The organism is Capnocytophaga sp. oral taxon 332 str. F0381, from assembly GCF_000318275.2.
Classification (GTDB): Bacteria; Bacteroidota; Bacteroidia; order Flavobacteriales; family Flavobacteriaceae; genus Capnocytophaga; species Capnocytophaga bilenii.
Map to the genome: position 1 here is coordinate 28,834 of NZ_KB291270.1, position 51,365 is coordinate 80,198.

Consider the following 51,365-nt stretch of genomic DNA (forward strand, 5'->3'; position numbering starts at 1 on the left):
AGAGGGTCACTGGTTCGAATCCAGTAGGACCCACTTAGGTTTAAAATTTAAGGTTTTATTATTATTTTTGGGGTTCTTAGCTCAGCTGGTTCAGAGCATCTGCCTTACAAGCAGAGGGTCACTGGTTCGAATCCAGTAGAGTCCACAAAAAAGACCATTTACTTTTGTAATGGTCTTTTTTTATTTTGTGTGGTGTGATTGTGAGGGAAAAGTTTGCCAAAGTGTGGGGTGTGATTGTGAGGAAAAACTTTGGCAAAGTCTAAAACTTTGCCAAAGTGTGTATAGGGATACGACTAAATTAGTGCTGGAAGTAGTATTCTAATACTTTTAATTTGAAAATATATTGGTATTTTGCTTTTACGACGTCGTTTTGGGCATTTTCGTATTGGTATTTTGCTTGGTTGAAATCGAAGGTATTCATCAAGCCTACGTTATGTCGTTCTTGGGCGTACTGAAAGGCTTGCTGCTTGGCTTGAGTAGTTTTTTGGGTAGCCTCAAACAGTTTTTTAGCATTGTCGGCATCGGTATAGGCTTGGTATATTTTCTTTTCGGTATTTTGTTCGGCTTGTTCTTTGGCTAACTTTGCTTTTATGAGATTTAGTTGTTGTCGTTTTACGTTTCCTAAGGTATTAAGTCCGTTGAATACGGGAATCGTTAATGAAAGTCCGCCAAACATACCTTTGTTGGCATCTAGTTGTTGCCAAAAGTTTTGCAGTTCGTTTTTTGTCCATCGCGAGTTATATCCCCATTGGGCTGATAGGCGTGGAGAGTAAGCCGAATGGGCTATACTTAGGGAGTTTTGAGCTAAAGTAACGTTGTTTTCGGCTATTTTTACATCATTCATTACTTCACGTGCGTGCTGATAAATTTCTTGTGGTGTTTTGCTGAGTATGTCGTTATTTAGGTTTTCGGAACCGTTATCAACAATGTCAAAATCTTGGTAGTTTTTGAGTAATAACAATTGTGCTAACCCCATTTTGCCAATAAAAAGGGCATTTTCGGTTGCAATAATTTGTTGTTCTTGGGTGAGTATTTGCGCTTCGGCTTCGTAAATATCGCCTTGTGGTAGAGAGCCTGCTTCTATAAGGTTGCGGGTACGCTCTAAACTTTCTTTAGATATTTCTAATTGTGCTTTTTGGTTTTTTAACTGCTCTTTATAGCTCAATACTTCGCCGTATGCATTGATAATCATCAGTACGATATCGTCTTTCATTTTTTCGGATTGGTATACTGAGGCAAGGTGGTTGAGCTTAGCCCGTTGTAGCTTGCGCCAGTTTTGTAGTCCGGCGAACAGGGTGAGCTCTACACTTACCCCTCCTGAAGCAGATTGAAAGAAGGCGTTTTCGTACTGGTTGGTAACGGGATTGATGTTTTTACCTTGATTTAGGTTATAAGAAAGGTTACCATTTACTGAAGGGAAAAAAGCGGCTTTGGCTTGCAAGTCATCTATATTAGTAGCTTCGATATCTACTTCTGATTGTTTGATAGATAGGTTGTTATTTTTGGCATATTCTATACAAGCATCTAACGTCCAAAGGTTTTGAGCAGTACCTATTACGGGCACTAACAGCAAAAAAAGTATTTTTTTCATTTGATATTCTATGGGTTTGTTTTTTTCAAAATAATGATGGCTATGTGTTTATTACCGTCTTCGTCTTTACCTGAGAAGGTGAGGGTAAGGATGTTATCACGTATATAAAAAGTATTGTTCAGTTCGGGTTCGTCACGACGTATGATACGATTGCCTTGTAGGGTATATTTATCTTTGTTGGTATTGAGCACAACACAATTGCCTTTGTAGTTTTTGTAATAATTCTCAATAATTTCATCGGTAGTAAAAATATAGGTGCTTTGTTTTTCGCAGTCATTTAGGTGTGTACTGCCGCCGTCTAAGCGTTGTTCTTGTATCGTCCAAGTGCCTATGAGAGGGTGTGTAGCAAGGCTATCGGGCTGCTGGGCAAAGACTACTGATAGCGTAGAAAAAAAGTATATAAAAGTTAGTAATTTACGCATAAAAATAAACTTTTAAATGATTATGAGTACAAAAGTATGAAAAAAAATTGAATTACAGCTAATTGATAGGAAAATTATGCATTGCCAATTGTGAATTTGCTAATTATTACTATCTTTGCACTTTATAATCTGCCTTTACCACTATGATTTCGGAAAACGTATTACATACACCTATAGAATACTTGCGCGGTGTGGGCAAACAGCGTGCTGAGCTACTGAAGAGCGAATTGGGCATAGAAGAGTTTCAAGATTTGATGAACCTTTTTCCTAATCGTTATATAGACCGTACAAAGTTTTATAAAATCAATGAGTTGCAGCCTAATAATGCTGAAGTGCAGATTATAGGAAAGGTGGTGCATTGGCGTACTGTAGAATCGGCACAGCAAAAGGGAATGCGCTTAGTAGCTACTTTTGTGGATGAAACGGGACAGATGGAATTGGTGTGGTTTAAAGGTATTAAATGGATTAGCGATACGCTGAAACTCAACGAGCCTTATGTAATATTTGGTAGGCTCAATCATTTTGGCAATACTTTTTCAATGCCTCACCCCGAAATGGATTTGCTTGTAGATTTCAATAAAGCAGGCTATAGCAGCATTCAACCTGTGTATCCTTCTACCGAAAAACTCGCCAAACGCAACATTAGCAATAGGGTGATGCGACAGCTTATTCATACACTATTTGAGGAGGTGGGGACTACTTTTGCTGAAAATCTTCCTGAAAATCTTTTAAACGCGCTGAACCTGATAGGTAAGCAGGAGGCGATGCTCAATATTCACTTTCCTACTACACAAGCGATGCTTACCAAAGCGACTGTAAGGCTTAAATTTGAAGAGCTTTTTTACATTCAAATACAATTAGTTAGAAAGAATTTATTGCAAAAGCAGAAATTTCAAGGAATGCCTTTTAAGAAAGTGGGCGAGGTGTTTATGAACTTCTACAACCATCATTTGCCTTTTCCGCTTACTAATGCTCAAAAACGGGTATTGAAAGAAATTCGCGCTGATTTGGGGTCTAATACACAAATGAACCGATTGCTGCAAGGTGATGTGGGTTCTGGAAAAACTATTGTTGCCCTAATGACGATGCTGTTGGCAGTAGATAATGGCTTTCAAGCGTGCTTGATGGCACCTACCGAAATATTGGCTACCCAGCACTACCAAAGTATTGCTAGTTTACTAAAAGATACGGGGGTGGAGGTGGCTTTGCTCACGGGTTCTTCAAAAACTAAAGAACGCCGCTTATTAGATGAACAATTGCAAGCGGGCAACCTTTCAATTTTGATTGGTACGCACGCTTTGCTAGAAGACAAGGTACAGTTTCACAATTTAGGATTGGCAATCATAGATGAGCAACATCGTTTTGGCGTGGAGCAACGTGCTAAACTATGGCGTAAAAATCACATTCCGCCGCATATACTTGTGATGACGGCTACCCCTATACCGCGCACTCTGGCGATGAGTGTTTACGGCGATTTGGACGTATCGGTAATTGATGAATTGCCACCAGGGAGGAAGCCTATAAAAACGCTACATCACTTTGAAAACCGAAGAGTGGAAACCTACGAATTTATTAGAAAAGAGATAGACAAAGGACGACAAGCCTATGTGGTATACCCACTGATAGAAGAGTCGGAAGCACTTGATTTTAAGAATCTTACTGAAGGATATGCCTATATAACATCTTTATTTTCAGCCCCTAAATACAAAGTATCAATAGTACACGGCAAGCTAAAACCTGCTGAAAAAGATGCTGAAATGGAGCGTTTTGTGCGCAACGAAACCCAAATAATGGTAGCTACTACTGTAATAGAAGTAGGGGTGAATGTGCCTAATGCTTCGGTAATGGTAATTGAGAGTGCTGAACGCTTTGGGCTTTCGCAACTGCACCAATTGAGGGGTAGGGTAGGGCGAGGAAGTGAACAGAGCTATTGTATATTGCTTACAGGCAATAAGATGAGTAACGATACCCGTGTGCGTATGGAAACAATGGTGCGCACTAACGATGGTTTTGAGATTGCCGAAGTAGACCTTAAACTGCGGGGTCCTGGTGACCTGATGGGCACCCAGCAGAGTGGGGTACTTGCCCTGAGAATAGCCGATATTGTAAAAGATCAAGATATACTAAAAGCGGCACGCGCTGAGGCAATTGCAATCATTAAAAAAGACCCTAATCTCACTTTGCCAGAACATCAGTGTATCGCTTATACTCTTGAGCAGTTGCAACGTTATAAAAACTTATGGAAATACATTTCGTAATTTGATAATTTATAAATTATTTGTACCTTTGCGCCCTCACTCACTATACAATGACAAATACAGGAAAGATAGAATTAATGGCACCAGCGGGTAATTTTGAATCGCTGCAAGCGGCAATAGACAATGGTGCTGACTCGGTATATTTTGGGGTAGATCAGCTGAATATGCGTGCAAGGGCAAGTATCAATTTCACAATTGATGACTTAGAAGAAATAGCACGCCGTTGTGCGCCTAAGGGTATTCGCACTTACCTCACCCTCAATACAATTATTTACGATCACGACCTTACAATCATCAAAACATTACTGGATGCTGCTAAAAAGGCAAAACTTACAGCAGTGATAGCGATGGATCAGGCAGTAATAGCCTATGCTCGACAAATAGGTATGGAGGTACATATTTCTACACAAATAAATATTACCAATATAGAGACGGTACGCTTTTATGCAATGTTTGCCGATACGATGGTAATGAGTAGAGAATTAAGCCTCCGACAAATAAAAAAAATATGCGAGCAAATAGAGAAGGAACAGATAAAGGGGCCTTCGGGAAATTTGGTAGAGATTGAAATATTTGGACACGGGGCTCTATGTATGGCGGTATCGGGTAAATGCTACCTCAGTTTGCACTCACATAACTCCTCGGCTAACAGGGGTGCTTGTAAGCAAAATTGTCGCAAAAAATACACTGTAATAGACCAAGAGAGTGGTTTTGAAATAGAGCTGGACAATGAGTATATGATGTCGCCTAAAGACCTTTGCACTATAGACTTCCTTGACCAAGTGATTGATACGGGGGCTAAAGTGCTGAAAATAGAGGGGCGTGGGCGTGCTCCTGAATATGTAGCAACAGTAATTCGTACTTACCGCGAGGCTATAGATGCTTATTACGAGGGTACTTATAGCAAAGAAAAGTTTGAAGGCTGGATAGAAGCCTTGAGAACGGTGTATAATCGCGGTTTTTGGGGGGGATATTACTTAGGGCAAAAATTAGGAGAATGGAGTGATAGTCCTGGTTCTAACGCTACCCAAAAGAAGGTATACATAGGACAAGGAAAACATTATTTTCCTAAAACGGGCATCGCTGAATTTGCTATTGAGGCTTTTGATATAAAAATAGGTGATAAATTGCTTATTACGGGGCCTTCTACGGGGGTACAAGAGCTGGTACTTACGAGTATGATGGTGAATGATGAGCCTGCCGAGCGCGCTAAAAAAGGTGATTCTTGTACTATCAAGACAGATTTCAGAGTGCGATTATCTGATAAATTGTATAAAATAGTTAAGAATTAGGCGTTAGGTGCGAGCCGTACGGGCAGTTTTTGCTAACAGCTGAGAACTAATGTACTAGAGACTAAGGACTAAGAACTAGAGACTAAGGACTAAAGAGTAATAAATGGTAATAGTAACTTTACAACGGGATAAATGTATAGGCTGCAACTATTGTGTAGAGGCAGCCCCCGAGCAGTTTCAAATGTCAAAAAAAGATGGTAAAAGTGTATTGCTAAAATCTACTGAAAAGAAGGGATTTTTTACTATAAAATCGCACGATGATAGTATCTTTGAGAACTGTGAAAAGGCACAGAAAGCTTGTCCTGTAAAAATTATAACAACTAAAAAAATATAACCAATGAAGAAAATAATATTATTAATGATGCTTACATTGAGCTTTTATAGCTTGAAAGCCCAGTACATAGGAATTACAGCGGGCTATAACTACGCTACCCTCAAAGGTGAAATGGCGGCTGATGCCACCATAAGTGCTTATCACGGCTATTACGCAGGGGTAACTCTTGAGTTTCCGCTTTCTAACTTATTTTCGGCACAAGCTGAATGTATATACAATAGGCGTGGTGCTAAAATTACTACAGCTCAATATGGTAAAGGTATATTGGACTTGGATTATCTTTCGGTGCCTATATTAGCACGTTTCAACATAGGAAAAGGTATTAACTTGCACGTGGGACCTCAATTGGAATATCGCATTGCAAACCCAAACTTCTATTTTGATGCTACAGATCCCGTAACTCGCGTGAAACAAGAGGCTATAGATGTAGTAGATGGTGCTATGACACTGGGCGTAGGCTATACTACTGATACAGGCTGGGTGTTCCAAATACGATGGGTGCAAGGGGTTACTAATATTTTTGAAAATAATGCAAGTCTTACAACAATAGGATTTAGTAATAACTACGATTTTAAAAACAGAACTTTGAGCTTGGGTGTAGGCTATGTTTTTGGAAAATAGATGAAACGATATTTATTTTTTTTGATAACACTACTTTGTTTATCGGCTTGCCAAAAAGAACGTTTGCTGCGGAATCCTAATTTGGGTGAAGCTCGTTTTAGCTATTCACTTAATACAAATTTACCGCTTTATAATGTTTTGAAAAGCGATTTTAGTACGGTATTTGTGCCCTATGGAGGGATAAAGGGTTTTTTTGTTACGCATACAACCGGCAATACGTATTACGCTTGGGAGGCTGCTTGCCCTAATCATTCAGTAAATACTTGTGAGCGGCTTACTTGTGCTACAAAAGTATCTGAAAGTGATCGTTTTGAGCCTTGTAATGACCCTAATAAACACTCCTTTATATTTGTGCAATGCTCTTGCGACCACACTGTATATAGTTTGGCAAACGGAGGAGTTATCAGTACAGACAAGCGGGAAGGTGTTTATCCACTGCTTAATTATGCGGTATCGGTAGCAGGTAATATTATAACTATCAGTAATTGATGCTTTCAAAATACCTTGAAAATATAAAGCCTAGCACTTTTGCTATTGTACTTGTGGCATTGCTTATAGGTGATGCTCTTTATGAGTATGTAGTATTTGCGCCGACTACTCACGATATGTACAGAGTAGGGAGACTTTTACTTTCGTTTGTACTTTTGTTTTTTACTTTGCTTTTACTACACCAGATAGACCGTTGGAATGAACTTACCGAAACAAAAAATAGCTATTCTATAGCATTTTTTAGTATTTTTGTAGTGCTTTTTCCTTCTGTATTTGCAGAACCTAACCTAATAGGAGCTAATTTACTGATAGTTATTGCACTTTGGCGTGTTCTTACTCTAAAAACGGGAGAAGGTATCGCCCAAAAATTGTTCGATACCTCCTTATTGATAGTGTGTGCCAGTTTGTTGCATTATTGGGCTTTATTATTTTTGCTAAACGTATGGATTTCGCTACTATTTTATGGAGCCCAAAAACGGCGTTATTGGTTTATACCATTATTAGCAATTGTAGTGGTAGCTATACTTGCTGGCAGTGTGATGCTTGTGGTAAATTCGTACTATCCCATTATTCCTTTTTTATATACTTCTGTTACAGAATATAAATGGACGTATTTAGAAATCTTTCACAATTATTCTATACCCTACTTAGTAGCCTTAGTTTGCTTGGTGGTATTATTGCTAATATCACTTATTATTTATTATTTTAAACGAAGTTACCACACTATAAGCTCACTAATAGTAATACAGTTTTTGTGGGTTTCTATAGGCGTAGCCGTATTATCGGGCGAAGTGTTGTACAGTTTTGCCCCTATAGCCGTACTTTTTGCCTTATATATAGAAAAAATAAGAGTATGGTGGCTAAAAGAAACACTCCTTTGGCTGATGTTATTACTACCAGCTGTGTTTTTATTCCTCCATTTTATCACCAAAAGCTAAGTCGCCAGCATCACCCAAGCCTGGTACTATATAGCCGTGCTCATTTAAGGCAGGGTCTATAGTAGCAATCCATAGGTGAGTGGTTTCGGGAAATTTATCTTCTAAGTAATCAATACCTTGTACCGAACCAATAACAGCAAAAAGATGCACTTCTTTAGGTTTTCCCAAAGGTGCTAAAGCAGTATATACATTGGCAAACGATCGCCCTGTAGCGAGCATAGGGTCGGCGAGGAAGAGTATTTTTCCTTCTAATGAAGGTGAAGCAAGATACTCTATTTTGATGTCAAAATCAGTTTCAGAAGTATGCTTTCGGTAGGCAGAGATAAAAGCGCTATCGGCATTGTCAAAATAGTTCATTAGCCCTTGATGGAGTGCTAATCCGGCACGCAGTATAGAGCAAATAACAATTTCGTCTTTGGGTAGTTGCACTTTCTTTTCGCCTAAAGGTGTAGTAATGAGTTCGCTTTTGTAGTGAAGGAACTTGCTCATCTCATAGCAGAGAATTTCGCCTATACGCTCTAAGTTTTTGCGGAATCGCATACGGTCGTTTTGAATATTTACATCGCGGAGTTGTGCGATAAAACGATTTAATACAGAGGGTTCTTCTCCTAAATGATGAATAATCATTGGTTGTTGATTTTAATGTTCTTTTACGCCTCAAAGGTAGTGAAAAAAAACGAGATAGCAAAAATCATTTAATCATTTGTCATTTATCATTATTTTCGTACCTTTGTACCCTCAAAAAATAACTTGATGTTATATGCAAAAACCATTAATTTTAGTAACTAATGATGATGGCATTACCGCTCCTGGTATTCGTTATCTTATTGATATTATGCAAGAATTAGGTGAGGTAGTAGTTGTAGCACCTGATTCTCCCCAAAGCGGCAAAGGACACGCCGTAACCTTAGATGCTACTATGTATTGTGACCCTGTGCCTTCACAAAATGGTGCTACACGTGAGTATGCTTGTAGTGGTACTCCTGCCGATTGTGTGAAGATTGCTAAACATGAGGTGCTAAATGGGCGCTTGCCCGACCTCTGTGTGAGTGGTATCAACCACGGGAGTAACGCTTCTATCAACGTAATTTATTCGGGGACAATGAGTGCCGCTATAGAGGCTGGCACTGAAGATATACCTGCTATAGGTTTTTCACTTTTAGATCATACTTGGAATGCCGATTTTTCACAAGCTCGTGCTTATATCAAACGTATTGCCGAAAAAGTACTTGCCAATGGGCTTCCTAAAGGTACCGTGCTGAATGTAAATATTCCTAACCTTCGCCAAGAAGAAATAAAAGGGGTGAAAATATGCAGGCAAGCACGCTCACGCTGGATTGAAAGATTTGATAAACGCGTAAATCCTCAAGGGCGCGTTTACTATTGGATGACAGGTACTTTTGTAAACCAAGATGAAGGTACTGATACCGACCAATGGGCACTTGAAAATGGCTATATATCAGTAGTGCCCATACAGTTTGACCTCACAGCGTATAATTCATTAGAACACTTCAAACAATGGGATTTATAGAAATTAGAGACCATATTATTGGTTTTATAGTGGGCTTACTTGCCGATGCTATAGGAATATTGGCTTATATCCTAATTTTCTCGCAACATTCTATATACGACACCTTATTAGATGCCTTCGATAAAGGCTATTTAGGAAAACTCATTCTCTTAGGAGCGTTGTTAAATCTCGCTGTTTTTTTCTTCTTTATTCATCGCTATGAAAATGAACGCGCACGCGGAGTGCTTATTGCGACTGCGCTGCTGGCGGTGGTAATACTTGTATTGCAAATCATCTAAAAAAAACTATAATTATTTATGAGAATTAGAGAGTACTTAGTATTTTTGTATCGTTTATTGTTGATATACTTATTTTATGCCATAGCAAGAGCTTTTTTCTTTATACTGAATGCTGAATTTATGGGAGAACCTGCTACTTTTTCTCTTTTCTTAAAATTGTGGTATTATGGTTTGCAGTTTGATACTACGGCTATATTGTACGTAAATTTACTATTTATATTGCTTAGTTTGTTGCCTTTGCGTATCAATACCAAGCCTTTTTATCAAAAATTGTTGCTATACGTTTACTTTATTACGAATGGGGTGGCTTATTTGCTTAATTTTGTAGATGTTTTGTACTATCCTTACAGCAAATCGCGCCTTACAACAGCTTCCTTTGCTGTGATTGAAAATGAAGAAAAAGGAAAGTTATTACTGAATTTTGTAGGCTTGTACTGGTATATGATATTACTATTTGCTGGTTTGTTGTTTTTATGGGTAATACTTTACAAGCGGGTGAAAGTGAATGAAAAACAACCTGCAATAGTTCCTTATTTTATCACTTCAGTACTCTTTTTAGCTTTGGCAGTTTTAGGAACACTTACAGGGATTAGAGGTGGTACTTTGTCTCATTCTTCAAGACCAATAAATATTGTAGATGCCAGCAGGCACGTGAATATTACCGCTCAAGCTGATGTGATACTCAATACTCCTTTTACCCTGATACGCACATTGGGCAAAAGTAAAGGCTTTAAGGAATATCACTTAGTAGATGAAACATATATATCCAAAAATTTAAAGCCTATTAAGCAATATAACCGCCAAATACCCCAAAAACCTAATGTAGTGTTATTTATTTTGGAGAGTTTTGGCAAAGAGTATTGGGGCTGTATGAATAAAAAGACAAATATTCCCAATTTTGAAAGCTATACTCCTTTTTTAGACTCGCTTTCGCAGCATTCTTATGTACTTGATAATGCCTATTGTACAGGGCGCCAGTCCATACACGGAATGTCATCAGTATTAGCAGGTATTCCTACAATACAAGTGGCTTATACATCATCACCTTATTCGCAACAACCCGTGCAGTCTGTCGTTTCGGTAGCTAAGGAAATGGGGTATAATACTTCTTTTTTTCACTCAGCACCTAATGGCTCAATGGGTTTCTTAGGTTTTTCTAATATCTTGGGCTTTGACCACTATTATGGTAAAACCGAATACAATAACGATGCTGATGACGATGGTATGTGGGGCATTTGGGACGAGCCTTTTTTCCATTATATGTGCAATACCTACTCCCAAAAACAACAACCTTTCTTTGGTACTATCTTTACACTTTCGTCTCATCACCCTTTCAAAATACCTCAAAAATACGAAGGTAAGTTTCCTAAAGGACATTTAGAAATACATCAATGTATAGGTTATACCGATTATGCTCTGAAACAATTCTTTGAATGTGCTAAAAAACAAGCTTGGTACCAAAATACTATTTTCGTCTTTGTGAATGACCACCCCAATCAAACCTATTACGAGCAATATTTTCAGCCAATTACAGGTATGGGGGCTGCTATAATGTTCTATAGTCCTAATCCTAACTTAGTGCCCACAGGGGTAAATTCTGAAATAACGCAACAAATAGATATTTATCCCTCATTAGCCGACTTAATGGGCTATAACAAACCCTTCCGCTCGTGGGGGCGCAGTGTATTTACTAAATTACCCGATGAAACACCACGAGCTTTTATATCTAATGCTATGAACTACCAAATGATGCAAGGAAATTACATCTATATAATAGACGAAACAGGAAAGGAAAATGGCATCTATAAAAAAGAAGATGGAGGACTTAAAGATAATCTATTAGGGAAAGAAGACAATGCCGAAATACAAAAGGGCATCAAAGACCTGAAAGCCTTTATGCAGGATTATATGGATAGAATTATTCATCGCAAATTAGCAAATTAGCTGCCAGCGGCACAAACAGATAAAATAAAAGAGGCTATTCACGATAAGAACAGCCTCTTTTTTATTAAATATTTATCTAAACCCTAAATCTACTCAAGTGTCATTAAGTACTTTTCAGCATCTAATGCTGCCATACAGCCCGAACCAGCCGCAGTAATAGCTTGTCGGTAGCGAGTGTCAGCAGCATCACCAGCTACAAACACACCCTTTACGTTGGTAAGTGAAGTACCAGGCACGTTCTTAATATACCCCACCTCATCAGTATCTATATAAGCTTTAAATACATCAGTATTAGGTTTGTGCCCAATAGCTACAAAGAAACCTGTAATAGGAATTTCGGTACTTTCGTTAGTCTTGTTATTGCGTACTTTGATAGCCGTAACTACCTGTCCGTCCCCTATAATTTCTTCAGTTTCAGTATTGAAAAGTATTTTAATCTTCTCGTTTTTCAATACGCGTTCTTTCATAATTTGCGAAGCACGGAACTCATCGCGGCGCACAAGCATTGTAACATTAGCACAAATATTAGCCAAGTAAAGAGCCTCTTCACAAGCCGAGTCGCCAGCTCCTACGATAGCTACTTCTTGATTGCGGTAGAAGAATCCATCGCATACAGCGCAAGCAGATACGCCACCCCCTGTTTTGAGGTAATGTTGTTCAGAAGGTAATCCTAAATATTTGGCAGAAGCTCCTGTAGCTATAATTACAGCATCGGCGTGGATTTCTTTATCATCGACCCATACTTTGTGAGGATGAGCTGAAAAATCGACTTTGCTAACCCATCCGTTTCGGATGTCGGCGCCAAAACGTTTTGCTTGTTGTTCTAATTGCATCATCATTTCAGTACCCATAACGCCATTGGGGTAACCTGGGAAGTTTTCGACTTCGTTGGTAGTAGTGAGCTGCCCACCAGGTTGCTCTCCTTGATATAGGACAGGAGAAAGATTAGCACGAGAAGCGTAAATAGCAGCTGTATAACCAGCAGGACCAGAGCCTATAATAAGGCATTTTATTTTTTCAATGTTTGCCATAATAAAGATTAATTTTTTTTGATGTGCAAAAATACAAAAGAAATACTGATAAACAATAAAAAATTGATAATAAAAGCTAATAACACTATAAAGTACATCACCCAATCCAGCATTTGAAATTTCAGCGAATTATAAAAGTCTATGCGGCTCGCACCGAAGGAAAGTAGGTGAGCAGGTGTAGCCGAATATGTGACGAAGGATTGGCAAGCATTTATTATTCGTTCTTAAAAAGTATGGTAGTACTATGCACTTTAAACATTAAACTTAACAAAATGGCACAATAATTGTATATTATTATAAGTCAGCAAGATATATATTATAAAAATGTTAAATACAAAAAAATCAAAAAAAAAAAGTAAAAAAAAGATGTTGTTTCATATAAAACCCCTATATTTGCACCTTGCATAGAATAGCGTATATATGTATAGATGTTTATATATTATCGGAATACTATTAACGGTGCAATTCGCATCGGCACAAAGGTATGAAGTAGGAGCTTTCTTAGGAGGAAGCAATCCTATATCGGATGTGGGTAGCACTTATTATGTCTATCCTAATGAGCCCGCTTTTGGAGGCTTAGTAAAATGGAATATGCACGAGCGCCTAACCCTCCGCTTTCAAATCACAGCTGCATCTTTGCGAGGCGATGACAGCACCTCCGATATACGGGGAAAAATAAATAGACAATTTAGTTACAAAAACCACTTGCTTGAATTTACAACAGGGCTTGAATTTAACTTTTATAGTTTTCGTATAAAACACCTGCTGGATAAACCAATGACACCTTATGTATATATGGGCATCGCGGGTTTTTGGCAAGATGACTTGTACTTTAATGCGCATACACAACCCCCTGTAGATGCTACCGATACTACAAAACGCTCCACAGGATACGCTGTACCCGTTATTTTCGGAATTAAAAAGAAAATAACAAGCCGACTTATCTTGGCGGGAGAAGTAGGATTCAGATATACTCTTACCAATAACTTAGACGGTAGCAACCCACAAGGGCGCACCTTTACCTTTGGTAATAAAGCTACCAATGATTGGTATACATTTACAGGATTTACACTCACTTATACATTCGGAGAAGAACCGTGTTATTGTAGGAAATAGTAATTTATATGGAAATAACGAAATATCCTAAACATTTGGCTATCATTATGGACGGTAATGGTAGATGGGCAAAAAAGCAGGGGTTACTACGTATTTTTGGTCACGAGAATGGGGCACGTTCTGTACGACAAACTTTAGAGTATTGTGTGGAACATAAGATTCCCTATCTTACACTTTATGCTTTTTCGACTGAAAATTGGAATCGTCCTGCTGATGAGGTGAAAGCTTTGATGGATTTATTAGTCAAGTTTTTGAAGAAAGAATTTGATGACCTCAATAAGAATAATGTGAGGCTGAATGTGATTGGTAATTTGGATAGATTTCCTGATAAAACAAAAGAAGTATTATTAAATACCATAGAGAAACTAAAAAACAATACAGGCACTACACTTACTTTGGCTCTTAGCTACGGTGCTCGCGAAGAATTGCTGACAGCTGCAAAACACATAGCCAATAAAGTAAGTAAAGGAGATTTAGCTGTAGAGAATATTGATGAAACACTATTTAAACAACATCTGTATACCAGCAATTTACCTGATGTAGATTTGTTGATACGTACCAGCGGTGAATGCCGCATCAGTAACTTTCTATTGTGGCAAATAGCTTATGCCGAACTCTATTTTACTGATGTACTTTGGCCAGACTTTACTAAAAAAGATTTAGAAACAGCCTTGTTAAGCTATCAGGGTAGAGAAAGACGATTTGGAAAAATTAGCGAACAACTTACATAACACTATGTTGAAAAAAATATTATTCGTAGCATTTATAACGCTCATAAGCTTAGCTAATGCTCAAGAAGAAGAGAGAATTTCATTAGGACAAGGAAAAAAATATACTATAGGAGGCATAGAAGTAACGGGAGCAAAACGTTATAACTCTCAAACAATACTCACAACTTCAGGACTAAAAGTAGGTGACGAAATAGAAATACCAAGTGAAAAATTTAGTGCTATTATACATAAATTGTGGGGCTATAAGTTGTTCAGCGATGTAAATATATACATACAACGTACCGAAGGCGATAAGGTGTTCTTAGAATTGGCTATACAGGAAACACCCTCACTTGTTGATGCCCAAATATCAGGAGTTAGCAAAAAAAAGAAAGAAAGTTTGCTAAAGGATGTCGGTCTTGACAAAAAAGGAGTAAAGGTAAATGAAAGCCTAATAGCTAATACCCGAAATTATCTCATTAATAAGTATAGAAAAGAAGGTTTTTTAAATACCAAAGTAACAATAAATACCAAACCTGTAGATACAATTACCGATGCTAATGGGCTTTCAATGCTTATCCATATAGATAAAGGTAGTAAAGTAAAAATAGATAATATTACTTTTGAGGGAAATAAGGAATTTAAACAAGAAAAGCTGCGTAAAAAACTCAGAAAAACAAAACAACGCTTTGTGGGACGCTTTTGGAAACGCTCAAAATACGTAAAAAAAGACTTTGAGGGAGATTTAACAAAATTAGTAGACTTCTATAAAGAGCGAGGTTACCGCGATGCTCGTGTAGTGAATGATACCCTTATACGCAATAAAGATGGTAATATTGATTTGAAAATTGCTATTGAAGAAGGAAAACGTTACTACTTTGGCGATATTCGCTTCTTAGGTAACTCTGTATATAACGACCGTGTACTAAATGAAGTATTGGGTATAAAAAAAGGAGATGTCTATAACGGAGTATTGTTGAAAAAACGTATTCAAGACAACTCAAAACCCGATTCTGAAGATATAGCAAATTTATACCAAAATAGTGGTTACTTGTTCTCTCAGGTACACCCTGTGGAAACATCAGTAGTTAATGACACTATTAATTTTGAAATACGCATAGTAGAAGGGAAACCTGCTTATTTCAATAAAATATCAGTAGTAGGAAACGAGCGTACCAATGATTATGTAATATATAGAGAGTTGCGCACCCGTCCTGGCTATTTGTACAGCAAAGATGCAGTAGTGCGTACCGTGCGTGAGTTGGGGCAATTACAATTGTTTGATGCACAAAACATCAACCCCGATTTTAAAAATGCCGACCCTAATGCAGGAACGGTAGATATAGAATACAATCTTACCGAAACAGGTTCTAGCCAAGTACAATTACAAGGTGGTTATGGTGGTGGTACTTTTATAGGTACAGTGGGATTGTCTTTCAACAATTTTTCTATTAAGAACCTCTTTAACTTTAAGGAATATCGCCCTGTGCCTATGGGCGATGGACAGTCGCTCTCACTTAGTGTACAAGTGAGTAGGTATTACCGCACTTATGGCTTTACATTTGCAGAACCTTGGATGGGAGGCAAACAGCCTGTGCAGTTTTCGGTGTCGTTTAATCGTACCGAGCAATTTGGTTACAATTACCGCAATTATGATGTAGATAAAAGCAGACGTGTTTATATCACAGGGGCAAGTGTAGGTTTAGCAAAACGCTTGCGCATTCCCGATGACTATTTTCAGATTTCACATAGCTTGGGCTACACCCACTACGATTTGAAAAATTATGCCAACTTAGGGCTTTTTACCTTCAAAGATGGCGTGTCAAACTCATTGGCTTATACACTTTCATTATCACGAAACTCAAGTGGGCCTAACCCTATTTATCCAATGTCGGGCAGTAACTTTAATATTAGCTTAAAGCTTACCCCTCCATATTCACTTTTTAATGGTGTAAATTATGAGCAACTTGCCAATGAACGTACAGCAGCTGTAACTGCAAAAAACGCCGATAGAATATCTGAAATAGACCAACAGCGCTTCCGCTGGTTAGAGTTTTACAAAGTGAAATTTACTTCGGCTTGGTATACCAATTTGTATAGCAAATTTGTGCTGAAATTTGGTGCTGAAATGGGTTACTTAGGGGCTTATAATAAACAACGAGGTATTGTTCCCTTTGAACGTTTCTTTATGGGAGGTGATGGTTTGAGCTATTACAATATGGATAGCCGCGAAACAATACAATTACGTGGTTATGAAAACTATGGACTATCTACCGATGATGGAGAGAATGTATTTAATAAATTCTCATTAGAACTGCGTTATCCTATTACGCTAAAACCTATGGCTTCAATTTACGGATTGGCATTTGCCGAAGGAGGGAATGTGTATAATGGTTTGAGCAATTTTAATCCATTTCAGGTAAAACGTTCTGCTGGTTTAGGATTACGACTTTTTATGCCACAATTTGGTATGCTTGGTATAGATTTTGGATATGGTTTTGATAATCCTGCTAATTCTAATAATCGCAGTGGTTGGCAAACACATTTTATTTTCGGTCAGCAATTTTAATTTTTGGCACGATATTTTCTATGAAAAAAATACAGATATTATTTTTGATATTCTTATGCGCTGTAAAGGTATCCTATTCACAAAAACCATCTAAGATAGGTTATGTAGATATGGAATACATTTTGGGGCAATTAGAAGACTATAAAGTGGCAAGTGAGCAATTTGCTTTGCAAGTAGCCCAATGGCAACAAGAAATAGACAAAAGAACAGAAAAAATAGCAGCCGAAAAAGCAAAATTGGAAGCAGAGCGTGCTCTTCTTACTCCTGAACTTATCAAAGATAAAGAAGAAGAAATAGCCCTATTGGAACGAAACTTGAATGCTTATAAAGAACAAAAATTTGACCCTGAGAAAGGAGAGTATATAAGCCAGAAGTTTATGTTGGCAAAGCCTATACAAGATCAAGTATTCAATATAGTGCAAGAGATAGGCAAAATGCGCAAATATGACTTTATATTTGAAAAAAGCGAAGCTACAATGCTATATTCTACTGAACAGCATAACTTGAGCAAAGTAGTACTTCGTGCATTAAAGAAGAAAGATAATGCCGAAGATAGGAATAAAGATATGGCTGAACTGCTAAAAGAGAGTTATGATTTTGAGTTTGTAGAGGAACGAGTAAAGAAGCGAAAAGAGGCTGAAAAAGCACGTGAAGAGCGCCGAGTGCAATATGAGCAAGAACGCTTGCGAAAAACGGAAGAAATGAAGCAACAGCGCGAAGCCTTGCGATTACAAAAAGCAAAAGAGCAAGAAGAACGCCAGCAAAAACTGAAAGAAGAGCGGGAAGCCCAAAAAGCGCAACGCCAAAAAGCACAAGCTGAACAAGCACAAAAATTGCAACAAGAAAGAGAAGCAAAAAAACAACAAGGAAAATAGTAAACTTTTAAAAACAATTAATTATAAAGCCAATGATGAAAAAAATTAGAACGCTGATGATAGCATTAGCTCTATTTATAGGAGCTACTACGGCAGTAACTGCACAAGTGAAAGTAGCACATATTGATGTGCAAAAACTTTTGGAAGAAATGCCCGAAAGAAAATCGGTAGAAGCCCAATTGAAGAAATTGGAACAAAGCTATACCAACGATATTCAGGCAGCTATAAAAGAACTACAAGCTCGTGCAGAAAAGTATCAAAAGGAAATAGCAGCACTTACAGAAGCTCAATTAAAAGCTCGTGAAACGGAGTTCTTAAAAAAACAAGAAGAGTTACAAAAGATGGAAGAAAACATCCGTCAATCACAACAAACAGCTGCACAAAGCCTACAAAAGAAACAACAAGAGCTAGTAGAACCTTTGCTTAAGAAAGTGAAAACAGCAATTGAAAATGTAGCCAAAGAAAAAGGACTTCAGTATGTATTAGATTCAAGTACAGGCTCAAGCGTAATTGTAGCTACAGGTGAAGACTTGTATAGTGTAGTAAAAAAGAAATTAGGATTTTAATCATAGTAAGTTAATTTTTTGGAAAAGTGTTCTTAATTAGAACACTTTTTTTAATTTTGTACTGTAAAAGATGATTAAGAATGGACACTTTGAATGATAAAAATACAGCACCTATAGGTCTTTTTGATTCGGGAGTAGGGGGGAGTACTATTTGGAAAGAAATTGTTAGCCTAATGCCATATGAAAATACTTTGTTTTTGGCAGATAATAAAAATGCTCCCTATGGTGAAAAAAGTCGAGAAGCGATTATAGCTTTATGTGACGCTAACACACAATTTTTATTGGATAACGGAGCTAAAATAATAGTAGTAGCTTGTAATACAGGTACTACCAATGCTATTACTTACTTGAGAGATAAATATAAACAAATACCTTTTATAGGTATAGAACCAGCTATTAAACCTGCTGGTTTGCAAAGTATTACTAAAAAAATAGGTGTGCTGGCAACACGGCGTACGCTCACAAGTAGCCTATTTGCCCAAACAAGTGAGCATTTGAAACAAGAAGAACAAGTACAAATTATAGAGCAAGTAGGGGAGGGGCTTGTAGATTTGATAGAAGCTGGTGCTATAGAAAGTCCTGAAATGGAAGTTTTGTTACGCAAATATCTCTTACCAATGGTTGCACAAGGAATAGATTATTTAGTGTTGGGGTGTACGCACTATCCTTATTTATTACCTCAAATACAACAAATTATACCTTCTCATATAAAAGTAATAGATTCGGGTTACGCAGTTGCTAAACAGACCCGTAATATACTTGCTAAATATCACCTATTGAATGAGAAAACAACTACACCTTCGCATTTATGGATTACTAATGGAAATTTACCTATATTAGAAATGTTTGCCCCAAAAAATATTCCTAATCTACAAATAAAAAAGATGTAAGCTGTTGTGCTTACATCTTTTTATAGGTTTACTTTTTTGGTATTTTTATATAATAGGTTTTACCATCTTTATTTTCTAATTTTCTATCACGCAGCCAAGGATTGTATATTTTTAAATCTTTATAAGTGATATTGTACTGTTTAGCAAAGCTGATTAAGTTGGTTATTGAAGAATCTATCATTACACTATAAGTGGGCAGCTCGTTATACAAATGTCTTTTATCAAATATGAAACCATACTTCTTAGGGTTTTTCATTATTTCTTTCACTGCTAAAATACGAAAAACATAGCGAGAGGTTTCATTGTTTAGCCAAAGGTCATAATAATTATTAGTTTCTTGCAGATTGGCTTGCCTATTCATTCCGGCTACGCCAGCATTGTAAGCTGCTGCAGCCATTGTCCAGCTGCCAGTACTGCGTTTGGCTGCATTTAGATAATCACAAGCAGCCTGAGTGGCTTTTTCTAAATGGTAACGCTCATCTACTTGATCACCTACTTCTAAACCATATTCCTTAGCTGCCGACTTCATAAACTGCCAAAAACCACTTGCTCCTGCAGGTGATACCGCATTGGTAAGTCCGCTTTCTATAAGTGCTAAATACTTAAAATCATCGGGGATATTGTTGCGTTTTAAAATAGGCTCTATAATAGGGAAGTATTTATTAGCTCGCTTGATATACAACATTCCATTTGATTGCCAATAGGTATTTACCAAAAATTCACGGTCAAGACGCTCATATACATCGGGATCTTCAATAGGAACTCTTTCGCCTGCAAAGTCTAATTTTTCAGGCAAATCTATTGCATATACTTTATAATTATTAAAAAAGCTCTCTTTTAAGGGGGAATCCTCAGTATCTTCTAAGGTAGTTGTTTCGCCTGAACGCAATTCTTCTGCCTGCTCATAGATGTTTTTTTTATCTTTTTTTACTGACATTGCATTCACTAAAAAACCTGACATCAATATAATACTACCTGTTATTAAAATATGTCGTATTGTTCTTTTCATTATTGAAACTATTTTTCGGGGCAAAGATATGAAATAATGTTTAATTATCAATGATTAGTGCTTAATTTTGTTTTTTGTAAGTTCTAGTAGTAAATGCAATTTACTGAACAAAAATAAATATTTTTCTTTGTTGTCAAACAACTACAAATGACTATTGAAGATATAAAGAAATATCAATATAAAATTAATAACAGACCGAACCTAAAGATTTATTCTACTAAAAGACAAACTAAAAAAATTACTTGGGGGTGGCATTGGCAGCGCAAAAAAAATATTCATTAAAAATTGAACATTAAACATTATTTTGTATCTTTGCGCCCGATTCCACTTCCTTATTATATCAGAATAACCACGTAACTTTCTGAAAAACAAGAATGAAAAACCAAAAATTTTCAACTACTAATATATAATCATTCACCTTAATAACAACTATTTTTTACCTAAAATGTCTGATTTTACAGAATTAAAAGCAAAAAAGCTAACTGAATTACAGGAAATGGCTAAGCAGCTAAATGTACCTAAATATAGGTCGCTAAATAAGCCTGAACTAATTGAACAGATTATTAATTATCAAGCAAAAACAGTTCCTGCTGAAGATAATAAGGCTGACGACCAACCACAAGAAGCTGCTGCTAAAAAAGAAACAACTACTCTACCCAAAGCACAAGCTAATGAGCCTACTGCTAAAAAAGAGCCTACGAGCAAGAAAACAAAGAAGAAAAAAATAGATACTCCACAAAAAGTAGGTAGCTCACACCAAGATAATCAGAAAAAAAATAATCTGCAAAACAAAAATCAAAACCCTAATAATACTGCTGTTAGCACTACTAATAATAGTAATAATAACAACGGCAATAATAATGGTAATGGTAACGGCAATAATAGCAGCAACAATAACAATAATAACAGCAATAACAATAGCTATGATAGTTATATAGATTCTTATAACTTTGATAAGGAGAAAAAGAATCGTTATCGCGCTCCTGATTTTGAATTTGATAGTATTGTTGATTGTGAGGGGGTGTTGGATATTGCTCCTGAGGGGTATGGTTTTTTGCGTTCTTCGGACTATAATTATTTAGCTTCGCCTGATGATATCTATGTTTCTCCTTCACAAATTCGTTTATTTGGGTTGCAAACGGGTGATACAGTACACGGAGAGGTGCGTCCGCCTAAAGAGGGGGAAAAGTACTATCCGTTATTAAAAGTTATAAAAATCAATGGGTTAGACCCTCAAGTGGTGAGAGACCGCGTGCTTTTTGAACACTTAGTACCTGTATTTGCTAATGAGAAATTTGAGTTGGCTGGCAAGGGAAGTACTACTTCAACACGCTTAATAGACCTTTTTGCACCCATAGGTAAGGGACAACGAGGAATGATTGTGGCACAGCCTAAAACGGGGAAAACGACCTTACTGAAAGAAATTGCTAATGCTATTAGCAAAAATCACCCTGAGGTGTATTTGATGGTATTGCTGATAGATGAGCGTCCTGAAGAGGTTACTGATATGCAACGCAGTGTGCGTGGTGAGATTATTGCTTCTACTTTTGACAAAGAGGCTGCTGAACACGTAAAAATAGCTAATATTGTACTAGAAAAAGCGAAACGAATGGTGGAATGTGGGCACGATGTGGTGATACTTCTGGATTCGATAACTCGCTTGGCGCGTGCTTATAATACGGTGCAACCTGCTTCGGGCAAAATACTTACTGGAGGGGTGGATGCTAATGCTTTGCATCGTCCGAAGCGCTTTTTTGGAGCTGCTCGTAATATAGAAAATGGTGGTTCTTTATCTATTATAGCTACAGCGCTGACAGATACAGGTTCTAAAATGGATGAGGTTATTTTTGAGGAATTTAAAGGTACGGGTAATATGGAACTGCAATTAGACCGCCGTATTGCTAATAGACGTATTTTCCCTGCTATTGACCTAATGGCTTCTTCTACACGCCGTGATGACCTTTTACTTGACGAAAAGACACTGAACCGAATTTGGGTGCTACGAAAATATTTGGCAGATATGAACCCTATTGAGGCAATGGAATTTATGGAAAATAGGATAAAACAGAGTAGGAACAATGAAGAGTTCTTATTGACAATGAATGATTAAATGTGCTGATTAATAATGTATTATATTTTTGCGACAAAAAAAGTTGATATTTTTTTGATAAAAAATTTGCAAGTTTAAAAAATAGTCGTACCTTTGCACCCGCATAAATGAAACAACGGAATGTTGGTGCAATTGGAGAGATGGCAGAGCGGTTTAATGCGGCGGTCTTGAAAACCGTTGAGGGTAACACCTCCGGGGGTTCGAATCCCTCTCTCTCCGCAAAATTTATGAAAAGCTAAAACAATATCGCATTGTTTTAGCTTTTATGTTTTTTATGGATCAGATTTTATTTTTTACTATAGAGCTTGTGGCAGCGGCAGGTGTATTTTACGTACTTAAATGGTATTTAAAAACGCACAGAAATGATTTTGAAAAGCGAGTAGAAGCCTATTGCCCGTCTTCTCCTCTACCTGAGGCGAGACAGCTATACATCACTAAGCGAAAAAAAATTATAAAATATATTTTTATAATCGCAGCAATTGTCTTTTCGTTAATCCCTTTTCTGTTTATTGGGCTGTGTGTCGATTTTGAGGTGATACGCCAAATGGATAGCGTACCCTACTTGCTTTTTGGTTATATATTGTTAACGTCTATTACCACATTTGTCCCATATTTGCTAATAATTTTCTATTATTTATACTACATTATCAATAGGACTACACAAGCGCAACAACTGCTCTTGGCAGAGATGAGCGAAGAAGATTTTGGCTATTTGGAAAAGGTAAAGCAAGTATCGAGACTATTGTATCACTTACCTCCCTTTATGCTATGTCAAGATAAATTATACATTTTTAAGCTATTGCATATCATTGAAGTACCGGTAACCAGCATTACGAACGTCAGTGCTATTTCAAAAGACAAATACAACAATATAACGGTGCTCATAGAACACTCGCAGCGCACTACCCTAACAATACCTAGTGAATTGTATCCGTTTCTCACGGCATTTATGTTTAAATACCGCTTGGCTACAGGCTATGTAGCAGAGGGGCAAAAGGCTATTCTAAATTCAATTCAGTATTTTTCACGATGATTTTTTCCAAAAAAAATCTCTATTTTATCATTAGATAAGTAGCTTTTTTACACTATCTTTGCTAAGTTGTTAAAAAACACCTTCCAAATATATCATTTTTTCAAAAAATTAAGAGTTCTAAAATATACCTTTATAATTGTTTATTTTATAAAGAATTTACTGTTAAATTTGAGTTAAACTGTACTTTTCTTTTGGTTACTTTAAAAAACTTTTCTTTATCTTTGTACCGTAAAAAGGAAGTAACCGATGCCTTACCCAAAGAAGGTTTGATTTTCCAGTATTAAAATATAAATAGTTATGGAAACAAAATTCAACAAAGAGCAAGTTTGCGAACTTGACGAAAGAGCTTTAGTAAATGCGTTTGAAGTAGAAGAACTTGAAAAACGCTATGAAATGGGATGGTTTGGCATCACTTGGAAAGGAGGGGTTCAAGGAGCTAATAGAGGATGGAATCTTCAAACAGGAGAAAATGTTCCTTTAGAGAACTTAACTTATCCACAACATCAGGTAACACCTGAAGGAGTGGATATAACCGCCGATTTAGAGATTCATTAAATTTCTAAATAAAGGACTACTCTTTTATGAGTAGTCTTTTCTAGCAAAATAAGGCTTATGAAAAAAAATATATTCACTTTTTTTATATGTGTTTTTATTATAACATTATCTTTTTCACAAAACAATATCTCTAAATATCTTGTAGATAAAGATACCAAAGTTCCTTTACGGTCTGCTACTATCCATAATGCGAGCAACTATACTATCACTAATGACGACGGGCTTTTTGTATTCTATTCTGCTAATGATAGTATTACTATCAAAATGTTAGGCTATGAAACCCTCAGAACTACTTTCAAAGCGCTGAGTCATATAAAAGACACCTTGTACCTTACCCCAAAACCTTTTCAGTTAGATGAAGTAACCCTTTCTAACAAAAACATTATACAAGAAGCCTATAATCACGCCACTACCAATTATCCTATGGAACCTTTTGTTGAGGATTTCTTTTTACGTTGTATCCTCAAACGCAATGGTGAACTCGTGAAAATAGAAGATTTCAGTGGGCGTATCAAACGCGATCAACTATTAGGAGTCAAAAAAAAATTCACCTTTCAATTGCTGAATATGCGTAAGTTTGGTATAGAAAAGAAAGGAGTGCGTGCAGATAATTTTGAACTACCTTCTCTAAATGACTTATTTCAATGGTGGAGTAATATTTTATTTTTAGATTCAAAGGAGTACCGTTTTTCAGGACTTAAAGTTATAGATGAAACACATCAACAGGTAAGTCATACTCCTAAAAATGAAGAAGATGATAAAAGTGGTATAGGTTATTTCATTATCAATACCGATGATTATGCCGTCAAAGAACGCATTCATAAAATCAATCCTAAAATAATTCATAAAATACCATATACTAAAAAACCATTCATCAAATACAGAACTATTGATTATTTTTATAAGGAAAAATGTGAGAAAGACAACAAAAACAACAAATATTTTATAGCCAATGCTATAGTTGGCGCAAAAGTAGAAGGATATGTAGGCGAAGAAAGAATCGTATACGATGTAAGTTTCGAGCTCATTGTTACTCGCCCTTTTTCAGATCTCAGTACTTTTAAAGCTAATGTAAATGGCGAAAAAGAGCTCTTTAAATTAGAAGTGCCCTATAACAAAGAATTTTGGGAGACTCAAAACCAGCTCCCCCTTACCAATGAAATGCGCGATTTTATCAATAAACCCCACAACACAAAAGAATACCGCGTGATATCTAATTTTTAGCCTTATGCCTACCACCGAGAAATCCCCTGAATTTTACAAGCATTACCCCGCTTTGTTTCACACTTATTTTCCTACTATAAGTGCTGAAACCTTACATTTACTCTGCAAAGCAGGTTATACCTATTACAATGCAGTACTTTGTTTAGACGCCTTAGTAGATGAGGGCGATACCAAAGCATTGGTGGAAATGCTTGCCTTGCAAGAGGAAACAATTAAAATCCTCACGAGTATTTACGGTTATAAATCGCCTTTTTGGGAACTATGGCAACAGCGCAAAGCGGAGTACTTTAAGGCTATACAAACCGAAAAACGCCTGCTTACTACCCCTGAGGTATCGTTTGAACAATACAGTAGCTTAGCAGATGACAAGTCGGCTTTTGGCAAAATAGCTATAGATAGCCTTTGGGTACAAAGCAACTCTCAAAACAAGGCTGTGTACGAAAAATTATTATTGTCACATCGCTATTTTTCAGTAGGGTTTCAGCTCTATGACGATGTAAAAGATTTTGCACGTGATGTACGCCGTGGGCAATTCAATTGGGCGGTCTATCAGTTGCAACAAAAAGTAGATTTTGCAGGAGAACAACACGAGCCTAACACCCTTCACAAATATTTGTTTGTAAAAGGCGTGGGGCAAGACTTGCTGAAAGAAGCTATTGTACAGTTTGAAAAGGCAAAAGCTGTAGTAGCTGAGCTGAATATTCCCAGCGGGTGGTTGCAAACTATTGAGCAGATGATTACTACTATCCAAAGCTATTTGGAAACTACCGAAGGTTATTTGGCTGTGCTAAAAACCACTCTTGCTCTTAAAAAAGAACGAAACACTGCCCCTTTTTTCAATTTTTCAGCAGTAAAAGAAGAGAGCATACACAAAGGCTTGGATTTTATAGAGCAAGATTTCCGTCAGCATTACGCTGAACTGAAACATACTATGTACTTAGGTAATGCCGAAGGCTTTGAGAACACTTGTCAGGTACATACCTCCGATACTTTCCAACGTGTACTATTAGACGATTGCTTTTACACTATTGCTCAAAGATACCAGTTGCCCATTACATCTTTCTTTGAGGAGGAATTCCACTACTTTATGGAGCGTATCAATCCCGAAGTAGGCGCTTGGCAATACTTCCCCACCGTACAAGAAATAGCTCCTGATATTGACGATTTGGCGCAAATAATGCAGTTCTTTATTCATATTGGCAAAAAAGATGAGATTGCTAAACACTGTCAAAAAGCTATTGATACGGCTATCAATAGTAGAAGTTGTACTAATGGGGGCATTGAAACGTGGATACTTCCCAAGCACAACCTAACACCTCTACAGCAAAAGCAACAGTATTTCAACGAAAGCAAATGGGGTACAGGTCCCGATGTGGAGGTAGTAGCTAACTTCTTGTATGCGCTCCATCTTTATGACCCAAAAGCCTATTTGTCTGTTATCCAAAAAGGAATTAGTTATTTATTCTCTCAACAAAAAGAAGAAGGTTATTGGGAGAGTCGTTGGTATTACGGCAATTATTACGGTACCTACGTTTGTGTGCGCTTGTTGCAACGCTTTGGTGAGCAATATACAAACCAGATACAGCGTGCTGTCAATTATATCAAAACTCATCTCCCTACTGAACCCCTTTCTATGGCATTGGCTTTACTCACTTTAAAAATAGTGGGGCTCAACACTGATGAAACTGTTATAATCCTACAAGAACAATTGCTTGCTACTCAAAATACCTCAGGAGGGTGGGAAGCTATGAACTTTATCAAACCTAAAGCGTACGAACCTTATAAAAGCGAGACACTCACTACTGCTTACGCCCTTAAAGCCCTTTGTTTCTAATGCAAAACAAAATTCCACATATTAATCCCTCTATTACTTTCAATAAACTCAATGATAAAGAGTTTATTCTCTGTAACACTCTGCATAAGCATTATTTGAAAATTAATAAAGATACTTATGACCTCCTTTCACTCATAGACAATGAGCGCTCTCTTCAAGAGATATGTGAACTACACAACCAGCAATCTGAAAAGAAAATTACAGTAAACGCTCTGCACTTTCTTCTTTACAACAAACTCTCAAAGTATGGATTGTTAGAAGGCGAAGAAGAACAAATAAAACCTTATCAAAAGCCTTCCTATCTCAAGCTGAGTTTTATCATTTTTAACAAGCGTTTTATTGCTAAAATCACCCCTTCACTACATTTTCTTTTTCGCAAGAAAATCGCTTGGCTTATCTTATTCGTCTGTACAATGGTGATAGGTACAGAGCTTTATTTACTTTTAGATGGTTATAAGAGTTTTAAGGTGCAAGAAAGTGTTATTTTCTTTTTGGTGGTAATGGCTATAAGTGTTACTTTTCACGAATTGGGGCACGCTACCGCAGCAAGCCATTTTGGGGCAGAACACGGAGGAATCGGCGGTGGTTTCTATTTGTTTACTCCTGTTTATTTTGCCGATGTTACTGATGTATGGCGACTCAAGAAATGGCAACGGGTGGTAGTAAATTGTGCAGGAATGTATTTTGAAATCATTTTCTGTACCTTGCTCTCATTAGTAGGGTTATTGTTAGGACAAATAAGTCTAACTCTCATTGCTATTATTGTTTGTTTACATACTTTTTTTAATCTCAATCCATTTCTCAGAAGCGATGGTTATTGGATACTCTCAGATATTACAAATAAACCTAACCTTTTGCAACACTCTTTCCGCAAAATAGGTGATATTTTTAGAATGATCAAAGGTAAAAAGGTACAGTGGACAAAAATAGATTTTCTCTTATTAGTCTACGGTTTAATAAGCTATAGTTTTATTGTACTGTTTGTGCATTATGTACTATTTAAGAATCCTAACTCTATATTACATTTCCCTCAAAACTTATATCATTTTTTTAAAAATTTATGTAATAAGGACGCTACCATTAGTTTGGTATCATTTGGTGAGTTGATTGTACCAATGCTATTCTTTTATCTCTTGTTCAGCTTTTTAAAGGGAATTTTTGCAAAAAATAAATATTCTTGTTTCTGGAATTGGTAGAAATCTGGAATTATATATAGATTTTTGTTTGTTCAGATTTTATTATTACCTTTGTAACCACAAAAACTAAAATACTATGCAGACATTAATTACAAAAACAGCTAAACCCGCTAAAAAAGAAGCTAAAAAAAACTAACCAATGCTGAAAAAGATAAGCTTATAAAAGAACTTTCAGAACAAGCCAACAGAAATATAGCTTATAAATTTATGTTTAACTATTTAGGGAACAACACTATTTAAAAAATAATTCTTCTTTTTTTCTTGCTAATTCAAAAAATAGTAGTACCTTTGCCGCCGAATTACGAACAAATCATTGTTTAACCTTATAAATACACACGAAGAAATGACCTACATCAAGTTACATATCGCATCTGTATTACCTTTGCACAAGGTAACGCTTCGTGGCGTATCTGCTTGATTAGAATAATAGTATAAAATATAGAAGAGCCCGAAGCACCCGCTTCGGGCTTTTTGTTTTTCCTCACAAATAGAATTTTTAGGACACCTTCCTATCACATTTTCCCGAAGCAATTAAATTGTTAATTATTAATTGTCAATTGAAAAATGGGAAATCTATATATTACCCCCGAAGGCGTCTCTCGCCTCCGCAATTTGCGCACTCGTAAGCGTATTGTCCGAACCGATTACGAGAAATATCTGCGCGAATGCTGTGTTCGCCATCCTGAATTAGAAAAGCAGAAACGAAATCTGCCGCTTGTACCTCTTGAAAAACCTTACCAAAAGGGTTATGTGCGTTTTTTTGTACTGAGAGAAGATGTAAGACAAGGTAAGCAAGCCGACTTTTTCGCTACGCTCTTAGAGAAAATCAACACCTATCAATACGCTGATAACCGCAAATTCCAAAAGAAGAAAAAGCGCCGTGGCAAACGTGTCTATATAGCTCGTAAACAGGAATTGTACACTTTCAGTCAGTGGGAATGGGAAAGAGTTATCGAGACGGGAAAGTTCTCTGAAAAGGAACGCACCTATTTTGCGAGAATAGAGTGTTTCAATCACCAAAAAGACCGTTTTGAAACGTATTACGAGTTTACCGAAGCGTGGCGTTTTGAACTGCGCGTAAAACCTAATATGATCACTCATTACCGCCCAATAGATGTAGCCATAGAGCGAGAACTCGCCGAGCTTGATAAAATCATAAATAACCATAAGAACTGGGGGATTATCCATAGCAAAATCTATGGAGATAATTATTCGTGGAGGCAATACGAAAAACGCTATACGCCTAAGGAAAAGTACAAACGCACTCCACTGAAAGAGATTGCCTCCCTTAAGTATCACACCCCAGCAATAGAAATTGGGGAGATGCTTTTGGAGTGCAAGCCGTATGTGCAATTATAAACAAAAAGAAAAAATGGAAGAAAAAATCATACAAATCACCGCAGGGCGTGGTCCCTTAGAATGCCAATGGGTAGTGGCGAAAGTACTGAAAACATTTTTGCAAGAGGCTACCCAAGCTGGCATTGACTATACTATTCTCAGCCGAGAGGAAGGCGATGCTAATCTGACTATAAAATCGGTTATGCTACAACTTAAAAGCAAGGAGCTATCGGCTTTCCTGAAAAGTTGGCTCGGTACGGTTTGTTGGGTTGGCAAGAGCACCTTTCGCAAATTCCACCAGCGCAGCAATTGGTATATAGGTGTTTTTGAACTCAACCAATTGCAACGCCAGCCTTTCTCGGAGCGCGATGTACAATTCCAAACTACTCGCTCTCAAGGCAATGGCGGACAGAATGTGAACAAAGTGAATTCAGCAGTGCGTGCTACCCACCTGCCCTCAGGGGTAAGCGTTTTTGCACAAGATTCGCGTTCGCAACTCGACAATAAGAAGCTCGCTCTCAACCGTCTGAGGGAAAAGCTCGCCGAAATAGAGCTTCAGCAACTTGCCGAGCAAGCGCAAAACCATTGGAACAATCACACCCAAGTGCAGCGGGGCAATCCTACACGCTCCTTTAATGGTTCTGATTTCAAAAGCACTTATGTAGAGAAGAGCTATAAGAAGGAACGCGCTGCGGCTAAGAGGGAAATTAGGGAATTTGTTAATTAGCAAATGAGGAAATTAGCAAATTAGCAAATTGACAAATCAACAAATTATTATGGCAAATTTAAAACTCAAAGGGAAAGACCTACTGAAGTTAGGTTTTCCGAATAATCAATCTATTAATGTAGCGTTGGAAGTGATGAAACGCAATTACGCTACTAAAAACTTAGCGTATGTAAAGTCGGTGCTGGAAGATATTTTAAAAAATCCTGCACAGTACGAAGGTCACCTTACTTTTGGTCAGATAGCCGAAGCGCTGCTTTCGTCTACTAAAACTGAAAAAAGACAGCTCAACAGCTTGCGTGCCCCTTATCATATCTTTGGCGAGGACATCACCGAAGAGGCAAAAATGCAACTCTATACGGCTCTGAAACTCCCTATTTCGGTTGGGGGCGCCCTGATGCCTGATGCCCATAGTGGCTATGGCTTGCCCATAGGGGGCGTGCTGGCGGTAGAGAATGCAGTGATTCCTTACGGGGTAGGGTTGGACATCGGTTGCCGTATGTGCCTCAGTATCTTGGATATACCAGTGTCGTACCTCTCGGGGGCTCGTGATAAGTACGAGAAAGCCCTTGCCGAGCATACGAAGTTTGGTATGTACGAAACCCACAAATCGCACGTAGAGCACGAGATTTTTGACCGCGATACTTTTTCGCTTATCCCTATCCTCAAACGATTGAAAGATAAGGCAATTAAGCAGATGGGTACTTCGGGTAGTGGTAATCACTTTGTGGAGTTTGGCGAGGTAGAACTTTTAGCAGACGACCCACAAATAGGGCTCCCTAAAGGAAAGTACTTGGGTATCCTTTCGCATAGCGGTTCGCGTGGGTTCGGGGCGGAGATAGCGCAGTATTACGTACGTGTGGCAGCCGAGCAATGTCCGCTACCCAAAGAAGCACAGCAGTTTGCGTGGCTTGATCTTAATACTCACTTGGGATTGGAGTATTGGACGGCTATGAACCTCGCAGGTGATTATGCTTCGGCTTGTCACGATGACATTCATCGCCGACTTATTCGTGCGGTAGGTGGGCGACTCAGAGCGCGTATTGAGAACCACCACAATTTTGCTTGGAAAGAAATTCATAATGGCAAGGAAGTGGTAGTACACCGCAAAGGGGCTACCCCTGCTGGTGAGGGAGTATTGGGTATTATCCCTGCCTCGATGACCGATGCTGGCTACATTGTGCGTGGCAAGGGCAATGCCGAGAGTTTCAATTCAGCCTCACACGGGGCTGGGCGTGCCTTCTCGCGCAATGAGAGCAAAAACCGCTTTACGAGTTCGGATATTAAAAAAGCTCTGAAAACCAAAGATATTACCCTCATTGGGGGTAATGCTGAAGAAGCACCTATGGCGTATAAAAACATTGAAGCTGTAATGCAGTCACAAACAGATTTGGTAGCTGTTATTGGCACTTTTCAGCCTAAAATAGTAAGAATGGACAAGTAAATCGACAAAAAAATACCTGCTTATGGATAAAGCAGGTATTTTTTTCTTGTTTTTTTAAATTTATTGAGTTCTTGTTGCCAACTTAGGCGTATTTCGGCTTCTGTTTTCCCTTCAGTAATTTGTTTTTTTAGCAAATCATTGCCTGCAATTTTATTAAATGATGAGGTAAAGAAAGGTGTTTTTACACTTTTGCCTTGTTCAAAGGCTTTTTTGAGCCAAGTAAGATTTATTTGTGATAGATAAGGTGTATGGCTTAGGTCTTCGCCATAGCACTGTTTGCCATTAAATTTGGGACTTTTATCGCCTTCATTGGGCTTGGGAGTAAAGTGAAAAGTTGTTTTATCAAAATAAGGAGAGCCATATATTTGAAACTGCTGATTAGTACCCCGCCCCATACTCACATTAGTTCCTTCAAAGAAACACAAGCTTGGATAGAGATTGACCGCTACCTCATTGGGCAAATTGGGTGAAGGTTTTACAGGCAGTTTATAAGGCATTTGGTGATTGTAATAAGCCAATTTTACAACTTTAAGATTGGCAGTAACTCCCTTTTCAAGCCATTTTTCACCATTAATCATTTGAGCATATTCGCCTATGGTCATTCCGTATACAATAGGTACAGGGTGCATTCCTATAAAACTTTTAAAAGCAGGTTGTAATACAGGTCCGTCAATATAATGAGCATTAGGGTTAGGACGATCTAACACTATAAGAGGAATATGCTGTTCGGCACAGGCTTCCATCACATAGTGCAGTGTAGAGATATAGGTATAAAAGCGAGCCCCAACATCTTGGAGGTCAAAAAGCATAACATCTATATCTTTAAGTTGTTGCGGTGATGGTTTTTTATTTTTGCCATATAAAGAAATTATAGGAAGACCTGTTTGAGTATCCTTACCATCTTTAATGACTTCTCCCGCATCGGCTTGCCCTCTAAAACCGTGCTCGGGAGCAAATACTTTAGTCACCTTAATTTTCTTCTTCAGGAGCGTATCTACTAAATGAACATAGGTATTTTTTTTAGTGCGAACAATACCTGTTTGATTCGTAACTATTCCTACATTCTTATTTTCTAAATCATTGGTATATAGATACATTCGATTAGCACCTTCTACTATTTCTTTAGGGTGTTTTTCCTTTGTTTGCTGAGTAGTGTCGGTACGTGGTTGTCCATTATTTTTGCAAGATATGAGCGTACATATTAAAAAAATTGTAACTTTGGCACCATAAAAAGGGCATATTGTTTTGAATACAGAATATTTCATAGCTAAAAAGGTTATATTTTCAAAGGGCGACAAAGGTACAATATCTTCACCAATTATCAAAATGGCAATTGCAGCTATTGCAATAGGAATGGTGATGATGCTTATTGCTATTGCTACAGGTACAGGATTACGCCAAAAAATTCGTGAAAAATTAGTAGTCTTTCACGGGCATATACAGATTTTTGCGTATGACAATAACGCCTCAGAAGTAAGTACCCATCCTATTTCCATAAACCAAGAATTTTATCCTTACTTTAAGCAAGTGCCAGAAGTTACTCATATACAAGCAGTTGCTACTAAAGGAGGAATTATACGCACCGAAAACACTTATGAGTCTATCTTAGCTAAAGGAGTAGGCAAGGATTATAATTGGCAACTTTTGCAAGATTTTATCACCGAAGGGCGTACCCCTAATGTATCGGGCGAAGAAATTTCAAACGAAATTCTTCTTTCTACCTATTTAGCTAACCGGTTGCATCTAAAAATTGGAGATCATTGCCACGCTATTTTTCTAAAAGATGAAGATTCGCAAACGCCCAACCAGCGTAGTTTTAAAATTGTAGGTCTGTATAATAGTGGCTTTCAGGAGTTTGATGCCTCCTACGTTTTTACAGATATACGGCAAATACAGAAAATGAACAAATGGCAGCAAGATGAAGTAGGTAATTTTGAACTCTTTATCAATGATTTTGACCGTATTGAAGATGTAGGTTACAAAGTATATGGTGCCGTAGGGTCGTTTTTAGATGCACAAACAATTATTCAGAAATTTCCCTTTATCTTTGAATGGGTAGGTATGTTCGATTTCAATATATACCTAATTATCGGTATAATGATTATTGTAGGAGGTTTTAATATGATTACTGCTATTTTAGTACTTATATTAGAAAAAACACCTATGATTGGTGTACTGAAAAGCTTAGGAATGACCGATCGCAGTATCAGAAAAATATTTTTGTACAATGCCACTTACATCATTGGCTTAGGGCTTTTATGGGGAAATGCCTTAGGCTTTTTGTTATTATGGCTACAACAGCGATATAGCCTCATCAAGCTAGATGCTGCAACTTATTACGTAAGCGAAGTACCCATTGCAATAAGCAGTATTGCAGTAATATTGCTAAACATAGGTGTATTGCTCTTATGCCTGCTGATGTTATTAGTACCTACCTATGTAATTACTAAAATATCCCCTACAGAAACAATGAAAATAAAATAATAAGAAACTTTTAAATAAATTATCGTATGAAAATGAGACTTTTTTTTAGTTTTATTACTTTTTTATTAGCAAGTAGCTACGTTATGGGGCAAAGTCCCAATATTTTATCACCTTCCTACCAACAAAATAAGAAAAATATATGGACTTATGGCGGAAACGTAGGTATAAACTTCACGAGTTACGGCTTAGGAATAGACTTATCACCCCAAGTAGGGCTAAAAGTCACAGATGATTTAGAAGTAGGGATTGTAGTGAATGGTAGTTTGCAAAATTCAGAGTACTTTCGCAGTCTTCTTTTGGGGGTAGGCCCTGTGGCATCGTACTACATAGGTAGGGTTGCTTACCTTAGTACCTCCTATCAGCATTATTTTGTATCACAAAAACATAAAACACTCGATACTACTTATAACATCAACGAAGATGCGCTATATATTGGAGCGGGCTATATGCAACAACTCGGAGCTAATGTATATATGCGCTTTGGCGGAAGCTATAATATACTTTACAAAGAAGGAAAAAGTATTTTTGGTAGCCGATTTATACCCAATATAGGGGTAGTAATAGGACTATAACACCCCGTGCAGCTCGCATAAAAATAATTATTTTAAACTTGACAATTAAACATTATTTTGTATCTTTGCCGCAGAAATAATAACAGGAGGACAAATTTGTACTGATTGCAACCTCTTGGGGTACTCCCCTAAAAATGCTAAAACAGTAATTTTCATTACTCTTCAACATCATAGTACCCCAAATAAAAGCAGGGCAACAATTGTCTTCTACCTAAAAATACAATAACAAATGGGATATTTATTTACCTCTGAGTCCGTTTCTGAAGGACACCCTGACAAAGTGGCAGACCAAATTAGCGATGCCCTTATTGATAACTTTCTCGCCTTTGACCCACATTCCAAAGTGGCTTGCGAAACTTTAGTAACCACAGGGCAAGTGGTATTGGCAGGGGAAGTGAAATCTAACACTTATATTGATGTGCAACAAATTGCACGCAATGTAATCAAAAAAATCGGTTACATCAAAAGCGAGTATATGTTTGAAGCAAACTCGTGCGGAGTATTATCAGCCATACACGAACAGTCTCCCGATATCAATCAAGGAGTAGAACGCGGAAAACCTGAAGAACAAGGTGCTGGTGACCAAGGAATGATGTTTGGCTATGCCGTAAATGAAACCGAAAACTATATGCCATTGGCTTTAGACCTTTCGCACGCATTACTAAGAGAATTAGCTGATTTGCGCCGCGAAAATAAAGAAATTACCTATTTACGCCCCGATGCTAAAAGCCAAGTAACTTTAGAATATGACGATAACAACAAGCCTGTGCGCATCAATACCATTGTTATCTCAACGCAACACGATGATTTCGATACCGAAAAAGCAATGCTAAAGAAAATCAAAGAAGACATTGTGCACATCCTCATTCCTCGCGTGATTAAGAAGTACCCCCAGTACGCACCCTTCTTTGATGACAATATTATTTACCACATCAACCCTACAGGTATCTTTGTAATTGGGGGTCCTCATGGCGATACAGGCTTAACAGGACGCAAAATTATTGTTGATACCTACGGAGGAAAAGGGGCTCACGGTGGAGGTGCTTTTTCAGGCAAAGACCCTAGCAAGGTAGACCGCAGTGCGGCTTATGCGATGCGTCATATTGCTAAAAACTTAGTCGCTGCAGGGGTTGCTAGCGAAGTGCTTGTACAAGTAAGCTACGCTATTGGGGTAGCTGAACCTACAGGAGTATATGTAAATACTTATGGAACAAGCAAAGTAAACCTAACTGATGGTGAAATAGCAAAAAAAATACAAGAAATTTTCTCGTTGCGTCCCTATGATATAGAACAACGTTTGAAATTGCGAAATCCTATTTATAGCGAAACCGCCTCATATGGGCATATGGGACGTACCCCCCAAGTAGTTACTAAGGTATTTTCATCACCGTATCACAAAACCAAAGAACTCACTGTTGAGCTTTTCACTTGGGAAAAGTTAGATTATGTAGAAAAGGTAAAAGAAGCCTTCCAGCTATCATAGAACAAAGCTAAAAAGTCTTTATAACAAGAAAAATAGTACCACGACTTTGGCAAACTATAAAAGTTTGCCAAAGTTTTTTTTTGCAATACTCTCACCGAACCTTGAGCGAAGGTTGAGCGAAGGTTTAGCGAAGGAAAGTCGGTGAGCTGGCGCAGCCGAGTATGTGATACTAAATTAATGATTAATCATTGCTTATTAAACATTATTTTATATCTTTGCCTATGAAAAATAAATAAAAAAATGCGTATTATTTCAGGAAAAAACAAAGGAAAACAACTTATAGCACCCTCCAAATTACCCGTGCGCCCCACAACAGATTTTGCAAAAGAAGCTCTTTTCAATATCCTTAATAATGATTACTATTTTGAACAACTCTCTGTACTCGACCTCTTTACAGGTACAGGCAACCTATCTTATGAGTTTGCAAGTAGGGGCTGTCCTGCTGTAATAGCCGTAGATAGCTATAATGCCTGCATACAGTTTGTAAATAAAACAGCCCGCGAACTCAATTACCCCATTACAGCACTAAAAGCCGATGTATTTGAGTACCTAAAACGCACCAAACAACAATTTGATGTCATCTTTGCCGACCCACCCTATGATTTTCCTTTAGAAAAAATAGCACTAATAGTACAACTTGTGTTTGATAATGAACTACTTAACGAAAATGGTATCCTCATTATTGAACATTCCACCCGTACCGATACCTCTACACTCCCTTTTTTTTCCTACGAAAAAAAATATGGAGGCTGTGTATTTAGCTTTTTTGAAAAAGATTTAGATACATAAAATTATGACCGAAATATTGTTACTAAGGAATTTCAAAAGAGTGTAAAAAAATATTTAAAATAATTTTGATATTTAGACAAATTATCGTACATTTGTAGCGTTATTCAGAAGAAATTATTCGTTTTCTTACGCTATCTGATTATAAATCATCTTTTTAAATGTAAATATAGAATATGAGTTACAGAATTGAAAAAGACACTTTGGGCGAAGTAAAAGTCCCCGCTGATAAATATTGGGGAGCTCAAACCGAACGCTCACGCAACAACTTCAAAATTGGGGTTCCTGCCTCTATGCCAAAAGAAATTATTCGCGGTTTTGCCTACCTCAAAAAAGCCGCTGCTTATGCCAACTTCGATTTGGGGGTACTTTCAGCCGAAAAAAGAGACGCTATTGCACAAGTATGCGATGAAATCCTTGCAGGAAAGCTCGATGACCAATTCCCATTGGTTATTTGGCAAACAGGCTCAGGTACACAATCAAATATGAATGTCAATGAGGTGATTGCCAACCGAGCTCAAGTATTGGCAGGAAAACAAATTGGCGAAGGCGACCCCGTATTAAAAGCTAATGACGATGTAAATAAATCACAATCGTCTAACGACACCTTCCCTACAGGTATGCACATTGCCTGCTACCAAATGGTGGTAGAGAAAACACTACCAGGGGTTCAAAAACTACGCGACACATTAGCAGCTAAAGCTGAAGCTTTTAAAGATGTAGTAAAAATAGGTCGTACACACCTTATGGACGCTACTCCTCTTACACTCGGTCAAGAAATCTCTGGTTATGTAGCCCAGCTCGATCACGCTATCAAAGCAATTAAGAATACGCTTGCGCACCTTTCAGAACTCGCTTTGGGAGGTACAGCTGTAGGTACAGGGCTTAACACCCCTAAAGGTTACGATGTAAAAGTGGCAGAGTATATAGCTAAATTCACAGGGCACCCCTTTGTTACTGCTCCTAATAAGTTTGAGGCTTTAGCCTCTCACGATGCTATTGTAGAAAGTCACGGGGCACTTAAGCAATTAGCTGTTTCACTTAATAAAATTGCGAACGACATTCGTATGATGGCTTCAGGACCTCGCTCAGGTATTGGTGAAATCCTTATCCCTGCCAACGAACCAGGTAGTTCTATTATGCCGGGTAAAGTAAACCCTACGCAATGCGAAGCGATGACTATGGTTGCCGCACAAGTAATGGGTAATGATGTAGCTATTACAGTAGGTGGCACTCAAGGTCATTACGAGCTAAACGTATTCAAACCGCTATTAGCTGCCAACTTCCTTCAGTCAGCAGAATTGTTAGGCGATGTATGCGTGTCATTTGAAGAACATTGTGCAAGTGGTATAGAACCTAACTACAAACGAATTAAAGAATTAGTAGATAATTCATTAATGTTAGTTACTGCGCTCAATACCAAGATAGGGTACTACAAAGCTGCCGAAATAGCTCAAACAGCACACCGCAACGGAACTACTCTTAAAGAAGAAGCTGTTCGTTTAGGTTACGTTACCGCAGAAGACTTTGATAAATGGGTGCGCCCCGAAGATATGGTAGGAAGCCTTAAATAATAAACAACATACAAAAAGGGCTACCCGAAAAATACTTCAGGTAGCCCTTAATTTTTTCTTAGATAATTAATTAGCACTATTCACGTGCTCAGCACCTTCCAATATAAAATCAGTAAGCCGCTGCAAATAAATACTAATTTGAGGGTCAGTAACGTTAAAAAGCATTACGATAACCACTTTTTCATTAGGATATACCGATAGCCACCCATAACCACCTACACCCATACCTGTATGACCAAAATACTCACGGCTATTCCAGTCAGTTTGGTTTTGCCAGCAAATACCGTAATTTACCTCTTCATCATCAATAGTACATTGCTTTTGTAGCATTTCATATTCAATAGCTTGCGAAAGAAAACTGTGTCGTTCAATAGCAATTCCCATTTTAGCAATATCGTGTGAGGTAGATAAAAAGCCACCTCCAGCCAATTTAAAGTAGTTATTTACTTCAGTAGCATTATTTAATCCTTTCTTACTACGAGTATAAGGGGTAGCCTCATTATTGATAATCTTTCCTCTATCAGGAAAGGTATTCCACATATTTAGCGGTTTGAATACTTCATCTTTAGCAATGTCTTCAAATTTCCTATACAAGCACTTTTCAATAGCGTATGAAATTAAGTTGATGCCATAGCTACTATATAAAAACTGAGTGCCAGGTGCCGATTGTAGCAAATCATCTTTAAACAAGTCAATACCCTGTTCTATAGTAAATGGTTTATTAAGCGTATATTCATTGCCTTTATAAGAACGAATGCCTGCTAAGTGCCCTGCCAACTGTTTGATAGTAAAATCAAATGGCTTTTCAGGGAAGTTAGGCACATATTCGTACAAAGAAGTGTTCCAATCAAACTTGCCTTGCTCTTGTAGGCGTGCCAAAACCACTCCAGTAATAGCCTTGCTCATACTTGCTATTCTAAACAAAGTACTTTTAGGGTTGATAGGTGTTTTTTTAGCAATATCGGCATAACCATAGCCCTCTTGCCATAATATTTTTCCTTCCTTAGCTACAGTTATTGAGGCTCCCGGTATCATCTCCTCCTGAATAAGGTAATTGATTATCTTCTCACCTTCACCACGTGCCTCCTCAAAAGAAGTTACTTCCGAAGGATTCTTTCTAAATACTTCAGTATCTAAAAGTCGTTTCTGTCCGAATAATGAGCTGAAAAAAGTAAATATTGTTGAAAGCAAAGTAATTGAAATTAGTTTTTTCATAAATGTTAATGAATATTTTAAAAGTGCGGCAAAAGTAGTAAAAATAATGAAAAGACATAAAAAAAGTGTTCAGAAAAGTTTTAAAACCTTTCCGAACACTTCACTATTATGGAACGAGTTATATAATTATTTCTTCATTACCTCGGTTACTTTCTCACCTATTTTAGCAGGCGAATCAACTACGTGTATACCACATTCTTTAAGGATACGTTTTTTAGCTTCGGCAGTGTCATCAGCACCACCCACAATAGCACCAGCGTGTCCCATAGTACGTCCTTTAGGAGCAGTTTCACCAGCAATAAAGCTTACCACAGGTTTCTTATTACCATTAGCCTTAATCCAGCGAGCAGCTTCAGGCTCCAATTGCCCCCCAATTTCACCAATCATCACAATGCATTCAGTTTCAGGGTCGTTCATTAGTAGTTCTACTGCTTCTTTAGTAGTAGTACCAATAATAGGGTCACCTCCTATACCTATAGCAGTAGTAATACCCAATCCTTGGCGAACAATCTGGTCTGCAGCCTCATAAGTAAGTGTCCCCGATTTAGAAACGATACCCACTTTACCTTTTTTAAAGATGAAACCAGGCATAATACCCACTTTAGCTTCTTCAGGAGTAATTACACCAGGGCAATTAGGACCTATCAAACGGCAGTCTCGGTTCTTGATGTAAGAAGCTACTTTCACCATATCAGCTACAGGAATACCCTCTGTGATAGTTATAATCACTTTTATTCCAGCATCGGCAGCTTCCATAATGGCATCAGCAGCAAAAGCAGGCGGAACGAAGATAATCGATACATCAGCATTAGTAGCTTTTACGGCATCGGCTACTGTATTAAATACAGGCTTGCCTAAGTGAGTTTGTCCCCCTTTATTAGGGGTAATACCTCCTACTACATTCGTGCCATAAGCAATCATTTGCTCTGCGTGAAAAGTACCCTCGCTTCCTGTGAAGCCTTGTACAATTACTTTTGAATTTTTATTGACTAATACACTCATTGCGGTTAATTTTTTAACTTTTATTGAAGCAAAGATAAGTATTTTTTTTAAATCTACAACCTTTAAGCAATAAAAAAATAACAAAACGTAACATTTATTTTATATAAAGTTAGTTTTCAATACTTTATAAAAATATTAATTATTATATTTTTTAGCTTTTCTTGCTCGTAATTACCAATTAATTCCTATCTTTGCCGCACTTTTATAAAATTAATTAGAAATGCAAATAGAAGTATTAAAATCTAAAATACACCGCGTAAAGGTTACGGGTGCCGATTTAGATTACATAGGTAGTATTACCATCGATGAGGCTCTTTTAGAAGCTGCTAATATGATTGAAGGCGAAAAAGTATCAATTGTAAATGTCAATAACGGCGAACGTTTTGATACTTATATTATTAAGGGAAAACGAAACTCTGGTGCTATTGTCCTCAATGGGCCTGCAGCTCGTAGAGTACAAAAAGGTGATATCATCATTATTATTTCTTACGCTCTTATGAATTTTGAAGAGGCTAAAAACTTCAAGCCTGCTATTATTTTCCCCGATGAACAGACTAACTTACTGAAATGAAAAAAGTGCTTAAACTAACACTCCCGCTTGCTGTGGGAGTGTTTTTGTGTGGGTATGCCTATAGCCAATTTACTGAAGAACAATTATCACAGGTGAAAACTACTTTCTTAAGCGCCAACTATTATTATATTGGTTTTTCTGTTTTTTTAGGATTTTTAAGCGACTTTTCACGAGCTATTCGCTGGGAATTCCTGCTCCGTCCTTTAGGCTATCGCACTTCTCTTTTACATAGAACAATGGCTGTCTTTATTGGCTATTTAGTAAATGTAACCATTCCCCGTTCGGGCGAGGTATCAAGAGCCCTATTGGTAAGCAATTACGATGAAGTGCCTATAGACCAGTCGCTCGGCACAATCATTTCCGAACGTGTAATTGATATGCTGTTACTCTTGCTATTTACTGCCGTAGCTTTTGTATTACAATTTGAAGTGATAAGTACTTTTTTGTTGTCTAAAATTCCTTTCCAAAAGCTCTTGTGGCTACTCATTGGGGGCGGATTACTCTTCGTTGTGCTGTTGTACTTCATCTATAATTCTCAAAATAAACTATTTATAAAATTAAAAAACTTTCTCAATGGTATAAAAGAAGGCGTACTTTCAGTGCTGAAAATACGCCATAAACTATTGTTTTTGTTACATACCCTTTTTATATGGGCTATGTATTTCTTGATGTTTTATATTCCCTTTTTTGCTTTGCCCGAAACAGCCAATATTAGCTTGCCCAATGTGCTTACAGCTTTTGTAGTAGGTAGCTTTGCTATGACCTTTACCAATGCAGGCTTTGGTTCCTATCCGTTTTTTATAGCCGAAGTGTTACTGCTATTTGGGGTTGCTACTCCCATAGGCACAGCTTTTGGCTGGCTTGTATGGAGTTCTCAATTTGCTATGACCCTTATTCTTGGGGGGCTGTCGTTTGTTTTGTTGCCTTTGATAACAAAAAATAAAAACAAGTCATAAACCACCCTACCCAAAATAAGTAAAACCCCGAATGAAACCTAATATTCATTACCTTATGAGCTGTAGTGGTAAAATCTATATAAGTGAGATAAGCACCTATTCCTCCCACTATTATTAGCAGTAAGGCAAGCAATCGCGCAAAATTATGACTTACTTTGCTTTTGAAGGTTTGTAAAAATAGTGCTAATATAAACTGCACTATAAATAACAAAATAGCTGTTTTCCACCATACTTTGAAAACAACGTATTGGTTATATGCTGTGCTTACGCCTATTCTGCCTATAAACGACATTTTTGAAATAAGCACCCCCGATATTAGGCTTAATAAAGCTTGTACAAGAGTTAATATACTAAAATTCTTCATATACTTATTTTTTGATAATCTTCCAGCCTGTATTTTCGTTGTATTTCAGTTTGAATTTTTGGGTAATGAATGAGGCATTAGGATAAGGGTCTTTGCCAAAAGCGTAAAAAGGTGTTTTTTCTTTATCCAATATCACCGTGCAAACAGCTACGTTTTCAGTATTTTTTTCAATAGTTATTTTTTTCTCATTTAGCTTATAAATGATTGTTTTTACTTCGGCACTATTCTTGTTTTGTTTTACTAAATAAGGCAAAGCCTCTTTGGTAAGCACGGGGGTAATGATGTGCACGCTATCTTTTGAAAACCATCTTTTGCGTGTTTTTTCATCGTTGATTTCTATAAATCCATCATCTGTTAGTTTTTGTATAGCATCAATAGTTTCCCTATCTTTGTTGGTTACTAATTTCTGCTTATCGGTGCGAAATTTAGCGGTTTCAAATAGGGGCTGCTCTTCTAAATGACTGCTAATGAGTTCTGTAATTTCGTCATTATCAAGCTGCTTGCTGTTGTTGCAAGCTATAAAGCCCAATAGGGCAATACACATTGTAAAAATACTGCGAATTTTCATTTTTTATATAGTTAATTATTAATTTCCAAACCAACCTTCACGATCAAGGCTTCGGTACTGTATAGCCTCGCCTATATGCTCTGGCAATACCTCTTCACTTTTAGCCAAATCGGCAATGGTGCGTGCTACCTTCAGTATGCGGTCGTAGGCACGTGCCGATAGGTTTAGCCGTGCCATTGCACTTTTCAATAAAGATAATGATGCTTCATTTACTTTGCAAAACTTCTGAATTTGCTTGGTATTCATCTGTGCATTGTAATGAATATGTTCATAGTCTTTGAAACGTTCCGTTTGTATATTGCGTGCTTCAATCACGCGCTGCCTAATCTGGCTACTACTTTCGCTTGGTCTGCTATCCGATAGCTTTTCAAACGGTACAGGATTTACTTCTATATGTATGTCAATCCTATCAAGCAAAGGACCCGATATTTTATTCATATACCGCTGCATTTCGGCAGGAGTAGAAACCATAGGCGCATCGGGGTCGTTGAAATAACCACTAGGGCTAGGATTCATACTTGCTACCAGCATAAATGATGATGGATAAGTAACCGAAAATTTAGCTCGCGAAATTGTTACTTCTCGGTCTTCTAAGGGTTGTCGCATCACTTCCAGCACCGCTCTTTTAAATTCGGGCAATTCGTCAAGAAAGAGCACTCCATTATGGGCTAATGATATTTCACCTGGTTGCGGATAAGCCCCTCCTCCTACTAAAGCTACATCAGAGATGGTGTGGTGTGGGCTGCGGAATGGGCGATGACTCATCAGTCCACTGTCTTTGATGCGTCCCACAACGCTGTGTATTTTAGTAGTTTCCAAAGCTTCGTGTAGTGTCATAGGGGGTAGGATACTCGGTAGGCGTTTTGCTAACATTGTTTTTCCTGAACCAGGAGGCCCTATCAAGATGATATTATGCCCTCCTGCAGCTGCTATTTCCATACAGCGTTTTACCATCTCTTGTCCTTTTACATCAGCAAAATCAAATTCGGGATTGTCTAAGTTTTTGTAAAACTCTTTGCGAGTATCAATTTTGGTAGCTTCCAACTCTTTTTCACCATTGAAAAAGGCTATTACTTCTTTGATATTTGTAACACCATACACCTTTAGTTGGTCTACGATAGCAGCTTCTTTAGCGTTTTGTGCAGGTAGTATAAAGCCTTCAAAACCTTCTTTGCGGGCTTGTATGGCAATGGGCAAAGCTCCTTTGATGGGTTGTAAGCTGCCATCCAATGATAGTTCGCCCATAATAATATATTTGTCAATTTTATCGGCTATGATTTGCTCGTTGGCAGCAAGAATACCAATAGCAAAGCTCAAATCGTAAGCAGAACCTTCTTTGCGCATATCGGCAGGTGCCATATTGATGGTTATTTTTTTGCCTGGTATTTTATAGCCGTTGTTTTGTAGGGCTGCAGCTATGCGGTAATTACTCTCTTTAATAGCTATATCGGGAAGACCTACTAAGTGGTAGCCTACGCCTTTATCTATATTTACTTCAATGGTAATTGTAGTTGCTTCTACGCCAAATACGGCACTTCCATAAATTTTTACTAACATATCTCGGCTGATTTTTGCTCCAAAGGTACTAATTATTTTTGATTCTACAAACTCTTAAGCAATAATTTTGTACATTGTTTGTGCTTTATTTTGTGTTTCTTCGTATTCTTTTTCGGGTACAGAATCTTTGGTGATACCTCCTCCTACATATAGGTAAGTATGGTTATTGCTTATTTCCATACATCGCAGGTTTACATATAAGCGCAGTTCTTTTCCTTCTTGCATTTCTCCACAATAGCCTGTGTAGTATTTTCGGTGGTAGGGTTCGTTTTCCAAGATAAATTGGCGGGCTTTATCGGTGGGGTAGCCGCATACAGCAGGGGTAGGGTGCAAACGTTCTACTGTTTTGAAAACGAGATTGTTAGGCAAATCACCTTTTATTTCAGTACATAGGTGTACTATGCCACCTGCGCGTACTGTTTTGGCAGGGGCTACCTCGCAACAAGTGGCATAACCTTCCAGCTGTGCTACGATGGTATTGGTAACTATTTGTTGCTCTTCTTTTTCTTTAGTATGCCATAGTATTTCACCCTCCTTAAAAGGCTGTGTGCCCGCCAATGCCATTGTGCTAAAATGCCCGTTCTGGTAATGTAATAACACTTCGGGGGTGGCTGCTAACCACGTGCCTACTTGTGGGTGATAGAATAAATAACAATAAGCACTCGGGTAGCTCACCAGCATATTTTGAAAACTCTTTATAGGGTCAGCCGCCTTGTTTAGTGTTATTTTGCGAGAAAGCACTACTTTCTCTAGTTTGCCCTCTTGTATTGCTTGTACAGCTTTTGCTACCAAAGCAATGTGTTGTGCTTTTTCAGCTTCGTTGTTGGGCAAAGCAGTTTGAGTGGGAATATCTGCTTTTTCGGTAGGCAAATAGCTTTCTAAAGTATTTTCGGTACTAAAAGGAAGAAAAACAGTGGGACTATCACTGCTAAAAGGGGCGAATAAAAAGCCCTCAGTTGCCCGATTTTCTTGAAAATAATGCAAGGTGTCGTCAGTTTGCCAATGTAGGCTTACTTTGTTGCTAAAAGGTTGCTTTGTGCATACAAAAGGCAGCTGTTGTGTGTATAGGCTTTGCGCTTTTTCTATCATTTTTTCTGATGATTCGTTGTTGAGGTTAGTGATTATTGGTAAAGTGTTAGAATGTTTGGGTGTCGTAAAAGGCTTTGAAAGCACCATTTTTGGCTAAAAGCTCTTCTTTGGTTCCTTGCTCAACCAATTCTCCGTTGCTGAGCATCAATATTTTGTCGGCGTACTTGGCTACCGATACGCGGTGACTAACAATAATAACTGTTTTGTGCTGAAGGCTATCGCGCAGGTTGCTAAGTATTTTCTCTTCAGTGTCGGTATCTACGGCTGAAAGGCAATCGTCTAGCAAATAAATTTCAGCAGGTTTTAGCAGGGCGCGAGCAATGGCTACGCGTTGGCGCTGTCCACCGCTAAGCGATACACCTCGCTCGCCCAGCATACTGTCGTATTGGTGTGTGAAATCTATAATATTGTGATGTACTACAGCTTTTTCGCAGGCTTCTATCATTTGCGCTTCGGTAGCGTTATTGCCATAGCGCAGGTTGTTGCGAATGGTATCCGAGAATAGAAAGTTCTCTTGAGGTACTACCGAAATGGCTTGCCGCAGATTGTGAAGGTTTAGCTGTTGTATAGGCTGTCCAGCAATGAGTATTTTGCCCTCATCAGCATCGTACATACGTGATATAAGGTCTAAAATGGTACTTTTTCCGCTACCTGTTTTGCCTATTATAGCTACCGTCTGTCCTGCTTTAATATCAAAAGACACATTTTTAAGTGCTTGTATATGTGTATCGTCATAGGTAAAAGATACGTTTTCAAAACTTATATTGCCGTTGATAGGGGTAGGGTGTGGGTTTAGATTGCGTATTTGGGGCACTACAGCAAGAAACTCGTTGATGCGTTTTTGAGAAGCTTCGGCTTGCTGCATTATAGAGCTCACCCAGCCTACGGTAGCTACAGGCCAAGTAAGCATCATTACATAGATACTGAACTCTACAATCACCCCTATAGATTGTATTTCGCCTGTGTAATAAAGTCTGCCCCCAACGAATATCACTATTATAAGGCTCAGCCCTATCATCAGTATCATTGCCGGGAAGATGAAGGCTTGTATTTTGGCTAATTTGATGTTTTTTTGTCGTCCGTCTTCTACCAATGTGGCTAATTGTTTTTGGGTAGTATTTTCGTGGTTGTAGGCTTTGATAACCCCTATACCCGAGAAGGTTTCTTGTGAAAAGGTAGAAAAATCAGATAAAAAAGCTTGTACTTTCATTGTCTCTACGTTTATCTTTTTGCTCATTGTGTAGATGAGAATTGAGAGCAAAGGCAGTGGGATAAGCGTAAAGAGGGTAAGTTTCGGCGAAATGATAAACATCAGTGGGATTACACAAGCAAGAAGCGTGATGGTTTGCACGCTGTACATTATGGCAGGACCCGCATACATACGTACTTTTCCTACGTCTTCACTAATACGATTCATCAGGTCGCCAACGCGGTTTTGCTTATAAAAGCTCAATGATAGTTGCTCATATTTGGCAAAAATCTCATTTTTCATATCGTATTCTATGTAACGAGACACGTTGATGATGAGTTGGCGCATAAAAAACATAAGAATTGCCGAAATAATGGTAGTTCCAATGATAATAGCAGCGTATTCTATGAGCAATGATATTATTTGGTCTGTATTTTTGGTAGTAGAACGAGCAAAATTTTCAATAGCAGCAATCGCATTCTTTACATATCGGGGCATAAAGAGTGAAAATACACGTGATATAATAGTAATAAAGATTCCTAAAAGGAGGTGGTATTTGTATTTAAAAAAGTATTTACGTACGTGTTTTAAGTGCGCCATTTTTAGTGAATTATGTTTTCTTTTTGGGTGCAAAAATACGATATAATTAGCAAATTACAAAAGTTTCATTCCGTTGTTTTCACAAAGTCGTACCATATCATCTGTCCATACTGAAGCCTGCACTTCGCCTATATGGGCTTTTTGCAGAAAAAACATACAGATACGAGACTGACCTATACCTCCACCTATGGTAAGTGGCAATTGCCCTTTTAGCAACATTTGGTGATATTCAAGCTGTTTGCGTTCTTCGGCATTGGCAGTTTTTAGCTGTTGGCTAAGCGAATTCTCATCCACACGAATACCCATAGACGAAAGCTCTAATGCTTTGTCGAGCACTGGATTCCAAAAGATAAGGTCGCCATTCAGCTGCCAATCGTCATAGTCGGGGGCACGATTGTCGTGTTTTTTGCCTGAACGTAGGGTGTTACCTATTTGAGTGATGAAGATAGCCCCTTTTTCTTTAGCAAAAACTTGTTCGCGCTCACTGGGTGATAAGTTAGGGTAACGATCTTCTAAGCCTTGCGAGGTAATAAAAGTAACTTCGGGTGGCAATAACTTTCGGCATAGAGGATATTGTGCAATAAGCTGTGCTTCAGTAGCTAAAAATACTTGGTATATTTGTCGTACTGTATAGTGCAAATATGACAAAGTACGTTCCTGGGGGGTAATGATTTTTTCCCAGTCCCATTGGTCTACGTAAATAGAATGTGTGTTGTCCAATTCCTCATCACGGCGGATAGCATTCATATCGGTATAAATACCCTCGTGCATTGCGATGCCATAGCGTTTTAGGGCTAAGCGTTTCCACTTGGCTAAGGAATGGATAATTTCTATATCGTCATCGGGATAGTGTTTCATTTGGAAAGTTACAGGTCGTTCTACGCCGCTGAGGTTATCGTTGAGTCCTGTGCGTTTTCGCACAAATAATGGCGCTGATATACGGGTGAGATTCAGTGCTTTAGCAAGAGTAGTTTCAAATGTATCTTTGATGAGCTTGATAGCTCTTTCGGTATCCATAATCCCATAAGGAGAATGGTAATTTTTAGGAATGATGAGCATAAGGCTGTTTGTTTGTAGTGTTTATCGCCCAAAAGTACAAAATAATGTTTAATTGACAATACTCAATGATTATTTTTTTATTTTTGGTCAATCTCACTGCTATTGTTTGCTTACTTTCCTCTTATGAAGGTTTGTTGGGAATAGTAACTGAACAATCGATTTGTAAGATAATAGTAAAGATGTAATTAATTGAAGGGGATAAGAACTGACAATTTGGCAGTTGAAAGCAGTTTGGTATTCTTTTGGCTATGGTATAGAACTGAAAAATAATAACAGAATAATTATAAAACAAAATGAAAGGTAATATAAACGTTTCGGTGGAAAATATCTTTCCGCTAATTAAAAAATTCTTGTATAGCGACCACGAAATATTTTTGCGTGAGCTTGTATCTAATGCTACTGATGCTACTTTGAAGCTGAAACACCTTTGTAGTATTGGTGAGGCTAAGGTAGATTATGGCAATCCGCTGATTGAGGTGAAAATAAACAAAGAAGCTAAAACCTTACATATCACCGACCAAGGGATTGGTATGACTGCCGAAGAAGTGGAAAAGTACATCAACCAAATTGCTTTTTCGGGAGCTGAAGAGTTTTTAGAAAAATATAAAGATACGGCTAAAGATGCTGGGGTGATTGGTCATTTTGGGCTTGGGTTCTACTCGGCTTTTATGGTGGCTAACGAGGTGGAAATCATAACCAAATCATATACCGATGCACCTGCTGTGCGTTGGGTGTGTGATGGTAGTCCAGAGTATTCTTTAGAAGAAACTACCTTGCGTACAGAACGTGGTACTGAAATTATACTGCACATCAATGATGATTCGGTTGAGTTTTTGGAAGAGTATCGCATAGACGAGCTCTTGCGCAAATATAATCGTTTTATGCCTGTGCCTATTAAGTTTGGTACTAAACAAGAGGCTTTGCCTCGCCCTGAAAATGCTACTGAAGACTACAAAACGGAATACGTTACGGTAGATAATATCATCAACGATACTCACCCTGCGTGGACTAAAAAACCTGCCGACCTTACCGATGAGGATTATAGGGAGTTTTACCATAGTTTGTACCCTATGCAGTTCGATGAACCGCTGTTTTACATTCACCTGAATGTAGATTATCCGTTTAACCTTACTGGTATTTTGTATTTTCCAAAGCTTAGCGGAGATATACAATTGCAAAAAGACCGCATTCAGCTTTACCAAAACCAAGTGTTTGTAACCGATAATGTAGAAGGTATTGTCCCTGACTTTTTGACGATGCTCAAAGGGGTAATAGACTCTCCTGATATTCCGCTAAACGTATCACGCTCTTACTTGCAGGCTGATGGCAATGTGAAGAAAATAGGTGCCTATATTACGCGTAAGGTTACCGATAAACTTAAACAGCTTTTTACTAATAATCGTGAGGATTTTCAGCAAAAATGGAATGATATTAAGGTGGTATTAGAATATGGTATGCTCACCGATGATAAATTCTATGAAAAAGCAGCCGATTTTGTGCTATATCCTACTGTAGATGGCAAATACTATACTCTTACCGAACTAAAAGAAGCAATTCAGTCGCTTCAAACAGACAAAAATGGTAAAATAGTAGTGCTTTATGCCCAAAATAAGGAACAACAATATGCTGCTATAGAGGAAGCTACAGCAAAAGGCTACCAAGTGCTGCTATTAGATAGCCCTATCGTATCTCATTTGATACAGAAACTAGAAGGGGATAACGAAGGACTCACTTTTGCTCGTGTAGATGCTGCTCCTATAACAAAGCTTATTGAAAAAGACGAGCCTATAATTGCTAAACATAGCGAGGAAGAAAAACAAACACTAAAAGCTGCGATAGAAAAAGTAGTGCCTAAAGAAGGATATATGGTGCAGTTAGAGGACTTGGGTAGTGATGATATGCCTTTTGTTATCAATCAACCTGAATTTATGCGCCGTATGAAGGAAATGAGTGCTACAGGTGGCGGAATGATGGCTATGGGCTTACCCGAAATATATCACGTGGTGGTGAATAGTAATTCTCCCTTAGCAGATGCAATATTAGCTGCCCCTGCAGAGGCTGATAAAGAAACTCTTATAAAACAAGCCTTTGATTTAGCTCGTTTATCGCAGGGATTGCTAAAAGGCAAAGAACTTTCCGACTTTGTAAAGCGCAATTTTGAACAAATTACAAGCAATTAGTAATAAAATGTAGATAACAATGTAATTAACTTTGCTAAAGTTTAAGACTTTGGCAAAGTTTTTTTATTTTTTACAGAAAAAATACTACTTAATATACCCATAATAATAACTATTTTAATAACTTTATACATATTTTTATTTCTAATTATTCAACTGCTGCTTATAACTTAATCCAAAATCTCTTTTCTTTCATA

At 37.8% G+C, this 51,365-nt stretch carries 47 protein-coding genes, 2 tRNA genes and 1 pseudogene (1 of these 50 running past the window's edge); 35 read left to right on the plus strand and 15 right to left on the minus strand.

Going from position 1 to position 51,365, the window contains the following annotated elements:
• Together HMPREF9075_RS02395 and HMPREF9075_RS02400 are read left to right on the plus strand one after the other, a co-directional pair.
• Positions 1 to 33 (plus strand): annotated as a pseudogene (locus HMPREF9075_RS02395) (it extends 54 nt beyond the left edge of the window).
• A gap of 37 nt (positions 34 to 70) precedes the next feature.
• Positions 71 to 145 (plus strand) — tRNA-Val (locus tag HMPREF9075_RS02400).
• 153 nt (positions 146 to 298) lie between these two features.
• Here the strand turns inward: HMPREF9075_RS02400 and HMPREF9075_RS02405 are convergent.
• Complete coding sequence (locus tag HMPREF9075_RS02405; protein WP_009414907.1) at positions 299 to 1,591, minus strand: TolC family protein; 1,293 nt, start codon at positions 1,589 to 1,591, stop codon at positions 299 to 301.
• A gap of 8 nt (positions 1,592 to 1,599) precedes the next feature.
• Positions 1,600 to 2,013, minus strand: a complete 414-nt coding sequence (locus tag HMPREF9075_RS02410; protein WP_009414908.1) for a lipocalin family protein — start codon at positions 2,011 to 2,013, stop codon at positions 1,600 to 1,602.
• 143 nt (positions 2,014 to 2,156) lie between these two features.
• Between HMPREF9075_RS02410 and recG the strand changes: the two genes are divergently transcribed.
• The 6 genes from recG to HMPREF9075_RS02440 all read left to right on the plus strand — a co-directional run bounded on the left by recG (position 2,157) and on the right by HMPREF9075_RS02440 (position 7,945).
• Positions 2,157 to 4,271 carry an ATP-dependent DNA helicase RecG gene (gene recG / locus HMPREF9075_RS02415; RefSeq protein WP_009414909.1) on the plus strand — a complete coding sequence of 705 codons (2,115 nt, stop codon included), beginning with the start codon at positions 2,157 to 2,159 and terminating at the stop codon, positions 4,269 to 4,271.
• Between the two features lie 50 nt (positions 4,272 to 4,321).
• A complete protein-coding gene (locus HMPREF9075_RS02420) occupies positions 4,322 to 5,563 on the plus strand; it encodes a peptidase U32 family protein (RefSeq protein ID WP_009414910.1) in 1,242 nt (413 codons plus the stop codon).
• Between the two features lie 103 nt (positions 5,564 to 5,666).
• Positions 5,667 to 5,897 carry a ferredoxin gene (locus tag HMPREF9075_RS02425; protein ID WP_009414911.1) on the plus strand — a complete coding sequence of 77 codons (231 nt, stop codon included), beginning with the start codon at positions 5,667 to 5,669 and terminating at the stop codon, positions 5,895 to 5,897.
• Positions 5,898 to 5,900: 3 nt separating this feature from the next.
• Positions 5,901 to 6,518: a porin family protein gene (locus HMPREF9075_RS02430; protein ID WP_009414912.1), complete on the plus strand. Its 618-nt coding sequence runs from the start codon at positions 5,901 to 5,903 to the stop codon at positions 6,516 to 6,518.
• Positions 6,519 to 7,007: a hypothetical protein gene (locus HMPREF9075_RS02435; RefSeq protein ID WP_009414913.1), complete on the plus strand. Its 489-nt coding sequence runs from the start codon at positions 6,519 to 6,521 to the stop codon at positions 7,005 to 7,007.
• Positions 7,007 to 7,945 carry a hypothetical protein gene (locus tag HMPREF9075_RS02440; protein ID WP_009414914.1) on the plus strand — a complete coding sequence of 313 codons (939 nt, stop codon included), beginning with the start codon at positions 7,007 to 7,009 and terminating at the stop codon, positions 7,943 to 7,945. The genes HMPREF9075_RS02435 and HMPREF9075_RS02440 overlap by 1 nt, the downstream gene beginning before the upstream one ends.
• Here the strand turns inward: HMPREF9075_RS02440 and upp are convergent.
• Positions 7,916 to 8,572: a uracil phosphoribosyltransferase gene (gene upp / locus HMPREF9075_RS02445; protein ID WP_009414915.1), complete on the minus strand. Its 657-nt coding sequence runs from the start codon at positions 8,570 to 8,572 to the stop codon at positions 7,916 to 7,918. The genes HMPREF9075_RS02440 and upp overlap by 30 nt on opposite strands.
• Before the next feature lie 133 nt (positions 8,573 to 8,705).
• Here upp and surE point away from each other — a divergent pair, with 133 nt between their 5' ends.
• Genes surE through HMPREF9075_RS02460 form a run of 3 tightly spaced genes read left to right on the plus strand, consistent with a single transcriptional unit; the run spans position 8,706 to position 11,698 of the window.
• Positions 8,706 to 9,476 (plus strand): 5'/3'-nucleotidase SurE, encoded by a 771-nt coding sequence (gene surE, locus HMPREF9075_RS02450; RefSeq protein WP_009414916.1) that lies wholly within the window; start codon positions 8,706 to 8,708, stop codon positions 9,474 to 9,476.
• Entirely contained in the window at positions 9,464 to 9,754 is a 291-nt protein-coding gene (locus HMPREF9075_RS02455) for a hypothetical protein (RefSeq protein ID WP_009414917.1), read from the plus strand. Before surE ends, HMPREF9075_RS02455 begins: the two co-directional genes overlap by 13 nt.
• Before the next feature lie 18 nt (positions 9,755 to 9,772).
• Entirely contained in the window at positions 9,773 to 11,698 is a 1,926-nt protein-coding gene (locus tag HMPREF9075_RS02460) for an LTA synthase family protein (protein WP_009414918.1), read from the plus strand.
• A gap of 89 nt (positions 11,699 to 11,787) precedes the next feature.
• Here HMPREF9075_RS02460 and trxB read toward each other — a convergent pair whose 3' ends face one another.
• Positions 11,788 to 12,729, minus strand: coding sequence for a thioredoxin-disulfide reductase (gene trxB / locus HMPREF9075_RS02465; RefSeq protein ID WP_034556559.1), 942 nt, complete (start codon positions 12,727 to 12,729; stop codon positions 11,788 to 11,790).
• Positions 12,730 to 13,149: 420 nt separating this feature from the next.
• Here trxB and HMPREF9075_RS02470 point away from each other — a divergent pair, with 420 nt between their 5' ends.
• From HMPREF9075_RS02470 to murI, 6 genes are all read left to right on the plus strand, one after another.
• Positions 13,150 to 13,845 carry a DUF6089 family protein gene (locus HMPREF9075_RS02470; RefSeq protein ID WP_009414920.1) on the plus strand — a complete coding sequence of 232 codons (696 nt, stop codon included), beginning with the start codon at positions 13,150 to 13,152 and terminating at the stop codon, positions 13,843 to 13,845.
• A gap of 8 nt (positions 13,846 to 13,853) precedes the next feature.
• Positions 13,854 to 14,576 carry an isoprenyl transferase gene (locus tag HMPREF9075_RS02475; RefSeq protein ID WP_009414921.1) on the plus strand — a complete coding sequence of 241 codons (723 nt, stop codon included), beginning with the start codon at positions 13,854 to 13,856 and terminating at the stop codon, positions 14,574 to 14,576.
• Between the two features lie 4 nt (positions 14,577 to 14,580).
• The gene (locus tag HMPREF9075_RS02480; RefSeq protein WP_009414922.1) at positions 14,581 to 17,124 is read left to right on the plus strand and encodes an outer membrane protein assembly factor; all 2,544 of its coding nucleotides are present in this window, start codon (positions 14,581 to 14,583) and stop codon (positions 17,122 to 17,124) included.
• 20 nt (positions 17,125 to 17,144) lie between these two features.
• The gene (locus HMPREF9075_RS02485; protein ID WP_009414923.1) at positions 17,145 to 17,999 is read left to right on the plus strand and encodes an OmpH family outer membrane protein; all 855 of its coding nucleotides are present in this window, start codon (positions 17,145 to 17,147) and stop codon (positions 17,997 to 17,999) included.
• A 32-nt stretch (positions 18,000 to 18,031) separates the two neighbouring features.
• Positions 18,032 to 18,565, plus strand: a complete 534-nt coding sequence (locus HMPREF9075_RS02490; protein ID WP_034556560.1) for an OmpH family outer membrane protein — start codon at positions 18,032 to 18,034, stop codon at positions 18,563 to 18,565.
• 80 nt (positions 18,566 to 18,645) lie between these two features.
• Positions 18,646 to 19,455 (plus strand): glutamate racemase, encoded by an 810-nt coding sequence (gene murI / locus HMPREF9075_RS02495; RefSeq protein WP_009414925.1) that lies wholly within the window; start codon positions 18,646 to 18,648, stop codon positions 19,453 to 19,455.
• 28 nt (positions 19,456 to 19,483) lie between these two features.
• On the opposite strand, the gene HMPREF9075_RS02500 is transcribed toward murI, so the two are convergent.
• Positions 19,484 to 20,464 carry a lytic transglycosylase domain-containing protein gene (locus tag HMPREF9075_RS02500; protein WP_009414926.1) on the minus strand — a complete coding sequence of 327 codons (981 nt, stop codon included), beginning with the start codon at positions 20,462 to 20,464 and terminating at the stop codon, positions 19,484 to 19,486.
• Positions 20,465 to 20,909: 445 nt separating this feature from the next.
• Between HMPREF9075_RS02500 and rho the strand changes: the two genes are divergently transcribed.
• From rho to HMPREF9075_RS02535, 7 genes are all read left to right on the plus strand, one after another.
• Positions 20,910 to 22,574: a transcription termination factor Rho gene (gene rho, locus HMPREF9075_RS02505; protein ID WP_009414928.1), complete on the plus strand. Its 1,665-nt coding sequence runs from the start codon at positions 20,910 to 20,912 to the stop codon at positions 22,572 to 22,574.
• Positions 22,575 to 22,708: 134 nt separating this feature from the next.
• A tRNA-Ser gene (locus HMPREF9075_RS02510) sits at positions 22,709 to 22,793 on the plus strand.
• 55 nt (positions 22,794 to 22,848) lie between these two features.
• A complete protein-coding gene (locus HMPREF9075_RS02515; RefSeq protein WP_157049201.1) occupies positions 22,849 to 23,607 on the plus strand; it encodes a hypothetical protein in 759 nt (252 codons plus the stop codon).
• A gap of 297 nt (positions 23,608 to 23,904) precedes the next feature.
• Entirely contained in the window at positions 23,905 to 24,162 is a 258-nt protein-coding gene (locus HMPREF9075_RS02520) for a hypothetical protein (protein ID WP_009751304.1), read from the plus strand.
• 57 nt (positions 24,163 to 24,219) lie between these two features.
• Positions 24,220 to 25,386 carry a hypothetical protein gene (locus tag HMPREF9075_RS02525; protein ID WP_009751305.1) on the plus strand — a complete coding sequence of 389 codons (1,167 nt, stop codon included), beginning with the start codon at positions 24,220 to 24,222 and terminating at the stop codon, positions 25,384 to 25,386.
• Between the two features lie 4 nt (positions 25,387 to 25,390).
• A complete protein-coding gene (locus HMPREF9075_RS02530; RefSeq protein WP_009751306.1) occupies positions 25,391 to 27,220 on the plus strand; it encodes a prenyltransferase/squalene oxidase repeat-containing protein in 1,830 nt (609 codons plus the stop codon).
• Positions 27,220 to 28,416, plus strand: a complete 1,197-nt coding sequence (locus HMPREF9075_RS02535; RefSeq protein WP_009751307.1) for a M50 family metallopeptidase — start codon at positions 27,220 to 27,222, stop codon at positions 28,414 to 28,416. The genes HMPREF9075_RS02530 and HMPREF9075_RS02535 overlap by 1 nt, the downstream gene beginning before the upstream one ends.
• 353 nt (positions 28,417 to 28,769) lie before the next feature.
• Here the strand turns inward: HMPREF9075_RS02535 and HMPREF9075_RS13970 are convergent, their stop codons facing one another.
• Positions 28,770 to 28,901 (minus strand): hypothetical protein, encoded by a 132-nt coding sequence (locus tag HMPREF9075_RS13970; RefSeq protein ID WP_009751308.1) that lies wholly within the window; start codon positions 28,899 to 28,901, stop codon positions 28,770 to 28,772.
• Positions 28,902 to 28,980: 79 nt separating this feature from the next.
• Here HMPREF9075_RS13970 and HMPREF9075_RS02540 point away from each other — a divergent pair, with 79 nt between their 5' ends.
• The 3 genes from HMPREF9075_RS02540 to HMPREF9075_RS02550 are packed head-to-tail and all read left to right on the plus strand — an operon-like array spanning position 28,981 to position 31,922.
• Positions 28,981 to 29,775 carry a hypothetical protein gene (locus HMPREF9075_RS02540; RefSeq protein WP_009751309.1) on the plus strand — a complete coding sequence of 265 codons (795 nt, stop codon included), beginning with the start codon at positions 28,981 to 28,983 and terminating at the stop codon, positions 29,773 to 29,775.
• Between the two features lie 13 nt (positions 29,776 to 29,788).
• Positions 29,789 to 30,481 carry a peptide chain release factor H gene (prfH, locus tag HMPREF9075_RS02545; protein WP_034556575.1) on the plus strand — a complete coding sequence of 231 codons (693 nt, stop codon included), beginning with the start codon at positions 29,789 to 29,791 and terminating at the stop codon, positions 30,479 to 30,481.
• Between the two features lie 49 nt (positions 30,482 to 30,530).
• Positions 30,531 to 31,922: an RtcB family protein gene (locus tag HMPREF9075_RS02550; RefSeq protein WP_009751311.1), complete on the plus strand. Its 1,392-nt coding sequence runs from the start codon at positions 30,531 to 30,533 to the stop codon at positions 31,920 to 31,922.
• A gap of 20 nt (positions 31,923 to 31,942) precedes the next feature.
• Here HMPREF9075_RS02550 and HMPREF9075_RS02555 read toward each other — a convergent pair whose 3' ends face one another.
• Complete coding sequence (locus HMPREF9075_RS02555; RefSeq protein WP_009751312.1) at positions 31,943 to 33,187, minus strand: exo-beta-N-acetylmuramidase NamZ domain-containing protein; 1,245 nt, start codon at positions 33,185 to 33,187, stop codon at positions 31,943 to 31,945.
• A 61-nt stretch (positions 33,188 to 33,248) separates the two neighbouring features.
• Between HMPREF9075_RS02555 and HMPREF9075_RS02560 the strand changes: the two genes are divergently transcribed.
• The 5 genes from HMPREF9075_RS02560 to fumC all read left to right on the plus strand — a co-directional run bounded on the left by HMPREF9075_RS02560 (position 33,249) and on the right by fumC (position 38,821).
• A complete protein-coding gene (locus HMPREF9075_RS02560; RefSeq protein WP_034556576.1) occupies positions 33,249 to 34,406 on the plus strand; it encodes an FtsX-like permease family protein in 1,158 nt (385 codons plus the stop codon).
• Positions 34,407 to 34,432: 26 nt separating this feature from the next.
• Positions 34,433 to 34,978 (plus strand): hypothetical protein, encoded by a 546-nt coding sequence (locus tag HMPREF9075_RS02565; protein ID WP_009751314.1) that lies wholly within the window; start codon positions 34,433 to 34,435, stop codon positions 34,976 to 34,978.
• A gap of 229 nt (positions 34,979 to 35,207) precedes the next feature.
• A complete protein-coding gene (gene metK / locus HMPREF9075_RS02570; protein WP_009751315.1) occupies positions 35,208 to 36,461 on the plus strand; it encodes a methionine adenosyltransferase in 1,254 nt (417 codons plus the stop codon).
• Between the two features lie 240 nt (positions 36,462 to 36,701).
• Positions 36,702 to 37,250: an RsmD family RNA methyltransferase gene (locus HMPREF9075_RS02575; RefSeq protein WP_009751316.1), complete on the plus strand. Its 549-nt coding sequence runs from the start codon at positions 36,702 to 36,704 to the stop codon at positions 37,248 to 37,250.
• A gap of 173 nt (positions 37,251 to 37,423) precedes the next feature.
• On the plus strand, positions 37,424 to 38,821 hold the full coding sequence (gene fumC, locus HMPREF9075_RS02580; protein ID WP_009751317.1) for a class II fumarate hydratase: 1,398 nt from the start codon (positions 37,424 to 37,426) through the stop codon (positions 38,819 to 38,821).
• A gap of 66 nt (positions 38,822 to 38,887) precedes the next feature.
• Here the strand turns inward: fumC and HMPREF9075_RS02585 are convergent, their stop codons facing one another.
• Both HMPREF9075_RS02585 and sucD read right to left on the minus strand, forming a co-directional pair.
• A complete protein-coding gene (locus HMPREF9075_RS02585) occupies positions 38,888 to 40,036 on the minus strand; it encodes a serine hydrolase (protein ID WP_009751318.1) in 1,149 nt (382 codons plus the stop codon).
• A gap of 126 nt (positions 40,037 to 40,162) precedes the next feature.
• Positions 40,163 to 41,038: a succinate--CoA ligase subunit alpha gene (sucD, locus tag HMPREF9075_RS02590; protein WP_034556578.1), complete on the minus strand. Its 876-nt coding sequence runs from the start codon at positions 41,036 to 41,038 to the stop codon at positions 40,163 to 40,165.
• A 220-nt stretch (positions 41,039 to 41,258) separates the two neighbouring features.
• Between sucD and panD the strand changes: the two genes are divergently transcribed.
• Both panD and HMPREF9075_RS02600 read left to right on the plus strand, forming a co-directional pair.
• The gene (panD, locus tag HMPREF9075_RS02595) at positions 41,259 to 41,609 is read left to right on the plus strand and encodes an aspartate 1-decarboxylase (protein ID WP_009751320.1); all 351 of its coding nucleotides are present in this window, start codon (positions 41,259 to 41,261) and stop codon (positions 41,607 to 41,609) included.
• Positions 41,606 to 42,565, plus strand: a complete 960-nt coding sequence (locus tag HMPREF9075_RS02600) for a lysylphosphatidylglycerol synthase transmembrane domain-containing protein (RefSeq protein ID WP_009751321.1) — start codon at positions 41,606 to 41,608, stop codon at positions 42,563 to 42,565. Before panD ends, HMPREF9075_RS02600 begins: the two co-directional genes overlap by 4 nt.
• Here the strand turns inward: HMPREF9075_RS02600 and HMPREF9075_RS12770 are convergent.
• From HMPREF9075_RS12770 to asnA, 6 genes are read right to left on the minus strand one after another with little or no spacing between them, the layout of a single operon-like run.
• Entirely contained in the window at positions 42,501 to 42,929 is a 429-nt protein-coding gene (locus tag HMPREF9075_RS12770; protein WP_009751322.1) for a hypothetical protein, read from the minus strand. The two genes, HMPREF9075_RS02600 and HMPREF9075_RS12770, sit on opposite strands and share 65 nt — an antisense overlap.
• A 4-nt stretch (positions 42,930 to 42,933) precedes the next feature.
• Positions 42,934 to 43,491, minus strand: a complete 558-nt coding sequence (locus tag HMPREF9075_RS02605) for a hypothetical protein (RefSeq protein ID WP_034556579.1) — start codon at positions 43,489 to 43,491, stop codon at positions 42,934 to 42,936.
• Between the two features lie 24 nt (positions 43,492 to 43,515).
• Entirely contained in the window at positions 43,516 to 45,054 is a 1,539-nt protein-coding gene (locus HMPREF9075_RS02610; RefSeq protein ID WP_009751324.1) for a YifB family Mg chelatase-like AAA ATPase, read from the minus strand.
• A 54-nt stretch (positions 45,055 to 45,108) separates the two neighbouring features.
• Positions 45,109 to 46,143: a chorismate-binding protein gene (locus HMPREF9075_RS02615; protein ID WP_009751325.1), complete on the minus strand. Its 1,035-nt coding sequence runs from the start codon at positions 46,141 to 46,143 to the stop codon at positions 45,109 to 45,111.
• A gap of 46 nt (positions 46,144 to 46,189) precedes the next feature.
• Positions 46,190 to 47,932: an ABC transporter ATP-binding protein gene (locus HMPREF9075_RS02620; protein WP_034556563.1), complete on the minus strand. Its 1,743-nt coding sequence runs from the start codon at positions 47,930 to 47,932 to the stop codon at positions 46,190 to 46,192.
• Positions 47,933 to 47,986: 54 nt separating this feature from the next.
• Positions 47,987 to 48,991, minus strand: coding sequence for an aspartate--ammonia ligase (asnA, locus tag HMPREF9075_RS02625; protein WP_009751327.1), 1,005 nt, complete (start codon positions 48,989 to 48,991; stop codon positions 47,987 to 47,989).
• A gap of 293 nt (positions 48,992 to 49,284) precedes the next feature.
• On the opposite strand from asnA, the gene htpG reads away from it, so the two are divergent.
• Positions 49,285 to 51,171, plus strand: coding sequence for a molecular chaperone HtpG (gene htpG / locus HMPREF9075_RS02630; RefSeq protein WP_009751329.1), 1,887 nt, complete (start codon positions 49,285 to 49,287; stop codon positions 51,169 to 51,171).
• The last annotated feature ends 194 nt before the right edge of the window (positions 51,172 to 51,365 follow it).

Coding starts and splice junctions, on each gene's coding strand:
- HMPREF9075_RS02515 (WP_157049201.1), top strand. CDS start 22,849: ATGGATCAGATTTTATTTTTTACTATAGAGCTTGTGGCAGCGGCAGGT.
- HMPREF9075_RS02425 (WP_009414911.1), top strand. CDS start 5,667: ATGGTAATAGTAACTTTACAACGGGATAAATGTATAGGCTGCAACTAT.
- murI (WP_009414925.1), top strand. CDS start 18,646: ATGGACACTTTGAATGATAAAAATACAGCACCTATAGGTCTTTTTGAT.
- HMPREF9075_RS02565 (WP_009751314.1), top strand. CDS start 34,433: ATGAAAATGAGACTTTTTTTTAGTTTTATTACTTTTTTATTAGCAAGT.
- rho (WP_009414928.1), top strand. CDS start 20,910: ATGTCTGATTTTACAGAATTAAAAGCAAAAAAGCTAACTGAATTACAG.
- panD (WP_009751320.1), top strand. CDS start 41,259: ATGCAAATAGAAGTATTAAAATCTAAAATACACCGCGTAAAGGTTACG.
- HMPREF9075_RS02540 (WP_009751309.1), top strand. CDS start 28,981: ATGGGAAATCTATATATTACCCCCGAAGGCGTCTCTCGCCTCCGCAAT.
- HMPREF9075_RS02500 (WP_009414926.1), bottom strand. CDS start 20,464: ATGAAAAGAACAATACGACATATTTTAATAACAGGTAGTATTATATTG.
- HMPREF9075_RS02410 (WP_009414908.1), bottom strand. CDS start 2,013: ATGCGTAAATTACTAACTTTTATATACTTTTTTTCTACGCTATCAGTA.
- HMPREF9075_RS12770 (WP_009751322.1), bottom strand. CDS start 42,929: ATGAAGAATTTTAGTATATTAACTCTTGTACAAGCTTTATTAAGCCTA.
- htpG (WP_009751329.1), top strand. CDS start 49,285: ATGAAAGGTAATATAAACGTTTCGGTGGAAAATATCTTTCCGCTAATT.
- HMPREF9075_RS02550 (WP_009751311.1), top strand. CDS start 30,531: ATGGCAAATTTAAAACTCAAAGGGAAAGACCTACTGAAGTTAGGTTTT.
- HMPREF9075_RS02610 (WP_009751324.1), bottom strand. CDS start 45,054: ATGTTAGTAAAAATTTATGGAAGTGCCGTATTTGGCGTAGAAGCAACT.
- HMPREF9075_RS02525 (WP_009751305.1), top strand. CDS start 24,220: ATGAAAAAAAATATATTCACTTTTTTTATATGTGTTTTTATTATAACA.
- recG (WP_009414909.1), top strand. CDS start 2,157: ATGATTTCGGAAAACGTATTACATACACCTATAGAATACTTGCGCGGT.
- HMPREF9075_RS02560 (WP_034556576.1), top strand. CDS start 33,249: ATGGCAATTGCAGCTATTGCAATAGGAATGGTGATGATGCTTATTGCT.
- HMPREF9075_RS02535 (WP_009751307.1), top strand. CDS start 27,220: ATGCAAAACAAAATTCCACATATTAATCCCTCTATTACTTTCAATAAA.
- HMPREF9075_RS02440 (WP_009414914.1), top strand. CDS start 7,007: ATGCTTTCAAAATACCTTGAAAATATAAAGCCTAGCACTTTTGCTATT.
- fumC (WP_009751317.1), top strand. CDS start 37,424: ATGAGTTACAGAATTGAAAAAGACACTTTGGGCGAAGTAAAAGTCCCC.
- HMPREF9075_RS02435 (WP_009414913.1), top strand. CDS start 6,519: ATGAAACGATATTTATTTTTTTTGATAACACTACTTTGTTTATCGGCT.
- HMPREF9075_RS02460 (WP_009414918.1), top strand. CDS start 9,773: ATGAGAATTAGAGAGTACTTAGTATTTTTGTATCGTTTATTGTTGATA.
- prfH (WP_034556575.1), top strand. CDS start 29,789: ATGGAAGAAAAAATCATACAAATCACCGCAGGGCGTGGTCCCTTAGAA.
- sucD (WP_034556578.1), bottom strand. CDS start 41,038: ATGAGTGTATTAGTCAATAAAAATTCAAAAGTAATTGTACAAGGCTTC.
- HMPREF9075_RS02430 (WP_009414912.1), top strand. CDS start 5,901: ATGAAGAAAATAATATTATTAATGATGCTTACATTGAGCTTTTATAGC.
- trxB (WP_034556559.1), bottom strand. CDS start 12,729: ATGGCAAACATTGAAAAAATAAAATGCCTTATTATAGGCTCTGGTCCT.
- HMPREF9075_RS02470 (WP_009414920.1), top strand. CDS start 13,150: ATGTATAGATGTTTATATATTATCGGAATACTATTAACGGTGCAATTC.
- HMPREF9075_RS02585 (WP_009751318.1), bottom strand. CDS start 40,036: ATGAAAAAACTAATTTCAATTACTTTGCTTTCAACAATATTTACTTTT.
- HMPREF9075_RS02575 (WP_009751316.1), top strand. CDS start 36,702: ATGCGTATTATTTCAGGAAAAAACAAAGGAAAACAACTTATAGCACCC.
- HMPREF9075_RS02615 (WP_009751325.1), bottom strand. CDS start 46,143: ATGATAGAAAAAGCGCAAAGCCTATACACACAACAGCTGCCTTTTGTA.
- HMPREF9075_RS02480 (WP_009414922.1), top strand. CDS start 14,581: ATGTTGAAAAAAATATTATTCGTAGCATTTATAACGCTCATAAGCTTA.
- HMPREF9075_RS02485 (WP_009414923.1), top strand. CDS start 17,145: ATGAAAAAAATACAGATATTATTTTTGATATTCTTATGCGCTGTAAAG.
- surE (WP_009414916.1), top strand. CDS start 8,706: ATGCAAAAACCATTAATTTTAGTAACTAATGATGATGGCATTACCGCT.
- HMPREF9075_RS02405 (WP_009414907.1), bottom strand. CDS start 1,591: ATGAAAAAAATACTTTTTTTGCTGTTAGTGCCCGTAATAGGTACTGCT.
- HMPREF9075_RS02455 (WP_009414917.1), top strand. CDS start 9,464: ATGGGATTTATAGAAATTAGAGACCATATTATTGGTTTTATAGTGGGC.
- upp (WP_009414915.1), bottom strand. CDS start 8,572: ATGATTATTCATCATTTAGGAGAAGAACCCTCTGTATTAAATCGTTTT.
- HMPREF9075_RS02555 (WP_009751312.1), bottom strand. CDS start 33,187: ATGAAATATTCTGTATTCAAAACAATATGCCCTTTTTATGGTGCCAAA.
- HMPREF9075_RS02520 (WP_009751304.1), top strand. CDS start 23,905: ATGGAAACAAAATTCAACAAAGAGCAAGTTTGCGAACTTGACGAAAGA.
- asnA (WP_009751327.1), bottom strand. CDS start 48,991: ATGCTCATCATTCCTAAAAATTACCATTCTCCTTATGGGATTATGGAT.
- HMPREF9075_RS02490 (WP_034556560.1), top strand. CDS start 18,032: ATGATGAAAAAAATTAGAACGCTGATGATAGCATTAGCTCTATTTATA.
- HMPREF9075_RS02420 (WP_009414910.1), top strand. CDS start 4,322: ATGACAAATACAGGAAAGATAGAATTAATGGCACCAGCGGGTAATTTT.
- HMPREF9075_RS02620 (WP_034556563.1), bottom strand. CDS start 47,932: ATGGCGCACTTAAAACACGTACGTAAATACTTTTTTAAATACAAATAC.
- metK (WP_009751315.1), top strand. CDS start 35,208: ATGGGATATTTATTTACCTCTGAGTCCGTTTCTGAAGGACACCCTGAC.
- HMPREF9075_RS02475 (WP_009414921.1), top strand. CDS start 13,854: ATGGAAATAACGAAATATCCTAAACATTTGGCTATCATTATGGACGGT.
- HMPREF9075_RS02530 (WP_009751306.1), top strand. CDS start 25,391: ATGCCTACCACCGAGAAATCCCCTGAATTTTACAAGCATTACCCCGCT.
- HMPREF9075_RS02600 (WP_009751321.1), top strand. CDS start 41,606: ATGAAAAAAGTGCTTAAACTAACACTCCCGCTTGCTGTGGGAGTGTTT.